We start from the raw sequence: 55,521 nt of genomic DNA, 5'->3' as shown, positions 1-55,521 counted from the left end.
CGCCGAAGACCAGGCGGGTGCCGGCCGGCCGGTCCCAGCCGGGTCCGGTCCACGGCGCGTCGCCGCGCAGCGTGAGGGCGTGCAGGTCGGCGCGCACGACCGCGGAGTGCCCGCCCGTGGGCAGGGTGTCGCAGCGCACCACCAGGTCGTACCCGTCGATCAGCTTCCCGAGCGGGCTGCCTGCGGTCCGTTCCTCCTCCAGGACCCGGGGCGCACCGGCCACCACGCAGACGGAGCGGCCCTCGACGAGACGGCGCAGGGCCGGGGCCCCGATCGGCTCGGTGTCACCGAGCAGCGGGTCGGCCATCCTGTCCCGGTCCAGTAGCCGGCGGTAGGCGGCGTACGATCCGGCGAGCTCCCGGACGGCCGGGTCGGCCATGCCCCGTCCGGCGGTCCGCTGCCGTACGACGTCGGCGAAGCCTGCCCCTGCCTCCGCGGCCGGCGCGTCGCGCAGGGCCCGCAGCCGGTCGGCGTCCTCTCCGTCGGGCAGGAGCCCGACGGCAACGTCCAGGCAGCGGCCCAGGTCCCGAAGGGTCGCGATCCGCCGTGCGATGTCCACTGACGACGACGGTTCCTGCTGCAGCGTCAGGTGACGCTCGTAGGCCTGTACGGCCTCCTCGCTCCGGCCGAGGGCGTCCAGTGCGCGTCCGCGCAGCCGCCATGCCCCCTTGGACCTGTCCCGCATCCCGGTCGCCTCGAGCGCGATACCCAGGGCGAACCGGGCCTGCGCGTCGCCCCCGGCCTCCAGGGCGTGCTGCCCGGTCCGCAGCAGTGCGTCGAGGAGGCCGTCCGCTCCGGGGGAACAGGCCGCGGTGAGCGTGCCGATGGAGGCGACCAGACGGGTCTTCCTGGCATCGCTCATGGGGCCGGACGCCGCGAGAGCCGCGAGGTGGTCGCCGCACAGGCGCAGCACGGCCGGGGCGGCAGGCACCGACTGCCCGGGGCTGCCCGGGGCGGTCCTGGTCCGTACGGCCTTGAGCAGCCCCGTGAAGGTCTGGCCCATGCTCGATTCCGCCGTTCTGTGATCGGTGGCCGGCCGGGGCAGCGCCCGGGGCCGGGTCAGAGTCCGAGGGTGCTGCGCGTGCGCCGTACGGTGCGGCGCAGCCGGACCGCGGCTCCGCGCGGTCCGCCGCCGGGCAGGAGGAGCTTCTGCAGACGGCGGCGCTTGAAGTAGTGCTGGGTGGTGGCGTCCGGCCCGCCGCGGAGCCAGGACTCCGCCTCGGCGCGCAGTGCGGGGTGGAGGCCGGACTGCATGCAGTAGCCGACCGTCCTGACCAGCGGTGCGAGGGTGTCCGGGGCGATGGAGGGCAGCTCCGGGACAGGCGCGCTCCCCTGCTCGTCGAGGTCGGGTACGAGGTGGTCGACGATGGTCAGCGGGATGCGGTTGCTGTTCTCGTACGGGGAGATGCGGTCCAGGACGAGACGGGTGCCCACCCGGGCGACGGGGATGCCGTAGTACGCGGCGGCCGTGAACATCGCGGTGGAGAAGCAGCCGACGACGAGCGTGGGGGCGCACCGTTCGTAGAGCGTCTCGGCGAGCAGCGGGCTGTCCAGCGTGGTCAGGCGCACCCCCGCCGCGGCGGCCGCGTCGTCCAGGGCCCGGGAGTAGCGGGCCGGTGCGGTGGGGTGCGGCTTGAAGAGGATGGAGGTGTGGCCCGCGCGTGCCGCACCGCGCAGCATCCGGATGTGCAGGTCCTCCTCCTCCCCGGGCGTGAGGATGTTCAGGGCGGCGAGGTACTGCCCGAGGAGTACAGCGGTGGGCGCCTCGACCTCGACCGCCTCGAGCCTTCGGTCGCCGTCGGCTGCGCGGGCGATCTCGCCGAGGACCTTGCGGAAGGCGTCGTTCGGTACGAGTTCCGGCTCGACCCCGGCCTCTGCCAGCAGCAGCGGCTTCAGCCCGGGCACCAGGTCCAGGTGGAGCACGCGCTGGATGCGGCAGGCGATCGACACCGGCACCTTGTTGCGGGTGGGGCCGTAGCTCATCAGCCCGTCCGCGTAGACGTGCAGGGCACTCTCGGCGAAGATCGCCGCCAGCGCGCGCGCCGGGTTGACCTGGATCGATTCGACGGCCAGGTCGACAGGGGTCTCGGGCTCGATCCCCCAGGCGAGGCGGAAGGCGCGCTGCCACAGTTCGGTCTCCTCCGAGCGGGGTCCCCAGCCGCTCGGGTGGTGGGGACTGATCGCCTCGTTCCAGTCGACGACGGAGTCGAAGCGGGCCGCGATGTCTCCGTAGCCCCGCATCTCCTCCAGCCGGAGGGCGGTTTCGGGGATCTCCGCGTTGTTGGAGACGAGCAGGATGCGGTGGCTGTCCTGGCCGGGTCCGAACTGGCCGGCGTCCAGGGCCGCCGCGAGCGTGGCCGCCCCGTACAGGGTGGAGACCTGGAAGATCTGGGTGCGTGTGGGCATGGGTCAGGTGGCCTTCTGCTTGTCACGCAGGCGGTTGAGCAGGGTGCTGCGCTTGTTGTCCATCATCGTCAGGGTCTTCTCGAGCACCGGCTGCGGCAGGCGGCGCAGTGCGGCGGCCGACTCGTGGCGCAGCCGCCGGGCGGTGGCCGGGTCGTACACGTCCGCCTTCTCGTTGTGGAACGCGATCATCGCGCAGTACGTGCGGACCGCCTTGGGCAGAAGGAGTTCCGCGTCCCGGTCCTGGCCGATCTCCTCGACCAGCGTGTCGTACGCGGGGAAGAAGTCGAGCTGCCGGGAGTCCTTGATCTGCGTGAGGGACGTGGTGACTCCGCGCCGGTAGAAGATGCCGTACAGGCCCAGGGCCGCGTAGGTGCGGGCATGCAGGTGCAGCCGCCAGATGAACAGCCGGTCCTCGGCGGTGCGCAGTTCGGTGGCGAACCGCAGTGCGCCGTCCTCGAAGAGCCGCCGGTGGTAGATCCCCGCCCATACGAACGGGTAGTCGACCATCGTCTCCCGTCCGGGAGCTGCGATGCCCTCCCGCGGGTCGAGCACGGTGTCGCGGAGCCGGGCGGGCGCGCGGCGCACCACGCGGCTGGTGCCGGTGGACTGCACGTGGTCGGTGCGGACGAAGTCGCAGTCCAGTTCCTGCGCGGCGTGCAGCAGCCGGGCCAGATGGCCGGGCGCGTACCAGTCGTCGCCGTCGAGAAAGGTGACGAAGTCGCCGCGCGCCGCGTCGATGCCGCTGTTGCGGGCTGCCGCGATGCCCACGTTCGTGCCGTGCCGGATGACCTCGGCCTGCGGAAGTCTGTCCGCCCACCGGTCGATGACGGACGGCGTGTCGTCCGTGGAGCAGTCGTCGACCAGCAGGAACTCCACATCCGGGCCCGCGTTGCGGGCCAGGCTGCTCAGCGCCGCGTCGGCGAAGGACGCGACATTGTGGAACGGAACGACGACGGACAGTTTCGGCACGCGGGGACCACCTTCGATCTTGGTCCACACACGCTAAGGAGTCACATGAAGGAGCGGGTGTCCTGCGGCCCGACGAGTGGTGAACTCTGGGCATCTGCACGATGGCCGGGCCCGGGGGCGCCGCGTCCGACGGGGGCGCCCCGCCTCACCGCACCCCGTACCGCGCCTCGATGCCCGCGACGATGATCCACAGGCCGTCCTCGAAGCGCTCGTCGTAGCCGGCGAAGATCTCGGCGCCGGCTGCCGCGGCGAGCGGGAACTGCTCCATCCGCCGGGCCCGTTCGCCGATGTCGAAGCCCTCCCGCCGTTCGTCCGGCATCGGCCGGACGCCCTGCTCCTCGGTGACGAAGCCCATCGTGTACGAGTACGCGGTGATGCCGGCCCGTACCGCCTGCCGCAGCTCGAAGCCCGCGCCGACCATGGTCCGCAGATGGGTTTCGAGCCCTTCGGCATGGTCGGTGCCGGTGAACCTGGCGCCGCTGTATACCTTCGCGCCGTCCCGGTAGCGCAGCAGCGCGGCACGCAGTCCGCTGTTGTACGCGACGAGCTGCCGCTGCCAGGTGTCCGAGGTGGGGCCGGGCAGCTCCTCGTCGAGCATCCGGCGGTACATCACCGTCGCCATCTCGTCGAGCAGTGCCTGTTTGTCCTTGAAGTGCCAGTACAGAGCGGGCGCCTTGACGTCCAACTCCCTGGCGATGGCGCGCAGGGTCAGCCCGTCGAGGCCCACCTCGTTCAGCAGGCGCAACGCCGTGTCGGCGACACGCGCCCTGTCGATCTTCGTCGTACCCACCTTGACAATTTAACAGCGTTAAGCGCAAACTCCGAACCATGGAACTTAACAGCGTTAAGGAAACTGAGGTCCTGATCGTCGGCGCCGGCCCCAGCGGCCTGGCCCTCGCCTGCGACCTGGCACGCAGAGGTGTGCGCACCCTCGTCGCCGAGCGGGCCACCGCGCTCTTCCCGGGCTCACGGGGCAAAGGCATCCAGCCGCGTACGAGGGAGGTGCTCGACGACCTCGGGGTGGGCGACGCGGTGCGTGCGCACGGCGGCGTCGCCCCCGTCGGCATGACCTGGCGCGACGGTGAGCGGCAGGGCCCGTACGACATGTTCCGCCGCGCGGCACCGACGGACGCGGAGCCGTACGGGGAACCATGGCTGATGCCGCAGTGGCGGACCCAGGAGATCCTCCTCGCCCGGCTGCGCGAGCTGGGCGGCGACGTCGCCTTCTCGGCCGCACTGACCGGCCTCGCCCAGGATTCGGACGGGGTCACCGCCGAGCTGTCCACGGGCACGGTGCGCGCGTCCTACCTGGTCGCGGCGGACGGCGGACGCTCCACGGTCCGGCGTGCGCTCGGCATCCCGATGGACGGCGAGAGCGTCGACCCCGCGCCCATGCTGGTCGCCGACGTCCGGATCACGGAAGCGGCCCTCGACCGGCTGAACTGGCACATCTTCATCGGCGAGGCGGGCTACACCACACTGTGCCCGCTGCCCGGCACGGCCGACTTCCAGTTGGTCGCCCAGTTCAAGGACGGTGAGCCCGACACCTCGCCGGAGGCCGTACGTGAGCTCGTCGCCGCCCGCACCCATCTGAACCCGGAGGATGTCACCGAGGTCCTCTGGTGCTCGGACTTCCGGCCGCGCGCCGCACTGGCCGAGCGCTTCCGCGCGGGCCGGGTCTTCCTCGCGGGCGACGCCGCCCATGTCCACTCCCCGGCCGGCGGGCAGGGTCTGAACACCAGCGTCCAGGACGCGTACAACCTCGGCTGGAAGCTCGGCCAGGTCCTGCGGCACGGCGCGCCGCCCGCGCTGCTCGACAGTTACGAGGAGGAGCGGCGCCCCGTGGCCGCCGACATGCTGGGCCTGTCGACCCGGATCCACCGGGGCGAGCAGGAGCGCGGCGCCGCCACCCAGCAGCTGGGCCTCGGCTACCGCGAAGGCCCCCTGTCCCGCGGCCGGGCGGGCCTGCTGGAAGCCGGCGACCGGGCACCGGACGGGCCGGCGGGCGACGGGCAGCGGCTCTTCGACGTCTTCCGGGGGCCGCATTTCACCCTCCTCGCCGTCGGCACCGACGCCGGACCGCCCGCACCCGGAGGCAAGTTGCTGCACAGCCACCGGACGGCGGCATGCGAGGCCTACGGCAAGGGCCTGTTCCTCGTCCGCCCCGACGGCTACATCGGCTGGGCGGGCGACGACACTTCGGGGCTCGCGGAGTATGCCGCGACACTGGGCCTTGACCTCAAGCTTGGTTGAGCTCCTACGTTCGGGGACATGGACTACTCACATGACGACGCAGGACTCGCACGGCAGCCCATCGGCTACTGGAGCTGGGCCGCCCACGAAGCAACCGTGACCCACATCCGCGCCGCCCTCGCCGAGCACGGTCTCACCCAGCCCCCCTGGTGGGTGCTCAACCAGCTCGTCGACGCGGACGACAAGGGCCGTCCCCGAGCCGAGGTGGTCGCGATGCTCCGCGGCTACCTGGCCGTCGGGGACGCGCTGGAGCCCGAGATCGACACCCTCGTCGCACAGGGCCTGGTCACCCAGGACGCCACCACCCGCCTGCGGCTGACCACCGAGGGGCACGCACTGCGCGAGAAGGCCGCCGAACGGGTCGGCCGGGCGAGCGCCGAGATCCACAGCGGCATCCCGGACGAGGAGTTCGTCGCTGCCCTGAAGGTCCTCCAGCGCATGATCCACAACGTGGGCGGCAAGGCCTGGCACCACTGAACGCCCGGAGCGGACGCGGCCCGCTCAGACGCTGCTGAAGGTGAGCTTCGCCGCGAAGCCGAGGAACAGCACACCCGCCGCCGAAGTGGCCCCCGCCGACAGCCGCTTGCGGCGGCGGAACGCGGTGGCCAGGCGGGTGCCGCCGAATATGAGCATCGAGAGGTAAAGGAAGCTGCCGATCTGCAGCAGGGCGCCCAGCAGCAGGAAGGACAGCGCCGGATAGGCGTAGTCCGGATCGACGAACTGCACGAAGAAGGAGATCAGGAACAGGATGGCCTTCGGGTTGAACAGGCTGACCACGAGCGCCCGCCGGTAAGGACGCTCGACGGCCGTCGCGGGCGTCGTGTCCGCCTCCGTCAGCTCCGCAACGCGCTGATGCCGCTCACGCCACATCGACACGGCGGCCCGCAGCATCCCGATGGCCAGCCATGTCAGATACCCCGCACCCGCGTACTTGACCACGGCGAAGAGCAGCGGCGTGGTCTGCAGCAGGGACGCGGCCCCCAGCGCGGAGAGCGTCATCAGAACCGTATCCCCGGTCCACACCCCCGCGGCGGCCACATACCCGGTCCGCACGCCGCGCCGGGCGGCGACGGACAGCACGTACAGCGAGTTCGGCCCCGGCAGCAGAATGATCAGCACCAGGCCGGCGAGATAGGTCGGAAGATCGGTCACACCCAGCATGAACGGAGTCTCGCATGCGGGTACGACACTCCGTTCAGGTGCCCCGGAAACACCGGACCGGCCGCCGGTCGCGTACCGCCGACCGCACGAGGTCGGCGTACACGATGATGTTGTCGGGCCGGTGACCGCCGCGCGGTGAACTCGCCACGAAAGAAGGGTGGCTCTCAGAACGCGTCCGTCGGGACGTACGTCCCCCAGACCTCCCGCAGCGCGTTGCAGACCTCGCCCACCGTCGCCCGCGCCCTCAGCGCGTCCTTCATCGGATAGAGGACGTTGTCCGCACCTCCGGCCGCCTTCTTCAGCTCCGCCAGCGCCGCATTTACGGCCCCCTGGTCGCGTTCGGCGCGGAGTTTCGCCAGCCTGGCCGCCTGCTGGGCCTCGATGGCCGGGTCGACTCGGAGGGGTTCGTACGGTTCCTCCTCATCGAGGCGGAAGCGGTTGACGCCGACGACGACGCGTTCGCCGCTGTCGGTCTCCTGCGCGATCCGGTAGGCACTGCGCTCGATCTCGCTCTTCTGGAAGCCTCGCTCGATGGCGTTGACCGCACCGCCCATGTCCTCGACCTTGAGCATCAGCTCCAGGGCCGCGGCTTCGACGTCGTCGGTCATCTTCTCGACGACGTACGAACCCGCGAAGGGGTCCACCGTCGCCGTCACGTCCGTCTCGTACGCCAGTACCTGCTGGGTGCGCAGGGCCAGGCGGGCCGACTTGTCGGTGGGCAGGGCGATGGCCTCGTCGAAGGAGTTGGTGTGCAGCGACTGCGTGCCGCCGAGTACCGCGCCCAGTCCCTGTACGGCGACCCGGACCAGGTTGACCTCGGGCTGCTGGGCGGTGAGCTGCACGCCCGCGGTCTGGGTGTGGAAGCGGAGCATGAGCGACTTGGGGTCCTCCGCACCGAACTCCTCCCGCATCACCTTCGCCCAGATCCTGCGCGCGGCACGGAACTTGGCCACCTCCTCCAGGATCGTCGTGCGGGCGACGAAGAAGAAGGAGAGCCGCGGGGCGAAGTCGTCCACGTCCATGCCGGCAGCGACGGCGGTACGGACGTACTCGATGCCGTCGGCCAGGGTGAACGCGATCTCCTGCGCGGGCGAGGCGCCCGCCTCGGCCATGTGGTAGCCGGAGATCGAGATGGTGTTCCACTTCGGGATCTCGGCCCGGCAGTACTTGAAGATGTCGGCGATCAACCGCAGCGAGGGCTTCGGCGGGAAGATATAGGTGCCCCGGGCGATGTACTCCTTGAGGACGTCGTTCTGGATGGTGCCGGTCAGCGCTTCCGCCGGGACGCCCTGCTCCTCACCGACCAGTTGGTAGAGCAGCAGCAGGAGCGAGGCGGGTGCGTTGATGGTCATCGAGGTGGAGACCTTGTCCAGCGGGATCCCGCCGAACAGGACGCGCATGTCGTCGATCGAGTCGATCGCCACGCCGACCTTGCCGACCTCACCGGAGGCGATCGGGGCGTCCGAGTCGTGCCCCATCTGGGTGGGCAGGTCGAACGCGACGGACAGGCCCGTCGTGCCGTTGGCGATCAGCTGCTGGTAGCGGGCGTTCGACTCGGTGGCGGTGCCGAAACCGGCGTACTGCCGCATCGTCCACGGCCTGCCGGTGTACATCGTGGGGTAGACACCACGCGTGAAGGGGTACGCACCCGGCTCGCCCAGTTTCTCGGCGGCCTGCCAGCCGTCGAGTGCGTCCGGCCCGTACACCGGCTCGATGGGGAGCCCCGACTCCGACTCACGCGTCATGTCCTGTGCCTCCGCTTCAAGCCACTGTTCGGTAACCGACGTCGCTACGGACGGTATCGGCGAGGGTCCGGACGCCGGGACCTTGCTCACAGCACCGGATCCGGGCCTGGACTCACCATCACCGTCATGAGCAGGATTCGGCAACCGGGCAGGACGGGAATCCGTCTCATGAGATATCCGCACCATGAGATACCGGGAAACAGTGGGCGAACCAGGGGGACGAGGATGAGACACATAGGGACGAACAGTCGTGCAGGCAGAACGCGCACGGCGGCAACGGCATTCGTCGGCGTACTCGCCCTCGCCACGCTGACGGCGGGCTGCCGGGCGGAGACCGTGGGCGCCACGGAACCCACGGCCACGCCGAAGGCCCCCTCGACGGCCGCGAGCCCCACGGACGACGCCAAGCCGAGCAGCCCGGCGACGCCGTCCTCCTCCGGGAAGAAGCCGAGCACGAAGCCCACACCGCAGCCGAAGACCCTGATGTCCGTCGGGGACCGGAGCAAGCGGGTACGGGAGCTCCAGGCCCGGCTGCGCCAGATCGGCCACTTCGACCGCAGCCCCACCGGGTACTACGGCACCGCGACCGTCGCGTCCGTGCAGTCCTTCCAGGGCAAGCGGGGCCTGTCACGTACGGGCAGGACGGACACGGTGACCTGGCAGCGGCTGCTCAGGATGACGCGGAAGCCGACTGCCCAGGAACTGAATCCGCCGACCGACAGGCCGGCGGCCAAGCCCGACGCGCGCTGCATGACGGGCCGGGTCCTGTGCATCAGCAAGAACAGCCGCACCCTGTCGTGGATGATCGACGGCCGGGTCGTCTCGTCGATGGACGTGCGGTTCGGCTCGCAGTACACGCCCACTCGTGAAGGCACGTTCTCGGTGTACTGGAAGTCCCGTCACCACGTGTCGACCCTCTACGACTCGCCCATGCCCTACGCCATGTTCTTCAGTGGGGGGCAGGCGGTGCACTACTCGTCGGACTTCGCGGCCCGCGGCTACAGCGGCGCCTCGCACGGCTGTGTGAACGTGCGGGACGAGGGGAAGATCGCCTCGCTCTTCGCCCAGGTGAGGAACGGCGACAAGGTCGTCATCTATTGGTAACGGCTTCAACCAAAAAGTGGGCGCGGACGGGACCGGGGGAACGTATCCCGCCCGCGCCGGATGCGCCGAGCCGAAGGTACGGGGGGAACCCCGGCTCAATGCGCGGCCGATGACCAGTCGGCTCACTCAGTACTGCGTCCGGGCTTCGAAAAACGTCACACTTGTGGGGCGAGAACCATTCCCGGTCCGCATCCGCGCAGGTCAGCGCGTAGATGAGGCGGCGGCGCCCGTCACGGCGGACTGCGAGTCCGCACCCTCAGGCTCGCCCTCCGCAGGAGGCGTGCGGAAGGAGACCGAGGGGAGCGAGCCTTCGCCGCCCTCTCCCGTGTCCTTGCCGTCGTCGGTCCCGCCCGAACCGTCCCCGGTGCTTGCGCCGCTCCCGCCGTCCTGGTCGAGGAGCCGGTCGCAGAAACGGTCGAGGTTGCGTTCGCCCTTGGCCAGCCGGATGAGCCGACGCTCGCTCGCGTCGCTGAGGGTGCCCTCGCGGTAGTCACGGCAGGCCCGGACGGACCTCTCGTACATCTGACGGGCACTCTCGCCGTCGGAACCGTCGGAGCTGCCCGAGTCGCCGGAGCTGTCGGGCGTCCCCTGGCCGTTCGTACCGCTCTCGGAGCCGTCCTGGTCCGCGCTGCCGTCCCCGTCGCTGTCGTCCCGGTCCGTGCCGCTGCCGGTTCCGCTGCCGTCCCTGTCGGTCTGCCCGTCGCCCCGGTCCGTTCCGGTGTCTGCTCCGCCGGGTGTTCCGGAGGCGTCCGGAGAGGTGGACGGACCGGACGGCAGGGACGAGGGTCCGCCGCCGGGCAGCTCGGCGCCCAGTTCCTCCGGGGAGGCCGCCGCCGATACCGAGGTGGCGGGGACCGGGGAGCTCAGGCCCCCGAACGGCGCCGGAAGCATGCCGGCGCCCGCGGCGACCGCCACCCCGCCGAGTGCGCACCCGGCGAGCGAGACGGCCAGGCCGTAGCGCACGGGGCGGCTCCAGCGCGGGCGCCGGGACGGTGCGGCGCGTGTGGCGCCGATCCGTACGGTGCGCAGGGCGTCCTTCTGCCCCGCGACTCCGGTCCTCACCGCACCGTCCCGCTTCCCGGCCCGGGAGGTCTCGCGGAAGGCGGCCAGCGCGGTTGCCTCGCCGGGCAGCTCGGCGCCGGAGGGGCGGGGGGTACGCGCGGACCGCAGCGCGGCCTCCAGCCGCAGCGCCTCGGCGCGGGCGTGATCGTCGACGGGTTCGACGGATTCGCCGCGGAGCAGAAGCTCCGCCGCGTCCGCGTCAAGCCACTCGTACCGCTCGTCGGCCATCACATGTCCTTCTGCGTCCACGGACGCGAATGCGTCACACCGGCGGGCGCCGCCACACCGTTGCGGGCGGGGCGCTGTGCGGGCACGGCACCGAGGCCGGTACCCGCCACCGGAATCTCACCGTCCGCGCCGCTGTCCGCGCCGACCAGCTCTGCCAGCCGCTTCAGTCCTCGGTGCGCCGCTGTACGTACCGCGCCGGGGCGCTTGCCCAGAGTCTGCGCGGCGCTCTTCGCATCCAGCCCGACCACCACACGGAGCACGACGGCCTCGGCCTGGTCCTGCGGAAGCTGTGCGATGAGCGAGAGAGTACGGCCGGTGCCCAGGGACTCCAGCGCCTCGCCCGCCGTGTCGGATTCGGCTGCCTTGCCGGCCAGCTCGGTCTCGTCGCCGCCGATGGCCGGCCGCCTGCCACGCATCCGGATGTGATCCAGCGACCGGTTGCGCGCGATACGGGCCGCCCAGCCGCGGAACCGGTCTGCATCCCCGCTGAAACGGTCGAGGTCACGCGCTATCTGCAGCCAGGACTCCGACGCCACGTCCTCGGCGTCCGGCTCCCCCACCAACGTGCGTATGTAGCCCAACAGGCGCGGCTGCACAGCGCGGTACACAGTACGGAAGGCGTCCTCGTCCCCGTCCTGTGCCGCGAGCACCGCGGCAGTCAGCTCCGCGTCGTCCCCCAGCACTCCCTCAACCCGCCCTGCTGATCTGAATCGCAGCTGGTCACCACTGCTGCGCCACTCTGCGCGACTCAGCACGCTACGTGGTCGGACGGTGCCACGTCCATGACTTGTACAACCCGCAACTGACTCCTGACACAGTGCGGTGTGACAGAAAACGCACCCACGGCGCTGAGATGAGTACGGGGTCGCACTGCGGCCCCGTGGAAGACGACCGGGGCCTCTCCTGTGGGGGGTGGCGGCCCCGGTCGTCGTCCCCTCCCCCTCATGTCCACAAGGCGCCGCAGAGTCAGGTCCGGCCGCGCGCCCTTCGTGACATCACCGCACGCAGCACCCGCTGTCCCTCGGTCGACAGATCGAGCGCGCGACGCAGGCCCGCTCCGCTGCCCACAGTTCCCGCGGTCTCCGCGAGGGTCTCCAGGATCTCGATCTGGCGGCGGACCTCCCCCGTGACGAGCGGCCCACTTCCCTCCAGGTCGCCGGTGCGGCAGCGGTCCAGCTGCTCGACGCCGCCGGCGGCCGGGAAATCGAACGACCGGTGGATGTCCAGCGCGACGAGCGAGCAGGCGTCGGCCCATGCCCGCAGGGGAACCATGGCGAAGTCGCAGGGCGCGGCCGCGAGCATCGCGCGGACGCGGATCGCGGGGGTGTCCCCGGACCGGGGAGCGCCCCCTGCCCCCGTGGCATCACCGTCCAGCGCAGCACGGACGGCCGCGAGCCGCGTCGCCCATTCCTGGCCGCTCTCACAACTCGCCCAGAGAGAGCGCAGCGGCTCCGGTTCCTCGCCCTCGGCCGGCGGCGGCAGGCAGCGGTCCAGGCAGGCGAGCCCGCCCGCCGCCAGCCCTCGCTCGTCGGCAAGGGCGATCAGCTCCAGCAGGCTCATCGGCGTCTCCCCTCGGTCAGGACACAGCGGGACGCTGTGCTTCCTGTTACCGCGTACTGCGCCAGATGGCTGAAAAGCGTCACTCTCACGACACGAGAGATCACGCTGAGAGTCAGTCAGATGGGTTCCCGATGCCCAAACGGTCCAGAAAAGCGAAGAAAAGCGGCTCGGCGAACGACTCGGGACGCTCGATGCGCAGCAGTTCGAGCAGAGGTCCTTCGAGGACGCCACGGCCGGATTCCGACGCCCACTGAACAGCTCGGGCCGCCGCGTCCTCGGGTGGCAGGAACAGGTCCTCCAACGTGATGCCCTCGGGACCGAGATGCGCGGCCATGGGCGCCCGGCCCAGACAGGCGTACCAGGATCCGCTCTGCGGCGCCGCCGCCTCCACGACGACGCAGGCACTGCCCATGACGAACCCGAAGAGGACGGGCGCCCGTAAGGATTCGGCGAGTGAGGCCATGGAGCCGAGGGCAGGCTCGCTCGGATGGGTCCAGACCTGCCAGCCGTCCGCCCGGTACTCCCGCAGGGTCAGCCGGTCGCCCACGTACCGCAGTGCCGGGTGGCCGGATAACGGCTCACCGCTGCGGCCCACCAAGTAATAACCCCAGAAACCCACGTCGCGCTCCCCCCGCGGTCCGGGGTCCCATTCTTCCCACCCGGCGCGGCGGGGAAGCGCGAAATCGGGTCAACTCAGGACGGGGCAGGACCGGTTGCCGGCTGCTCCGGGAGCGGGTGCAGACCGAGGGCTGCCCGCTCCCCCTGCATCGCGGTCAGCTTGCGTACGAAGAGGATCGCGAGGACCGCGGCGACGATGTCGAGCACGTCGGAGGCAATGACCAGCCCGGTAGCGTCCACGATCTCCTGCGGCAGTTCGGCCTGCTCGTAGCTCCGGGAGGCGTAGCGGCCGAAGACCAGGTCGAGCACCCAGGCCGTCCACCAGAGGTTCAGCGGCGTGTGGGAGACCGTGCGCCAACTGCCGTCGGTGTTGGTTCGGGCGCCGGCCGCCCAGACGCCGCCCGCGACCCGGCGCGGCAGCCAGAAGTTGCCGAACGGGACGAACCAGGCGCCGATCGCCCAGCCGGGCTTCATGGTCTGCTGACTCGCGTCGAACACCTCGGCGTTGAGCCGGACCCGGCGGAACCAGATGATGAAGACGACAGCGGTGGCCAGCAGCGTGAGGAGCTGCAGGCTGTACGCCCGCTGGTTGAGCAGGTCGGCACGGTGCGCCGCGTCGAGCAGGTCGAACTCGGGATCACCGTTGGCGATGTCGGCGAACACGCCCCTGAGGTTCAGCCCGGCCGCCACAGCGCCCGCGTCGGCCACGATGACGGCGACGAGCAGCGCGACGACGGCCTTGGCCAGTCCCCCGGGTGAGCGCAGCCGGTGCAGACCCTCCTGCATCGGGGCCGGAGTTGCGGTCATCAGTCCGTGCGGTGGTGAGGGGTACAGCGCCGCACAGCGGGTGCAGCGACCGTCGGCGGACGCGACCGGTCTCGTACGGCATGTGGTGCACACCATGAAAGGGAACCCCCCAGGATTTCGTCGGAACCGCATGAGCCGCGCGCCCCTCCCCAGGGCGCACGGCTAGCGGAACCTAACCTCCCGCGGCGTTGCTGTCCACGGAGTTGCCGATCAGTTCGGCCCGTCGACCTTGTCCGCCAGCTGCTGGAACTGTGCCCAGGTCAGCGTCGGCTTCCGCGGGTCCCACAGCTTCTGGGAGACCGCGTTGAGCGGCATCCGGATGCCGTCGGCCACCTGTTGCGGGGTCTGCGCGTTCGGCAGGTCGCCCCAGACCGCGAACCGGCCGCCGAGGATCTGCTTCGAGTAGCGCTCGGACACCGGCGTGGTGCCGCGCAGGACGAACGGGGTCCACTGCTCGTAGATCCGCTTGCCCGTGGGGTAGACGAATTCGTTGGGCTGGCCGAGTACGTAATAGAGGTACTCGTCGTTGAGGTTGATCACCTTGCGGCCTTCGGCCAGATACTCCTGGGGCGGCCGGGCGCCGATCTCCTTGCCCGTCCAGTACTCGACCTCGATGCCCTTGTGGGCGGTGACCTTCCCTCCGCTGAAGAAGCCGTCGTTCCACGCCTTGGGCGTCTTCTCCGCCTCGCGGATCACCGCGGCGCGGTCGTTCAGCCAGCCCTCCGCCAGGTCCTGGATGGTGGCCCCTTCGCCGTACTTCTCGCGGGCGGCCGCGGCCAGCTGCGGATAGGAGGCCTGCGGGTTGCTCACCGTGAGCGCCTGGTACTCGTCCGCGCCGACGTGGAACCACGCCCCGGGGAACAGGTCGGTGTACTCGCGCAGCAGGTCGTCGACGATCTCGGCCGACCGGGGCTCGGAGATGTCGATGGCTCCCTGCCGGGCCACACCCTGTGTGTTGCGCAGCTGGAGGTCGGGGTGGGCACCCAGAACCGCGCCCAGGTGTCCCGGGGAGTCGATCTCGCCGACGATCGTGATGTGGAGGCTTTCCGCGAGCGCCACGATCCGGCGGACCTCGTCCTTGGTGAGGTGCTGCTCGGAAACCACCTCCGGATGTGACTCGGACTCGATCCGGAAGGCCTGGTCGTCGGAGAAGTGCAGGCCGAGCTGGTTGAGCTTGATGTCGGCCATCTCGCGCAGCCGTTCCTCGATCCATTCGGCGCTGTAGTGCTTGCGGGCGATGTCGAGGTTGAGCCCGCGCTGCGGGCGGTCCGGAGTGTCGCGCACCATGCCCTCCGGCATGGTCCCGGCGGCGTTCAGCGACTGCTTGAGGGTGCGGGTCCCGTAGAAGACACCCGCCTGGTCGTGGCCGCTGATCGTGACCCGGTCGCCCCCCGTCTTGAGGGTGTACGACTCCGGTGCGCCCTTGGCCCCGAGCGCCAGCTCGACATCGCCGGCGCGGGCCGCGACCTCACCCCGGTAACGGATCTTCAGTTCCTTGGCGAGCAGCTTCGCCTCGTCGGCGAGCTCCTCGCTGCCGTCGGCGACGACGACCGTGCTGTTCTCGGCCGGCTTCCAGCCGGGACCGCGGGCGGCGGTGTGCTCACGCACCGCGGGTACGGTCTCCGGCGCTGTGGAGAGCGGGTAGCTCCGGCTGGGCGAGGGGGAGGCGGATGTGCGGGACGAGGCCTGCGCGCCGCCCTGGTTCCCGTGGTCCGAGTCCTCGGGCCAGACGACGACGGTGAGGGTGACGGCGGCTGCCGCCGTGACGGCGGCTCCGGCCACCAGGGCTCCGCGTGAGGGCGACATTGGTCAGAATCCTCCGGATCTAGGGAGAAACAGATCAAAGATGGGAGATAGTCGGGCATTCTCCTCAGCCATACGTCCATCAGGCGTTCCGAAACTCTCCCGTCCGGGTGAACTTCGCGTCTGCGTCGGGTACCCGTTGCCCTGCCTCGCTAGCGTGGCGGCACATACGTCTCACCCTTCGCTCTCTCCCCCCACGCAACCTCGTAGCTCTCCGGCCCCTCTCCAGGGTCAAAGTCGTCGTTCATCCGAGGAGTCCCGCTGTCCAGGTCCAGCGAGTCCCCCGCCGGCCTGCCGAAACCGCGCCAGCAGGCCGGGCGGACAGCCATACCCGTCCAGAGCCGCAGTACCGCCCCGACCCCGGTGGAGGCATCGGTTCCGGATCCAGTCTCGGCGAGTACGCACGAGAGTGCCCACTCGAGCGGACTCGACCACTTCAACGCATGGCCCCGCGACGTGGCCGAAGCCGCCCTGCTGGAGTGCTGCGGCAGCCGCCGCTGGGCCGCGCGGCTGGCCGCCCACCGGCCCTACCCGGACCTCGGCGCGGTCCTCGCCGCGTCCGACGAGGCGGGCTACGACCTCTCTCCCGCCGACATCGCGGAAGCGCTCGCGGCCGAGAGCGCCCCCTGCCTGCACCATGCCGCACCCCGCTCCGCCCACCTCGCGCTACGGGCTGCGCATGCCGCGTACGAGAGTCGCTTCGGCCATGTGTTCGTGATCTGCCTGGAGGGTCTGCGGCCCTCGCAGCACGTGGACCAGGTGCTGGCCGCGATCCGTACCCGGCTGGCGCACGAACCCGACGAGGAGCGGTGCCTCACGGCGGAGGAGATGCGGCGACTCGCCCGGGGCCGCATCATCGAGCTGGTGACGGACGCAGGCCGGGCACAGAGCCTGTTCTGAAAGGTGGCATATGGCACGCGGTAGCCCGTCCGTGCCTGTTTGATTGCCACTTTGATCACACCAGAGGCCCCGCCGCCATGGAACCGACAAAGCGTCGCTACGATGGCCAGGGCCGGTGGACCGTACCCGGCCGGGTCAGACCGACAGTCAAGCCGGCCGACCCCAATCCCCGCTCCCGGAGGGTTCTTCCGTGCCGGCTGGAACGCTGTACCGCGGCCGGGAAGGCATGTGGTCCTGGGTGGCTCATCGAGTCACCGGTGTCCTCATTTTCTTCTTCCTGTTCGTACACGTCCTGGACACCGCTCTCGTGCGTGTCTCCCCCGAGGCGTACGACGACGTCGTGGCCACATACAAGACACCGCTCGTCGCGCTTCTCGAATACGGCCTGGTGGCCGCGATTCTCTTCCACGCGCTGAACGGTCTTCGTATCGTCGCCGTGGACTTCTGGTCCAAGGGCCCGCGCGTTCAGAAGCAGATGCTCTGGGCCGTCCTGGGTATCTGGGTCGTGCTGATGGTCGGGGCCCTGTACCCCGTCCTCGGTCACGCCGTACGCGAAGTCTTCGGGAGCTGAGGCCAATGTCCACCGAGACCTCTTCCTCCGCGATCGGTGACGTCGAGGCGGTTAGCCTGTACGACGTCGACAACCCCGCTCCGGTGATCGAGCCCCCGCGCAAGCGCACGGGCAAGACCCCCAAGAGCTCGCGCACCAACTTCGAGATGTACGCCTGGCTCTTCATGCGCCTGTCGGGCATCGTGCTGGTCGTTCTCGTCATCGGCCACCTGCTGATCCAGCTGGTGCTGGACGGCGGCGTCTCCAAGATCGGTTTCGCCTTCGTGGCGGGCCGCTGGGCCTCGCCGTTCTGGCAGGTCTGGGACCTGGCGATGCTGTGGCTCGCCATGCTCCACGGCGCCAACGGCCTCCGTACGGTCATCAACGACTACGCCGAACGGGACAACACCCGCTTCTGGCTGAAGATGCTCCTGTACACCGCAACGGTGTTCACCGTCCTGCTGGGCACGCTGGTGATCTTCACCTTCGACCCGAACATCCGCTAGGCGCCGGGACAGAGGGACCAGAGGAAACCATGCAGATCCACAAGTACGACACCGTCATCGTCGGCGCCGGCGGCGCCGGCATGCGCGCGGCCATCGAGTCGACCAAGCGCAGCCGTACCGCCGTGCTGACGAAGCTCTACCCCACCCGCTCCCACACGGGCGCCGCGCAGGGCGGCATGGCCGCCGCGCTCGCCAACGTGGAAGAGGACAACTGGGAGTGGCACACCTTCGACACGATCAAGGGCGGCGACTACCTGGTCGACCAGGACGCCGCCGAGATCCTGGCGAAGGAGGCCATCGACTCCGTTCTCGACCTGGAGAAGATGGGCCTGCCGTTCAACCGCACGCCCGAGGGCAAGATCGACCAGCGCCGCTTCGGCGGTCACAGCCGTAACCACGGCGAGGCCCCGGTCCGCCGGTCCTGTTACGCCTCGGACCGCACCGGCCACATGATCCTCCAGACGCTGTACCAGAACTGCGTCAAGGAGGGCGTGGAGTTCTTCAACGAGTTCTACGTCCTGGACCTCCTGCTCCAGGAGGTCGACGGGGTCAGGAAGTCCGCCGGCGTCGTCGCGTACGAGCTGGCGACCGGCGAGATCCACGTCTTCCAGGCGAAGTCGGTCATCTTCGCCTCCGGCGGCACCGGCAAGTTCTTCAAGGTGACCTCCAACGCCCACACCCTCACCGGTGACGGCCAGGCCGCCGCGTACCGCCGCGGTCTGCCGCTGGAGGACATGGAGTTCTTCCAGTTCCACCCGACGGGCATCTGGCGCATGGGCATCCTGCTGACGGAGGGCGCCCGCGGTGAGGGCGGCATCCTCCGCAACAAGGACGGCGAGCGCTTCATGGAGAAGTACGCGCCCGTCATGAAGGACCTCGCGTCCCGTGACGTCGTGTCCCGCTCCATCTACACGGAGATCCGCGAGGGCCGCGGCTGCGGACCCGAGGGCGACCACGTCTACCTCGACCTCACGCACCTCCCGCCGGAGCAGCTGGACGCCAAGCTCCCGGACATCACCGAGTTCGCGCGTACGTATCTCGGCATCGAGCCCTACACGGACCCGATCCCGATCCAGCCGACCGCGCACTATGCCATGGGCGGCATCCCGACCAACGTCGAGGGCGAGGTGCTCGCCGACAACACGACCGTCGTCCCGGGCCTGTACGCCGCCGGCGAGGTCGCCTGTGTCTCCGTGCACGGCGCCAACCGCCTCGGCACCAACTCGCTGCTCGACATCAACGTCTTCGGACGCCGGTCGGGCATCGCCGCCGCCGAGTACTCCGCGAAGAACGACTACGTCGAGCTTCCCGAGAACCCGGCGCAGCAGGTCGTCGACCAGGTCGAGCGGCTGCGGAACTCGACGGGCACCGAGCGCGTCGCCACGCTCCGCCTGGAGCTGCAGGAGTGCATGGACGCCAACGTGATGGTGTTCCGCACCGAGCAGACGATCAAGACGGCGGTCGACAAGATCGCCGAGCTGCGCAAGCGCTACCTGAACGTGTCCATCCAGGACAAGGGCAAGCGGTTCAACACCGACCTGCTGGAGGCCGTCGAGCTGGGCAACCTGCTCGACCTGGCCGAGGTCATGGCGACCTCCGCGCTGGCCCGCAAGGAGTCCCGCGGCGGTCACTACCGCGAGGACTACCCGAACCGCGACGACGTCAACTTCATGCGCCACACCATGGCGTACCGCGAGGTCACCGCCGACGGCGCCGAGTCCATCCGGCTCGACTACAAGCCCGTCGTCACGACCCGCTACCAGCCGATGGAGCGTAAGTACTGATGGCTACCCCCACCCTGGAGAAGGCCGACAAGGCTCCCGAGCCCGAGGCCGGCTTCGCCGACACCCCGTACATCACGGCCACGTTCCGGATCCGCCGCTTCAACCCCGAGGTCTCCGACGAGGCCCAGTGGCAGGACTTCCAGATCTCGATCGACCCGAAGGAGCGTGTCCTCGACGCCCTTCACAAGATCAAGTGGGAGCTGGACGGCACGCTGACCTTCCGCCGCTCCTGCGCACACGGCATCTGCGGCTCCGACGCGATGCGGATCAACGGCAAGAACAGGCTCGCCTGCAAGACGCTGATCAAGGACATCAACCCGGAGAAGCCGATCACGGTCGAGGCCATAAAGGGCCTCGCGGTCCTCAAGGACCTCGTGGTCGACATGGACCCGTTCTTCCAGGCCTACCGCGATGTCATGCCCTTCCTCATCACCAAGGGGAACGAGCCGACCCGTGAGCGTCTGCAGTCCGCCGAGGACCGCGAGCGCTTCGACGACACCACCAAGTGCATCCTGTGCGCCGCGTGCACGTCCTCGTGCCCGGTGTTCTGGAACGACGGCCAGTACTTCGGCCCGGCGGCCATCGTCAACGCGCACCGCTTCATCTTCGACTCGCGTGACGAGGGCGGCGAGCAGCGTCTGGAGATCCTCAACGACCGTGACGGTGTGTGGCGTTGCCGCACGACGTTCAACTGCACGGACGCCTGCCCGCGTGGCATCGAGGTCACCAAGGCGATCCAGGAAGTGAAGCGCGCGCTGATCACGCGTCGCTTCTGACCCACGGGCCGCTCCGGCTCCGCAGGTTGTCACCGAGAGGCCCCGTTTTCCGCACGGACTGTGCGCGAAGCGGGGCCTCTTGGTGCGTCACAGGAGCGCGGACGGTACGGTCATGCGGAGTCGGTGACCGACTCGCCACTCCCGGCGCAGCACAGCACGGGAGAAGAAAGCTTGATGGAGAACGGGGAACGTTGTGAGCGATCCGAATCCGTACGCGGACGACTCATACAAGTGGGGCCCGCCCCAGCAACCGGGCAACCCGCCCACGATGCCGGACGGACAGGGCTACGGCTACCCGGCGCCGGGTGCCACTCCGGCGTACGGCTATCCGCAGCAGCTGCCCGATTCGGCGGCGCAGCCCGGTCCGGGATACGGCTACCCGGCCCCCGGGCAGCCCACCCAGCCCGGCTTCAACCTGCCGGTGCAGCACGGGATGCAGCCGGGGGGCGGCGGGGTTCCGATGCTGTCGTTCGGTGACATCACCGTCATGAACGACTCGATCGTGACGCCGTCCGGCACGATGCCCCTCAAGGGTGCGGTGTGGACGGCGACCGACATGTCGCGCACGGAGGAGAAGATCCCGACCGTGGCGATCGTGCTGGCGATCATCTTCGCGCTGCTGTGTCTGATCGGTCTGCTCTTCCTTCTGATGAAGGAGAAGAAGACGACCGGCTTCGTCCAGGTCACGGTCACGAGCGGAGGCCGGCACCACTCGACAATGATTCCGGCGACGGGCCCGCAGACCTTCCAGATGGTGATGGCCCAGGTCAACACCGCCCGTTCGATGAGCGCCTGACCCAGGTCGCGGTCACAGGAGGACCCGCTTCCACCACACCGTCACCGTCGCTGCCGTGGAGCGCGTCCGGTTCGAACAGTGCGTGGAGCCGGTCCTGGACGTGGTGGAGTCCACCGGGGTCCGCGAAGGCTGCCGCATGCTGGAGGACGGGCGACCGGTTCCCGGTGTCCGGCGGCTGAAGGGCGGTCACCTGTGTTCGATACGAGGCCCGTTCGCGCGCTGACGGGGCTTTGACGACGCCTCGATCAAGGTGACGGTGGTCGCGGTACGCGAGTGGCTGCGCTCCACCGAGATCGCCCCGGCAACGCATCGAGTCGGCCGGGGCCGCGGGCCCACTGCCCTTGCGGCTGCGCAGCCCCGACGGGCCCGGGGCGCCGGACCATGGGCCTCTCGCCCTGCGCAGGCCCGCCGGAGGCCCCCTGCAGCGGGCCTCCGGCCGCGTGAGGGTCGATCCCGCCGCCCGGTGGGCGGCTGTGGCGGTCCGCCCGGCCTCAGCCCCCGGCAAGCCCGGGTTCCGGTGGTGGCCCGCGGCTGGGGCGCGCACGCCTCTCCGTCGCACCCCGGGCGACCGCCGGGGGCCGTGGCAGGTCGGCGTCACACTGGCCGTGCCCGGACGGTTGTTGCTGCGGCTGGTGGTGGCCGCCTTCGCACGGTTCCTGGGCCAGGTGCCGCTGCGGCGCGCCTTCCGGTCCTCGGTCGACGACGCAGCCGCCGGACGGAACGGGATGCCGGGCGCTGAGCCCCTCCCGGGCCCGGAGGGGCCGCGGGCCGCCATGGTCGGGGCCCTGCGTTCCTGATTCCCCCTCACACGTCCCGCGCTGTCGGGCACCTCGAGCTCCGGCATGCCCGCGGGGCGACACTTGAACATGTTCAAAGACAGGTCTACAGTCACTGTCATCAGCTTTTTTGAACGCGTTCAAGGGAGGGTGGGGCATGGACCTCACTGTGCTCGCGTACGTCATCTACCTACTCATCAGCGTGGCGCTCACCATCTGGGTCGCCCGCACGCTCAGCCGCAACGGCAAGGTCTTCCTCGCCGATGTGCTCCAGGGCAACGAGAAGCTCGCCGACGCCGTGAACCACCTGCTGGTGGTCGGCTTCTACCTCGTCAACCTGGGCTTCGTGACCCTCTACCTGAAGAACGCCGACGGGGTCGCCGATGCCCGCCAGCTGTTCGAGGCACTGTCGGTGAAGGTCGGCGTCGTCCTGCTGGTCCTGGGCGTGATGCACCTCGGCAACGTCTACGTACTGAACAAGATCCGCCGCCGCGGCCTGATGGAGCGGGAGCAGACGCCGCCCGTGCCGCCGCAGGGCTGGGCGGGACCGGGGAGCCAGGGGCCGTGGGCCGCACCCGCCACCGGGAAGTGAGCGGGCCGTGACGCACATCCCGGTCACACAGACCCCGGCCGCGTCCGCACCGGTCACACAGACCCCGGTCACCTCCGCCCCGGTCACCCGGCTTACGGTGCTCTACGACGCCCGCTGCTCGCTCTGCCTCCATCTGCGGCAGTGGCTGCAGAGCCGGCGTCAGCTCGTTCCGCTCGATCTCGTCGCGGCCGGTTCGCAGGAGGCGCGGCGCCGCTTCCCCGGGCTCGACCACGCGGGCACGCTCGACGAGATCACGGTGGTCGGCGACCGGGGACAGATCTACCGCTCCACCTCCGCGTGGATCGTCTGCCTCTGGGCCCTGGCCGAGCACCGGCCGAAGGCCCACTGGCTGGCCACGCCCATGGGCCGGCCGTTCGCCCGTGCGACCGTGCTCGCCGCGGCGAAGTACCGGTCCGTGACGGCACAGCCGTGCGGCGACGGCGACGGGCGCTGCGCTGTGCCGGATGTGGATCCGGTGCCGGTGCCGGATCCGGCGGACGGATCTCCCGGTTAGCCTTGGACCGTGGTGAAGGAAGAGAAGAACGTGGCTGACGCGAACGCAGCGAAGCCGGCCGGAGAGGGCAAGGCCGCCAAGGCGGCCAAGGCCCAGAAGAGTGAGCAGACCCGCACTCTGATTCTCGAGACCGCACTCAGGCTTTTCGAGGAGCGCGGTTACGACAAGACGACGATGCGGGCCATCGCCCAGGAGGCCGGCGTCTCCGTCGGGAACGCCTACTACTACTTCTCCTCCAAGGAACACCTGGTCCAGGGCTTCTACGACCGGATCGCCGCCGAGCACGAGGCGGCGGTCCGGCCGATCCTGGCAGGGGACCCGGATCTCGCCGTACGTATCCGGGGCGTCCTGCTCGGCTGGCTGGACGTGGCGGAGCAGTACCACCGCTTTGCCGCCCAGTTCTTCAAGAACGCCGCCGACCCGGACAGTCCGCTGTCCCCGTTCTCGGAGGAATCCGTCGCCGCACGCGAGGCGGCCATCTCCGTGCACGAGCGGTGTCTGGCCGGGTCCAGCACCAAGCACGACCCGGAACTTGCCGAGCTGCTTCCGCAGTTGATGTGGCTGATGCAGATGGGGCTGGTGCTGTTCTGGGTCTACGACCGGACCGAGGGCACCGAGCGCAGCCGCCGGCTCGTGGAGCGCACCGCGCCGATCGCCGCACGGGCGATCGCGCTCTCCCGCTTCCGGGTGCTGCGACCTCTCGTGCGGCAACTCCATGACGTACTGGTGGAGTTCATGCCGGGCGCGGCGGCGCGCCCGGCCCCGGACGTCAAATCCGGCTGAGTTCCCACAGGCGCCAGATGCCGGTGCCGTCCGAAAGGTACTGGGAACCGGACACGTTCGCCTTGCTGACGACGTAGTCCTTCTTCTGCCACAGCGGGACCAGCGGCACGTCCTCGCCGACGAGCTTCTGCAGCTCCTTGAAGTCGGCAGAGGTACGGCTGCGGTCGCCGAACTGCTGTGTGGCAGTGATCAGCGCGTCCATCCTGGTGCTGACGTAACCGTTGTGGAGGCTGCTGTCGCGGCCGACCAGGGGCTGGCTGAACGTGTCGGGGTCCGGAAAGTCAGGAAGCCAGCCGACGGTGTACGCATCGTACTCACCGGCCGCGTACCCCTTCTGGAACGCCTGCCACTCCACGGCCTTCTCCGTGACCTTGAACAGTCCGTCCATCTCCAGCTGACGGATCAGCTCGGTCGTCTCCTCCTTGTTCGCGTCGTCGTCGCGGTGGGCGAAGGTGATGCGCAGCGGGATCTCGACACCGGCCTCCCCCAACAGCTTCTTCGCCTTCTTCGGATCGGGCTCCGGGTAGGCGTCGAAGAAGGGCGTGCTGTGTCCGATGTAGCCCTGGGGAATCAACGAGTAGAGCGGTTCGACGGTGCTCTTGTAGACGTCGGCGACCAGCGGCCCGCGGTCGATGATCCACGCGATGGCCTGGCGGACCTTCTTGTCGGCGAGCGGCGCGCCGTCGCGGACGTTGAAGACGAGGTTGCGGATCTCGGCGCTGTCGGCCTCGGTGATGCGCTGGTCGGGATCGCCGGGGTTGAGCGCGGCGAGCCTGTCGGCGGGCAGCTGACGGTGCGTGATGTCGATCTCCCCGGCCGCCCAGGCCGCCTGGAGCTCGTCGGAACCCTTGAAGTAGCGGACGTCGACCTGGGCACCGGTCTTCCTCAGCGCACCCTTGTACTTGGGGTTGGGTACCAACTGCGCACGGACACCCGGCTCGTACGACTTCAGGACGTACGGCCCCGAGCCGTCGACCTGGTTGTCGGTACGGAGCTTGTCCTTCGCGTACCGGGTGCGGTCGACGATGGATCCGGCACCCGTGGCGAGCTTCTGCGGGAAGGTCGCGTCCCGAGCCGAGAGGTTGAAGGTGATGGTGCGGCCCTCGGTCACGATCGTGTCGAGGCCGGGGAAGAGCACCGCGGGGCCGACATCCGTCTCGATCTTGAGCATCCGGTCGAAGGAGTACTTGACGTCGGCGGCAGTGATCTTGCGCCCGCTGGAGAACGTCAGGTCGTCCCGCAGCGTGCACTGGTAGGTCTGGAGCTTCAGACCGATGAACTCACAGCTCTCGGCGGCGTCCGGTTCCGGCACGATCGCCCCGGACTTGAAGGTCATCAGGGACTGGTAGAGGTTGCTGTAGATCGCCCAGGAACCGGCGTCGTACGCACCGGCCGGATCGAGGGAGGTGACCTCGTCCGACGTGCCGACCGTGATCGGGGCGTCGCTCACCTCGTGGGAGGGAAGCAGTTGCCAGGCACCGAAGCCTGCGATGACCAGTACCGCGAGAATCGCGAGTATCCGTATACGGATCAACCGCATGTGCCGTGCTCTCCCTCAACAGCCCTGCCACGGCCCATGTGCACAGATGTGCGCACATTGCCGCATGTTCACCGCTACCCAATCACACGATTTTCACATCTGGAAGAGCAAATCATGCACTCACCGCTTCTTGTTCGATATACCCCGAGAAACAGGCTGAAATGGACGCGCGACAGCCTCCCACCAGGCGCTTTCGTTGCTGCGCGTGATGACGGTGTGTGATTTCCGTGTTCGAGCAGGGCAGTTGCTCGGGCGGCGCTCAGGGAGCTGCTCAGGACGTCACTCAGGGAGCTGCTCACGACGGCGCTCAGGGCTCTGCTCAGGACGTCGTTCAGGGCTCTACTCAGGACGTCGTTCAGGCTTGTCGGGAAGCGAGCTCCACCACGGTGATGTCGGAAGGGGCACCGACGCGTACAGGCGGGCCCCAGGCGCCCGCTCCGCGGGAGACGTAGAGCTGGGTGTCGCCGTAGCGTTCCAGCCCGGCAACGGTGGGATTGGCGAGTTCGGCAAGGAAATTGCCGGGCCAGAGCTGACCACCGTGCGTGTGGCCGGAGAGCTGGAGGTCGACGCCGTGCTCGACCGCGTCGTGGATGACGACGGGCTGGTGTGCGAGCAGGACGGCGGCGCGACCGCGGTCGCGGTCACCGAGCGCTGCGACGAAGTCGGGGCCCTGGCCCTCGCTTTCGCCCGCGACGTCGTTGACGCCGGCGAGGTCGAACCCGCCGATCTCGACCCGGGCGTTCTCGAGCGGGTGCAGGCCCAGCTCACGCACGTGGTCGACCCACTCGGCAGCGCCGGAGAAGTACTCGTGGTTGCCGGTGACGAAGTAGCTGCCGTGCCGGGCTTCGAGCCCGGCCAGCGGCTCGGCGGCGCGGCCGAGGTCGGCGACCGATCCGTCGACGAGGTCGCCGACGACGGCGACCAGATCGGGCCGGGTCGCGTTGATCGAGTCGACGATGCGCCGGGTGTGCGCCCGACCCAGGATGGGACCGAGGTGGATGTCGCTGACGACGGCGATCCGGAAGCCGTGAGCGGAGCGTGGCAGCTTGGCGAGGGGCACGGTGATCCGCTTGACCCGGGGGCCGCGCAGGACGCCGTACGTGCCGTATCCGACGGTGCCCAGCCCGGCGAGAGCGGCGGCGCCACCGACGGCCCGTGCGACGAACAGCCGCCGCGAGGGGTCGGCGACGGGCGGGGCGGCGGGCTCGACTTCGGTAAGGGGCTCGACGTCGGTGCGGGGATCGATTTCGGTGCGGGGATCGATTTCCGTACGGGTTGTGGAGGCGGGAGCGGACGCGGCCGGGGCCGCTTCGGCGCTGGAGGCCGTGCCCGGCTCGGTACGCAGCCCCGCATCGGTCCGGAGCTCCATGACCGCGGGCGTGTCGGTCCCTGCGGCCGTTCCCCCCGCAGCCGCACTGTTGGCGGCCCGGCGAGCGAGCACCCGGCGCAGGACAGGACGTACGGCCTCGCCCACCAGCAGAGCCAGCGTCAGGTACAACAGCGCGGCCAGCCACAGATAGCCCGGCCAGGCCAGCACCTGCTGCACCCCGAACGGGACACCTGTACGGCTCGACACCAGGGCGCCGACGCTCAGCATCGGCAGCACGAACACAGCCACCGTGCCGACGCGGCGCGCCACGCTCCCCTTCACCGTCGTGTCACCGACGAACCGGCGCCACACATAACGGTGCACACCGACGAGCAGCGCGAGGACCGCGACAGCCACCCCTACGAAGACCACAACCACTTACGCTCCCCCGCCCACCTGTAAGCCTGCTCCCGCTGCGCCCGGACCTTCACCTTTGCCCGGTTGTCATGTGCGCGCGCGGCGCAAAGCCCTGACACCACGGAACCCGATGACCCCCACGGCCGTCCCCAGAAGAAACGACGTGATGGTGAGCAGCAGATGGACCCAGAAGTACGCAGTCGGGTCACCCGCGTCATCGAACGCCAGTCCGCTGCCGTCCTTCCACAAGTTCTTGGCGAAAGTGATCCAGATGAACCAGCTCCACACCCCGAAGGCGAGCAGGAACCAGGAAACGGGGCGGCTGAGCTTCATGGATTCAGTATCGCCGCCGCCCTTCGGCCCGGTCGCCCGGGGTGGGCTGTCCCGGCGGTATGCACGGCGGGTCAGGCCATCCGGGTCCCCATCCTCATCTTCGCCATGTACGTTTCCGACCGTGCCTGCTCTGAAAAAGACCGTATTGACGGTCCTCTCCGCCGCGTTGCTGTCCGTGTGTGTCGTCAGTCCCGCGGTCGCGGCCGACAAGGACAAGACCGACGACCAACAGCCGAAGCCGACCGGCCCGATGTCGACGGTCGGCGGCAAACAGCTCGGCAGGATCGGCACCCAGGTCAACCTCGGCGCCGGCGCACCGGTCCTGCCCAAGGACCTCACCGCCCGCTCGTGGATCGTCGCGGACGCGGAGAACGGTCAGGTACTCGCAGCCCACAACTCCCATTGGCGACTGCCGCCCGCCTCCACCCTGAAGATGCTCTTCGCCGACACGGTCCTGCCCACGCTGCAGCCGAAGACCATGACGCACATGGTGACGGAGGAGGAGCTCGCGGGTGTCGGTGAGGGCAGCAGCCTGGTGGGCATCAAGGAGGACCACGCCTACACCGTTCACGATCTGTGGCTCGGCGTATTCCTGCGCTCCGGCAACGACGCGGTACACGTGCTCTCCTCGATGTTCGGCGGCGTGCCCGCGACGGTCGCGGCCATGCAGCGCCATGCCGAGGAACTGCAGGCGCTCGACACGACGGTCGTCTCGCCGGACGGCTACGACGCCCCGAACCAGGTCTCCAGCGCGTACGACCTGACGCTGTTCGCCCGCAGCGGGCTCCAGAAGGCCGACTTCCGCGAGTACAGCGCGACGGCGACCGCCGAGTTCCCCGGGGAACAGAAGAAGGGCAAGAAGCGGACGTCCTTCGAGATCCAGAACACCAACCGGCTGATCACCGGTGACATCGGCGTGGACCCGTACAAGGGCATCGCGGGCGTCAAGAACGGCTACACCACACACGCGGGCAACACCTTCACCGGAGTCGCCGAGCGCAACGGCAAGGTGCTGCTCGTCACCGTCATGAACCCGTCGTCCGAGGAGAGCCACGCCGTCTACAAGGAGGCCGCAAGTCTGCTCGACTGGGGCTTCGCGTCGAGCGGCAAGGTGACCCCGGTCGGCGAACTGGTCCCCCCGAAGTCCGCAGCCACCGGGACGGGTAAGGGCGCCGAGCAGGAGGGCGCCGCAAACGCGGGCAAGGCCGGGGCCGGGAAGAAGCAGAAGGCGGCCGCGGCCACCGCTGCCACCGGCACCAGCGGGGTGTGGACCGCGCTGTCGATCGTCGGCGGGCTGCTGGTGGTCCTCGGGGCCGGGGTGTTCCTGGTCAACCGGCGCTGGCCGCTGCCCGACCTGGTGCGTCGCCTTCCCCGTCGCTGACCGTACCGATCGCACTCTCCTTGCTCGGCGTCGCCGTCCAGGCTGCGCAGAACAGCAGCAGCTTCGCAGTGAAGTTGATCCAGAGGAGCAGTGCGACCGGCACGCCGAAGGCGCCGTACATGCTCTTCGATGCGACGCCCTTCATGTAGCTGCCCAGCAGCAGTTTGAGCAGTTCGAAGCCGACCGCGCCGACGAGCCCGGCGACGATCAGCCGACGGCGCGGCGGCTCCACGCCGGGCAGCAGGGTCAGCAGATAGATCAGCAGCAGGAAGTCGGCGAACACCGCCACCGCCAGGGCGGCCACCTGGAGCAGCACGCCGCCCGCGCCACCCTCTGCAATGCCCAGCAGATCGGCCGTCCAGCCGATGGCCGTCGAGCCGACGGCGGAGGCGGCCAGTGTCACGAGCGCCGCGCCGCCGAGGCCGAACAGCAGACCGGCGTCCTTGAGCTTACGGATGACCGGATTGCCATCGTCCGCGTCGTCCTTGCCCCAGACGGCGCGCAGACAGTCCCGCATCGAACCGATCCAGCCGATGCCGGTGAAGAGCAGGAGCGCACCGGCGACGAGCCCGACCGTGCCCGCGTGGGCCACCAGATTGTCGATGCCGAGCTGGTCCGAGATACCCGGCACCTGCTCGGCCACCTTGTCCTGGATCTTGTCCAGCTGTTCGGTGGAGAGCAGCGCGGCACCGATCGCCGCGCCGACCGCGATGAGCGGGAAGAGCGCGAGGAAGCTGAGGAAGGTGATCGCCGCGGCGAGCCTGGCCCAGTGGACCCGTTCCAGCGTCTCGTAGGAGCGCCAGACGTGCGTCTCCATCAGCCGTGCGACGAGCGGCCCGATGACGGGGAGATTTTTCAGCCAGTCCATGACGTACGCGTACCCCCCCGGGCGGAGAAAACCGGCGTCCGGCGCCACCGGGGCCACCAATCACCCATTTCGGTGAGCGATGTAACAAATCCCTCAAATGGGTTTTCTCGGGCGATACGGTCACTCACATGTCTGTCGACACGGTGTCCATGACCGGCTGGGGCCGCACCGCCCCGACGACCGCCCTGCGGTTTCGCCCCCGTACCTACGAAGAGGCCGCAGCCGCCGTGCGCGGCTGCGGGCCCCGCGGTGTCGTCGCCCGCGGGCTGGGCCGCGCCCACGGTGACGCGGCACAGAATGCGGGCGGCTCCGTCGTCGACATGACCGCGTTGGACCGGATCCGTACGTTCGACGCCGTCACCGGCACGGTCGTCTGCGACGCCGGGGTGAGCCTGCACCGGCTGATGACCGTCCTGCTGCCGCTCGGGTGGTTCGTGCCGGTCACCCCCCGGACCCGCTATGTCACCGTCGGCGGGGCGATCGGCGCCGACATCCACGGCAGCAACCACGCGACCGCCGGCTCCTTCGCGCGACATGTGCGCTCACTGGAGCTGCTGACCTCCGACGGCGAGGTACGCACGGTGCTGCCCGGCACCGACCTGTTCGACGCGACCGCGGGTGGCCTGGGCCTGACCGGCGTCATCCTCTCCGCAACGCTCCGGTTCCGCCCCGTCGCGACCTCGCTCATGACGGTCGACACCGAGCGGGCTGCCGATCTGGACGAGGCGCTGGCCCGCCTCGTGCCATCCGGACGCTGCGCGCCGTACGCGACGGCCTGGATCGATCTTCTGGCGCGGGGGAGGTCGACGGGGCGCTCGGTCCTCACTCGGGGGGAGCACGCACCACTCGATGCGCTCCCGGCGCGCGCCCGGCGCACACCGCTGGCGTTCCGCCCGGGACAGCTGTCCGCCGCGCCGCCCGCCCTGGTACCGGAGGGACTGCTCGGCCGGACCTCCGCAGTACTCCTCAACGAGCTCCGCTTCCGCAGCGCACCCGTGTCCCGCACCGGGGAACTGCAGAAGATCTCTGCCTTCTTCCACCCCATGGACGCCCTCCCGCACTGGAACCGCCTCTACGGCCGCAGCGGCTTCGTGCAGTACCAGTTCGCCGTCGGGTACGGCCAGGAGGAGACCCTGCACCGCATCGTCGGGCGGATCTCGTCGCGCCGGTGTCCCGCGTTCCATGCCGTGCTCGGACGGTTCGGCGAAGGCGGTCCGGGCTGGCTGTCGTTCCCCGTACCCGGCTGGACGCTCTCCTTCGGCCTGCCCGCCGGGCTGCCCGGCCTGGCGCGCTTCCTGGACGGCCTCGACGACGAGGTGGCGGCGGCCGGTGGCCGGGTCTGCCTGGCGGAGGACGCACGGCTGCGGCCGGAGACGCTGGCCACGATGTACCCCCGCCTGCCCGAATTCCGCGCTCTGCGGGCGGAGCTGGACCCGCGCGGCGCTTTCCGGTCGGACCTGTCCCGCCGCCTCGCGCTCTGACCGCCCGACCGCTTGCCCCTCTGACCGCCCGACCGCTTGCCCGTCTGCCGCGGACCGGTCCGCCGCTCGCCCCCCGTCGTCCGCTGTGCCGCTCGCCCTGTTCGTCGGCTCAGCCATTCGCTCTGCCGTTCGCTCTGCCGTCCACTCTGCCGTTGCTAGGAGATTTCTCGTGAAGGACGCCTTCGGTGCCCCGCAGTCCCTGCTCGTCCTCGGCGGCACCTCGGAGATCGGCCTGGCCACCGCGCGCCGCCTGATCTCCCTCCGCACCCGCACGGTCACCCTGGCCGGCCGGCCGTCCCCCGCCCTGGAGAGGGCCGCCACCGACCTGCGTGAGCTGGGGGCCGACGTGCGCACCGTCGCCTTCGACGCACTCGACTCCGAGTCGCACGAGGAGGTCCTCGGAAAGCTCTTCGCCGAGGGCGACATCGACACGGTGCTGCTGGCTTTCGGCATTCTCGGCGACCAGGCGCGTGACGAGGAGGAGCCGCTCTCCGCGGTCCGGGTCGCCCAGACCAACTACACGGGGGCGGTTTCCGCCGGTCTGGTGTGCGCCGGCGCACTCCAGGCGCAGGGCCACGGGTCGCTGGTGGTGCTCTCCTCGGTGGCGGGCGAGCGCGCCCGGCGCGCCGACTTCATCTACGGCTCGAGCAAGGCGGGGCTGGACGCCTTCGCGCAGGGGCTCGGGGACGCACTGCACGGGACGGGGGTGCATGTGATGGTCGTACGCCCCGGCTTCGTACGGTCGAAGATGACGGCAGGCCGTCAGGAGGCGCCGCTCGCGACGACGCCGGGCGCGGTCGCCGACGCCATCGTGACGGGCCTGCGGCGGCGCTCGGAGACGGTGTGGGTGCCCGGCGCCCTGCGGGTGGTGATGTCGGCGCTGCGGCACGTTCCGCGCCCGCTGTTCCGGCGGCTGCCGGTCTAGGGACTCGCGTCCGGATCAGGCCGGGCTCGCGAGCCCTGAAGATCCTGGGCACCGGTCCGGCGGAGGACTGCAGCGGACCCGGGACAGCCGGTCCGGCCGTCGGCGGACCGGCACGGTGGGCCCCGGCCGGCTGGTCGGGGCTGCACGGGCCGGCCGTCGCGTCCTGCCTGTCAGGGCTGCAGGGACGGCCGGCACGTCCGGCTTGTCAGGGCTGCAGGGACGGCTGGTCCACGGAGAAGCCGCCCTGGGCCGGCACGGCGGGTGCGCCGCCGCCGGCCCCGAACGGGAACTCGTTGATCTTGCGCCAGACGCTGTCCGCGCCCTGCTCGTACAGGGCGAAGGACCCGCAGGTCCAGGCCGCCTCGTACGAGGACAGCTCCGCGTACGCGCGGTCCATCGCGTCCTCCGCGATGCCGTGCGCCACGGTCACATGCGGGTGGTACGGGAACTGGAGCTCGCGCACCAGCGGCCCCGAGGCTTCCCGGACCCGCTTCTGGAGCCAGGAACAGGCCGAGGCGCCTTCGACGACCTGGACGAAGACGACCGGCGACAGCGGACGGAAGGTCCCCGTTCCGGACAGCCTCATCGGAAAGGGGCGGCCCGCCGTGGCGATCTGGGCGAGGTGCGCCTCGATCGCCGGCAGGTCCGCGGCTTCGGCCTCCGTCGGCGGGAGAAGAGTGACGTGGGTGGGAATGCCGAACGCGGCAGGGTCCCCGAAGCTCGCGCGCCGCTCCTGGAGCAGGTTGCCGTATGGCTCCGGGACCGCGATCGAAACGCCAAGCGTTACGGTCCCCACATCGTTCTCCTCAATCGTCGAAGGTCGGTTTTCGGTCGTGCCGACGCCAGTGTGAACCCTCGGGCCGTGATCTCGCCAGGGTCCTTGGACTCAGTGCTTCGCCGGCAGAAGGCCCATACGGTCGTACGTCTGCGCCAACGTCTCGGCGGCGACGGCCCTGGCCTTCTCCGCGCCCTTGGCCAGGATGGAGTCCAGCGTCTCCGGGTCGTCCAGATATTCCTGGGTGCGGGTCCGGAACGGGGTGACGAACTCCACCATGACCTCCGCGAGGTCCGTCTTCAGCGCGCCGTATCCCTTGCCCTCGAACTTCTTTTCGAGATCCGCGACAGCGGTGCCGGTGAGAGTGGAGTAGATGCTCAGGAGGTTGCTGACGCCGGGCTTCTTCTCCGCGTCGAAGCGGATGACGGTGTCCGTGTCGGTGACCGCGCTCCTGACCTTCTTGGCGGTGACCTTGGGGTCGTCCAGCAGGTTGATCAGGCCCTTCGGCGTGGACGCCGACTTGCTCATCTTGACCGCCGGGTCCTGGAGGTCGAAGATCTTCGCCGTCTCCTTCAGGATGTACGGCGCCGGGATGGTGAACGTCTGCCCGAAGCGGCCGTTGAAGCGCTCGGCGAGGTCACGCGTGAGCTCGATGTGCTGACGCTGGTCCTCACCGACCGGGACCTGATTGGCCTGGTAGAGCAGGATGTCGGCCACCTGGAGCACCGGATAGGTGAAGAGGCCCACGGTCGCCCGGTCGGCGCCCTGCTTGGCGGACTTGTCCTTGAACTGCGTCATGCGGGACGCCTCGCCGAAGCCGGTGAGGCAGTTCATGATCCAGCCGAGCTGGGCGTGTTCGGGAACATGACTCTGGACGAAGAGCGTGCACCGCTCGGGGTCGAGCCCGGCGGCCAGCAGCTGGGCGGCGGCGAGCCGGGTGTTCGCCCGCAGCTCCGCGGGGTCCTGCGGGACGGTGATCGCGTGCAGGTCCACCACCATGTAGAAGGCGTCGTGGGACTCCTGCAGCGCCACCCACTGGCGGACCGCGCCGAGGTAGTTGCCGAGGTGGAACGAGCCTGCGGTGGGCTGGATTCCGGAGAGCACACGGGGTCGGTCAGAGGCCATGAACTCATTGTCTCAGGTGTGGAACCGATCTCCGGCAGCCGGTGTATGAAAGGTGTGAGGACGCGGGAGGGGGCCCTGCAGCCAGGGCCGGAGGGGGGCCGCACCGTCGACGACAGGGCCGGGAGCGGTGTCGTCGGGCGTGCCGGAGGACAGTCCGGTGGACCGACAGGGGACACGGCCGACGGCGAGGCTGCGGTGATCGCTCGTGTGCGCGCCGGTGAGGCGGAGGCATACGCGCAGCTCGTACGCGCCCACACGGGTGTCGCGCTGCGGGCGGCCGTCGCCTTCGGCGCGGGGGCCGACGCGGAGGACGTGGTGCAGTCCGCCTTCTTCAAGGCCTACCAGGCGCTGGGGCGATTCCGGGACGGCGCGTCCTTCCGTCCGTGGCTGCTGCGGATCGTGGTGAATGAGACGAGAAACACAGTCAGGTCGGCGGGGCGCGCACGGGCGGTGGCCGGGCGCGAGGCCAGATATCAGGGCGCCGATCCGTTGATACCCGATTCGGCGGATCCCGCGGTGGCGGCACTGGCGGAGGAGCGGCGGACCCTGCTGTCGGCCGCGCTGGACGAGCTGACCGAGGAGCAGCGGCAGGTGGTGACCTGCCGCTATCTGCTCGAAATGGACGAGGCGGAGACCGCGCAGGCGCTGGGCTGGCCGCGCGGGACGGTGAAGTCCCGTCTCAACCGCGGGCTGAAGAAGCTGGAACAGCGGCTCGGCGGGCAGTTGGGCCCGGGTCCGGGACCCGAAGGAGGTGAGACGGATGGCTGAGAGGGACGATCCGGTGCGCCCGGGGTCGGAGCGCGATGAAGACCGGGCGCGGCTGCGGGCGGAGCTGCGGGCGCTGGGCCACAGCCTGGACGTGCCGGAGACCGACGGCCGCACGATGGCCGAGCGCGTGCTGGCGCAGATCGTCGCCGAAGCGGCCCCCACACCGGTGCGCGAGCCTCCGGGTCCACGCGAGCGGACCGGGGCGTGGGCCCGCAGGCACGCACGGATGCTGACGGCCGTCCTCTCGGGGCTGCTCATCGTGCTGGTGCTCACACCTCCCGTCAGGGCAGCGGTCGTGGAGTGGTTCGACTTCGGCGGGGTGCAGGTGCGGTACGCGCCGTCGGCGGAGCCCCCGGGCCACGCCGGCACATCGCGGGCGCCGGACGTGGGCAGCACCGGAGCGCCGGATGTGTCCGAGACACCACCGGATGGTGTCCCCGACTGCACTGCCTCGGTGCCGATGGCCGAGGCGGCCCGGCGAGCGGGCTTCCGGCCGGTCGTCCCCGGCGAGCTCGGCGCACCGGACGCGGTGGCCGTGACGGGCCTGCCGGAGGGCCGGTGGATGGTCACCCTGTGCTGGCACGAGCGGGGGCGGACCATCCACCTCGACGAGTTCGCATCGGCTCTCGATCCGTACTTCACCAAGCAGGTCCGCATACGGCCGCAGTGGCTGGAACTGGGCACGGGCAAAGGCAGCACCCGGGCGACAGCTCTGTGGTTTGCCCAGCCCCATCTACTGAACTTCGGGATGGTCGGGAAGGACGGCGTCCGATGGGTCCGGTCCGAACGGACTGCGGGACCGACGCTGTTGTGGGTGCGTGGCGGGCAGCTGACGCTGCGGCTGGAAGGCGTGGCCTCGCAGGAGCGGGCGCGCGCCGCCGCCGAGTCCACTCTCTGAACGGACCAACTGGCCGGCCGCCGGACGGAACCCCGGGAGGCCCGGCGGTGTATCAGAGGTGTCCGGTCCGGAGGGTCCGTACCGGCACACAGGCAGGGGGCCGACATGAGGAAGCGACAGGAGTGGGTGCGGGGGTGGGCCCGGCGCCTCGCCGTTCTTGCAACGGTCGTCGGGCTGGGCGTGCTGCTCGCACCGAGCGCGCTGGCGGGCGGGCAGACGAGCGTGCTGGTCACCTCGCCGTCGAGCGGCGAGGCGGCCGCCCTCTATGGATCGGATCCGAGGTTCGGCCGGCTGTCCCAGCTGCTGGGCCCGCCGGACAAGGGTGACCATCTCCAGCCTCCGTCGCTGGACGGCTCCGTGGCGACCCGGCATATCAATGTGACATGGATGGCGCTCGACCTGCAGCCGACCCGGACCGACCGGGTGTTCCCCGGGGCCGACACCGACACCGTCTGGATACACACGGCGGCACAGGTGCCTGCCACCTATCAGGGTCGCTGGCACCGTGCCGCCGAGCCGAAGAAGCTGGTCGCCCTCCTGGACGCCCTCGGCCTGATGGGCAGGACGAGCCCTGAGAAGGGTGGACCCGCGCTGTTTCCACGCCCCTGGGAGAGCGAGAGCGCCGAGGCACCCGCCGCCGCCCGGACCCGGGCGGATGACGCGCCACCGTCGGACCGCGTGCCCTCGCCCGGCCGGACAACTCTCGCAGCCGTGGCAGAGGCTTCGGGGCCCTATGAGCGCCTCGACCACTGGTGGTGGGCGATACCCGGGCTCGCGCTGGGCGCGGTGCTGGTCCTGGCCATGCGTTCGAGGGGAGAGCGACGGGAGCCGGGGCGGCGCCAGGAGCTGCTCGACCGCTGAGCGGCGGGGAAATCGACAGGAAGCGGTGCGCTGGGTTCGGAGGCGCGCCGCACAGCAAAGGTTTCCGTGTCCGGGATCCGACCGACGATACAAAGTGGGCACACCCCGCCCACGCCGCACGACGAACGGAGATCCCGTGTCGACCACGGAAACTGCCATCGCCTCCGCCGAGGCGCACAGCGCGCACAACTACCACCCGTTGCCCGTCGTCGTCGCATCGGCGGACGGTGCCTGGATGACCGATGTCGAGGGCCGCCGCTACCTCGACATGCTCGCCGGTTACTCGGCCCTCAACTTCGGACACGGCAACAGGCGCCTCATCGACGCGGCAAAGGCCCAGCTGGAGCGCGTGACCCTGACCTCGCGCGCCTTCCACCACGACCGGTTCGCCGACTTCTGTACGCAGCTCGCCGAGTTGTGCGGCATGGAGATGGTCCTGCCCATGAACACCGGAGCGGAGGCGGTGGAGACGGCGGTGAAGACCGCGCGCAAGTGGGGGTACCGCGTCAAGGGCGTCCCGGACGGCAGGGCGAAGATCATCGTTGCCGCCGACAACTTCCACGGCAGGACGACCACGATCGTCAGTTTCTCCACGGACCCGGAGGCGCGGGCGGACTTCGGCCCGTACACACCGGGGTTCGAGATCGTGCCGTACGGGGATCTGACCACGCTCCGTGAGGCGATGACGGAGAACACCGTGGCAGTACTGATCGAGCCGATCCAGGGCGAGGCCGGGGTTCTGGTGCCGCCGCCGGGCTATCTGCCCGGGATCCGGGAGCTGACCCGCGAGCGGAATGTGCTGCTCATCGCGGACGAGATCCAGTCGGGGCTCGGCCGCACCGGGAAGACCTTCGCGTGTGAGCACGAGGGGGTGGTTCCCGACATGTATGTGCTGGGCAAGGCGCTGGGCGGTGGTGTCGTGCCGGTGTCGGCCGTGGTCTCCTCGGCCGCGGTGCTCGGCGTCTACCGCCCGGGTGAGCACGGATCGACGTTCGGTGGGAACCCTCTGGCCTGCGCGGTCGCGCTGGAGGTGGTCGCGATGCTGCGCACCGGTGAGTTCCAGCAGAGGGCGGCGGAGCTCGGTGACCACCTCCACCACGAGCTGGGACTGCTGGCCGGAGAGGGTGCGGTGGAGGCCGTCCGGGGCCGCGGTCTGTGGGCCGGGGTCGATATCTCCCCGAGTCTCGGGACGGGCAGGGAGATCTCGGAAAAGCTGATGGATCGCGGTGTGCTGGTAAAGGACACCCATGGGTCGACGATCCGGATCGCGCCTCCCCTGGTGATCAGCAAGGAGGATCTGAACTGGGGCCTGGACCAGCTCCGTGGTGTGCTGAGCGCCTGACCCAGCCGGCCGGAGCCGGGTCCGGGGCCCACTCGCGGACTCTCAGAGGATGACGTGGGGCAGGAAGCGGGCGTATTCGTCCGTGATCAGCCCCGCCGATTCCCTGATGCCGAGCCCGGCCGCCTCGTCTCCGACCACCCAGGCGCCGAGGACCACGCGGTTGCCCGCGAAGTCGGCCAGCGGCGCCAGTTCCTGGTAGCAGCAGGCTTCGTCGCGCAGCACCGGCTCACTGCCCGGCTCGTGGACGGTGACTCCGGCACCCTCCCGGCCGAGCAGGGGCTTGGCGACATAGCCCGCCCCGCCGGGCCCGGCAAGCTCGCGAGGGCCGTCGAGATAGGAAGGCAGCAGATTGGGGTGACCGGGGTACAGCTCCCACAGGACGGCCAGCAGTGCCTTGTTGGAGAGGAGCATCTTCCACGCGGGCTCGATCCAGCAGGTGGTGCCGGTTCCGCCCCCGTTGTCGAGGGTGTCGAGCACATGCGGCCCGAACCGGTCGGTCGCCAGCCACTCCCATGGGTAGAGCTTGAAACAGCTGCGGATGAAGCGGAGCCGCTCGTCCACGAACCGGCCGGTCAGCCGGTCCCAGCCGATCTGCTCGACCGAGAGCGCCTCGGTCTCTATGCCGGCCTGTGCGGCGGTCTCCCGCAGATAAGCGACCGTCATCAGGTCTTCGCCCAGTTCGTCGCCGTCGGAGTGGGCGAAGTACAGCGGTCCGGGCGGCAGCAGCGCGGCCTGCCGCTTCCATGCCTCGACGAGACGCTCGTGAAGGGAGTTCCACTGGTCGGCCCCCGGGAAGCGGTCCTCCATCCAGAACCACTGGGCACTGGCGGCCTCCACCAGCGAGGTCGGGGTATCGGCGTTGTACTCCAGCATCTTCGCCGGACCGGTCCCGTCGTACCGCAGGTCGAACCGGCCGTACAGGGAAGGGAGTTCGGAGCGGCGCCGCCAGGACTCGGCGATCAGTCCCGCCAGCCGGGGGTCGGTGATGCCCAGATCGGCGAAGCGGTCCTGTTCGACGATGTGCCCGGCAGCGGCCAGGCACATCGTGTGCAGCTCCTCCACGACCTCTTCGAGCGCCTCGACCTCGGGCAGCGAGAAGACGTAGAAGGCGCTCTCGTCCCAGTACGGGCGCAGCGATCCGTCCGGGTAGCGGGTCAGGGGGTAGATCAGCCCCTGCTCCTCCACGGTCTCCTGCCAGCCGGGACGCGGTTCGATGGTGCGGCGCTCCATGACGGGCTCAGCCGCCGCCGGACCCGGAGGATCCGAATCCGTCGCGCTCGACCACGGACTTGTTGAAACTGCCTCCGGAGACCTTGTTCCTGGAGCTGCTGCCGCCGTAGTAGTACGAACCGGTGCCGTTGCTGTCGCTGCACTCGTAACTCGGCAGTATTTCCTGGGTCACCGGGTCTACGCACCGACGGTCCGGTTCCGAACTACAGGAGGTGAGCGTTGCCGCGAGCACCCCCATGCCGCCGAGCACCACGGTGCCCGACCTGAGCCTGCGCCTGACCATGTTCTCTTCTCCCCCGTCGTACCCACGAGCCACTGGATTGCAGTCAGATTAGATGCCCGACCGGCTCGGCTGAAATCGGGTGCGCACGCTCCCCCCGTATGTCCGGACATCCGCGCCTACGGCAGCACCCGGCAGAGCGCGTCCAACGAGCCCGCCCAGGCGCTCTCCGGCGGAGATCCGTAGCCGATCACCAGTCCGTCCCGGCCTGCCGCCGCCTCCCGGTGCCGGAATCGCGCCAGCCCCTCGACCGCGAGTCCCTGCCAGGCCGCCGCCTGGACCACCGACCGCTCGGTGCCCTCGGGGAGTTCGAGCACGGCGTGCAGCCCGGCCGCGATGCCGCTCACCCGGATGTCCGGGGCCCGCTCGGCGAGCGCCTCGACGAGCTCGTCGCGGCGGCGCCGGTAGCGCAGCCGCATCGAGCGCACATGACGGTCGTAGGCTCCCGACGCCATGAACTCGGCGAGCGTGAGCTGGTCCAGCGTCCCGGACATCCAGTCGAAGCCCCCCTTCGCCTCGCACACCTCGCCCACGAGGCCTTCCGGCAGAACCATCCAGGCCAGCCGCAGCCCCGGTGCCAGCGACTTGCTGGACGTCCCCATATAGACGACCCGTTCCGGGTCGAGCCCCTGGAGTGCTCCCACCGGCTGGCGGTCGTAGCGGAATTCCCCGTCGTAGTCGTCCTCGAGGATCAGGCCCGACGCGGAGCGCGCCCAGTCGACCGCGGCGGCCCGCCGGTCGGGGTGGAGGGGCGTACCCGTCGGGAACTGGTGCGCGGGGGTCATCAGCACCGCACCCACGCCTCGCATCCCGCCCAGTTCCCCGGTCCTGGCTCCGAGTTCGTCCACGGTCAGACACGCGGTGCGCAGTCCCGCTTCGGACAGGAGGTTCCAGTGGATGTCGAGACCGTACGACTCCACTGCGGCCTCCTTGACGCGCCGCTTCCGCAGCACCTTCCCCATCAGCATCAGCCCGTGAACGAACCCGGAGCAGATCACGATGCGTTCCGGGTCCGCGTCCACACCGCGCGCCCTCGCCAGATACTCCGCCAGCACGGTGCGCAGCTCGATGCGGCCCTGCGCGTCCCCGTACCCGAAGGCCTCGTGGGGAGCGACGGTCAGGGCGCGCCGGGCCGCCTTGAGCCATTCGGGGCGCGGGAACGCCGACAGATCGGGCGATCCGGGCATCAGGTTGTAGGCGGGCCTACGCCGTACCTGCCGGGACCTCGCGCTCCGCGCGGCCGGCCGGCGCGGGGCGGCCCGCTGCGCGACTCTCGTCCCCGAACCCTGCTGAGCGGTGAGCCAGCCCTCGGCAACCAGTTCGGCATAGGCGTCGGCGACGGTGTTGCGGGCGACCCCGAGATCGACGGCGAGCGTACGCGACGAAGGCAGCCGAGTACCGGGGGCCAGCCGCCCCGTGCGGACAGCCTCCCGCAGCGCGTTCATCAGCCCGCTCCGCAGCCCCGCGCCGACCGGTTCGATGTGCAGGTCAGCGCCGAAAGCGGCCCAGGAATCTGTCATGGAAATGGACCATACCGGTGCGCCACCGACGCCGTAGCGTCGACAGCATGACGACGAACGAACACCGCCACGCCCCCGAGCACCCCGCCCGACTGCAGTGGGCCCAGCTCTCCCCCGATGTCTACAAGGCCATGGTCCGGCTGGACGCCGCCTCGCGTAAGGGGCTCGACCCGACGCTGCTCGAGCTGGTGAAGATCCGGGCTTCGCAGCTCAACCGCTGCGCCCTCTGCGTGGACATGCACTCGAAGGACGCGCTCGCTGCCGGCGAGTCCGTCGAGCGGATCATCCAGCTCAGCGCCTGGGAGGAGTCGCAGCACTTCTACACGGAGAAGGAGCTGGCGGCGATCGAGCTGGCGGAGGCCGTGACGGTCCTGACCGACGGGTTCGTACCGGACGAGGTGTACGCGAAAGCCGCCAAGCAATTCGAAGAGGCCGAGCTCAGCCAGCTGATCGCAGCCATCACGGTGATCAACGCCTGGAACCGGTTCGGGGTGGCCACCCGTCAGGTACCCGGCCACTACGCGCCCGGCGACATCAAGCACTGAGATGACGAGCACCAGGGACGAGCCGGCGTCCGTCTTCCGCGCCCTGCACCACGACCGCGCTCCGGGCGATCCTCTGGTCCTCCCCGGTCCGTGGGACGCCGCGAGTGCCCGCGCCTTCGCCGACGCCGGCTTTCCGGCGCTGGCGACACCGAGCGCCGGCGTCGCGGCCTCACTCGGCTACGAGGACGGGCACACGCCCGCCGCCGAGATGTTCGCGGCGGTGGCCCGGATCGTGCGCGCCGTGTCCGTTCCCGTATCGGCGGACATCGAGGCCGGTTACGGCCTGGCCCCGGAGGAACTCGTGGAACGCCTGCTGGAGACCGGTGCGGTCGGCTGCAACCTGGAGGACTCGGCCGACGGGATCCTCCTCGACCCGCAGCGGCATGCTGACCGGCTCGCGGAAGTGCGCTCCGCAGCAGGTGGCCGTCTCTTCGTCAACGCCCGCGTCGATACGTACATCCGGGGTGTGCCGGCCGGTACGGACGTGATCGCCGAGACGATCGCCCGCGCCCGGCTCTACGCGGGCGCCGGTGCGGACTGCGTCTATCCGATCACCGCCCCGGCGGACGACCTTCCCCGTCTGGCCGCCGCCGTCCCGGTCCCGCTCAACGCCAACGGCACACCCGACGGGCCGTCGGGCGCCCGCCGGCTGGGTGAGCTCGGCGCCGCGCGGATCACGTTCGGTCCGCTGCTGCAGCGGCGCGCCGCCGACGCCGTGCGCGACATGGCGGAACGGCTGCGCGGCCACTGAACCCGGACAGCGAAAGGCGCCCCCGGCAGCGTGTGCTGCCGGGGGCGCCTTCTGCGTGCGGATCCGGGTCCGGCCGGGGCCGGAGTCCGGTCAGATCAGGCCGAGCTCGCGGACCGCGTCGCGCTCCTCGGTGAGCTCCTGCACCGAGGCGTCGATGCGCGCACGGGAGAACTCGTTGATGTCCAGGCCCTGGACGATCTCGTACTTTCCGTCCTTCGTGGTGACCGGGAACGAGGAGATGATCCCCGCGGGAACACCGTAGGAGCCGTCGGACGGGATACCCATCGAGGTCCAGTCGCCCTCGGCGGTGCCGTTGACCCAGGTGTGTACGTGGTCGATGGCGGCGTTGGCGGCCGACGCGGCCGAGGACGCGCCACGCGCCTCGATGATCGCGGCGCCACGCTTGGCAACGGTCGGAATGAAGGTGTCGGCCAGCCATGCCTCGTCGTTGACGACCTCGGCGGCGTTCTTGCCGGCGATCTCCGCGTGGAAGATGTCCGGGTACTGGGTCGCCGAGTGGTTGCCCCAGATCGTCAGCCGCTTGATGTCGGAGACGGCGGCACCGGTCTTCGCGGCCAGCTGCGAGATCGCGCGGTTGTGGTCCAGACGGGTCATCGCGGTGAAGCGCTCGGCCGGTACGTCCGGGGCGGCGGCCTGCGCGATGAGCGCGTTGGTGTTGGCCGGGTTGCCGACGACGAGGACCTTGATGTCGTCGGCGGCGTTGTCGTTGATGGCCTTGCCCTGCGGCTTGAAGATCCCGCCGTTGGCGGAGAGCAGGTCGCCGCGCTCCATGCCCTTGGTGCGCGGGCGGGCGCCGACCAGAAGAGCGACGTTCGCGCCGGCGAAGCCGACGTTGACGTCGTCCGTGATCTCGATGTTGCGCAGCAGCGGGAAGGCGCAGTCGTCGAGCTCCATCGCGGTGCCCTCGGCGGCCTTCAGGCCCTGCGGGATCTCGAGGAGTCGCAGGTTGACCGGCACGTCCGGGCCGAGCAGGTGGCCGGAGGCGATGCGGAAGAGCAGCGCGTAGCCGATCTGGCCGGCTGCGCCGGTCACGGTGACATTCACGGGAGTGCGGGTCATGGCGATCTCCGTTAGACAGCTGGCGGTGGGGGTCCCTGCCCCTGGTGCTGGATACCTCTGAATCTTGATGTGAAGAGATATCCAGCGATCAGGCTATCCGACCCCGGTCCCCCCGGCTGCCCACCCCCCTGTGGGACCGCACACAACCGGTCACGTACCGCATTCCACGACGGTCCCGGTCCGCCCTACTGAGGTGTGGTGCAGCCCTCCGTACCGGAGGCGAGAGTCGCGCAGGCCTTCACGTCGGATGCCTTCTTCACCGCGACCATCGGGGTGTACGCATCCGCGTCCGCGTCCACCGTGCCGTCCTGCTCTGCCGCGCCCGCGCTGATCCGTACGGTGTCTCCGGGGGCGGCCTCGGTGATACGGGCCCACGCGGCCGCGCAGGTCTTGCTGTAGCGGACCTCGACGAGGCTGGCGCCCACCGTGGCCCTGGAGACCGTGCTCGCGAACTGGCCTCCGCAGCCCATGGCCTCCGGATCCTGTCCGGTGCACGCTGCGCCGCTGCACTTGACCCCGGCCGGCAGCTCCGGCGCGGTGGTGCTCGGCTCGGCGGACGGGGTCGCGACCGCCCCCCCACCGTCGTCGTCCGCGCCCAGATCGGTGAGCATCACCGCGCCGGCTATCACCAGCAGAGCGCCCACCACACCCACGAGGAACATCGTCAGCTTGCGACGGCTGCCGGGCTGCCCGCCCTGCGCCGCACGCCGGTTCGGCGGCTGCGCCCCCGCGCCGCCGGCGTGGAAGCCGTCCCCGGGGCCGACGCCGCCCGGGGCCGCGGCATCCGGTCCCGCCCCGTGCCGCGGCTGCTGCGGGATCCGCGGCACGGCTCCGCGCTGGACGGGTACGGACGGCGGACGGCCCGCATCGCGCAATTCCTCCCCGGGCCCGGCCGCGGTGGAAACCCCCGCGCCCCCGCCCGCCCGTCCACCGGACCGGCTGCTCCGGCCGCCGTCCGCGGGGGCCGAGGTCGGCCCGAACTCGCCGAGCGCGGCACGCGCCTGCGAGATCCGGATGGCCTCCATCGTCATGTCATGGCGCATCTCGGAGCGGCTCCAGGCACGCTCCGCCAGCTCCCACATGGTCGTCAGATGGTTCTGATTGGTGCCCGTCACCTCGGCGAGCGCAACGATCGCCCCCTTGGGCGCGAGCAGCCTGCCGTTGAGATAACGCTCCCAGGACGTCTTGCTGTAGCCGGTGCGGTCAGCCACCGCGGCAATGCTCAGCCCGCTGCGGTCGACCAGCCTGCGCAACTGGTTGGCGAACTCCCTGACCTGCGGGTCGAGTTCCTCCGGTAGTGCCTTCCAACGAGGCATTACTCCCCCTCATTCAATTCCCCCGAACGTGCCCGACGCGCCCCCACTCCGTGACACCGAGCCCTGACGCCCCCATCCAGAACCGGCGGTCTCCCGCTTCTGAACTACCCAGGAGGATGCACAAAGCCAAGGTGTCAGTTCCTCACAGGGGGGCGCATGGGTGCATTCGGCGTCACCACACGCTCCGTCGTACGCCCGTGGCGTATGCCGGTTCAGTCTGCCATCGTTGCGCAGCGATCACACCGTGGCGGAATGGTCACTTCCGTGCCACAGGCCACCGCCACCCCTTGAACCCGACACCTCATGTCCCTGACGCTGGAGGCAGGACGGGGCAAGATCGCTCAAGTCACCATATTCCGGCGTCTCCTGCTCCGGAACGCCCCGTCCGGTGTCCGTCCCTTCTCGGGGGAGGGGACGGACACCACAGACTTCTAGCGGATGGTGAAGTGGACGACGTCCTCCAGGATGGGAACGTCCAGCCACGGCTTGGGCTGCGCCATCAGGGCCAGCAGGACGATCAGGGTGCCCATCAGGCCGTATGTGACAAGGTCGGTGAACCGGGACCGTACGGCCAGCATGCCGACCGAAGGAACCACCCAGCGCAGCACCGCCCCCGCGAGGAGGGCGACGCCCATCAGCATCGTGCCGATCCTGAAGGCTTCCGCGAAGGGGTCGGCCCCCACGATCAGCAGCCCGACCCCCGCGGTGCAGAGCACGGTGAGCAGCGGCCACTGCCGGGCGGGCGCGGGTGCGTCCCCCGGTGCCGCACGGCCGCCGCCCTCGGGCCGGGCGGTGTCACGGGTCAGCGAGAAGCGCGTCGACGGCGCCCGGGTCGAGCCGCCACCGCCCCCACTGGCCCCCAGCGCCTCGTCGGGCTCACCGGCCGAGGGTGCCTGGTGGGTCCCACCGACCGCGGGTGCTTCATCGGACCCACCGACCGCGGGTGCTTCATCAGACCCATCGGCCGCGGGTGCTTCGTGGGACCCACCGACCGCGGGTGCCTCATCGGCTGCGGGTGCTTCATCAGACCCATCGGCCACGGCCGTCTCGTCCGGACCGTCGGTCACAGCCTTCTCGTCCGCTTCAACAGCCTCGTCGGCGTGCGTACCGTCCGCCGGACTCGTACCAGCACCCATGACGTTCCTTCCGGTCCGGATCAGCCGGCGGAGACGGCAGAGGCATCGGCCGCCGCGCGCTCGGCCGCCTCGACCACGTTGACCAGCAGCTGGGCACGGGTCATCGGGCCGACACCGCCCGGGTTCGGGGCGACCCACGCGGCGACCTCGGCGACACCGGGGTGGACGTCGCCGACAATCTTGCCGTTCTCGTCCCTGCTGACGCCGACGTCGAGCACAGCCGCGCCCGCCTTCACGTCCTCGGGCTTGATGAGGTGCGGCACACCGGCGGCGGCGACGATGATGTCGGCCTGCCTGAGGTGGGCCGAGAGATCACGCGTGCCGGTGTGGCACTGGGTGACGGTCGCGTTCTCGGACTTACGGGTCAGCAGCAGCGGGATCGATCGGCCGATGGTGACACCGCGTCCGACCACCACCACATGGGCTCCGTTGATCTCCACACCGTGCTTGCGGAGCAGGGTGACGACACCCTGCGGGGTGCAGGGCAGCGGGCCGGTCTCGTTCAGTACGAGCTTGCCGAGGCTCATCGGGTGCAGCCCGTCGGCATCCTTCGCCGGGTCCATCAGCTCCAGGACGCGGTTGGTGTCGATGCCCTTGGGAAGGGGAAGCTGCACGATGTAGCCCGTGCATTCGGGGTTGGCGTTGAGCTCCCGTACGACCTCCTCGATCTCCTCCTGGGTGGCGGTGTCGGGGAGTTCGCGCTGGATGGAGCCGATGCCGACTTCTGCGCAGTCACGGTGTTTACCGTTCACGTACCACCGGCTGCCCGGGTCGTCCCCGACGAGCAGGGTTCCCAGGCCGGGGGTGATGCCCTGCGCCTTGAGGGCCGCCACGCGGACGGTCAGATCGGATTTGATCGCAGCTGCGGTGGCCTTGCCATCGAGAATCTGGGCAGTCATGACACCCATCCTCGCGGATGACCCCGCCCGCATACCAATTCTGGGTTGCACCGTGGACACGAGGTTGCACTTGCACAACACATTCGCCTATCGACTGGACAGAAAGCCGATGTCAGGACGACGATGAGGCGCGCAGTACCGCGGGCAGTGTCGGGGGGACCACCGTTTCAGATTGCGCATCGTTCCTCCGCCCGGACCGCGTCGTCCCCGCACTTCTGCAACGGAGGAATCTCGCCATGAGCTTCGGCGACCCCAACAACCCCTACGGCCAGCAGCAGCCCTATGGCCAGCAGCAGGGCGGGCAGCCGGGCTACGGCTACCCCCAGCAGGCCCCGCAGGGTGTTCCCCAGCAGGGTTACGGCTACCCGCAGGCACCGCCGGTCCAGGGCGGCTACGGCTTCCCGGGCGCACCGGTCGAGATGCCGGGCGGCGTGAAGGCAGCCCGCATCATGCTCTACGTCCTCGGCGGTTTCCAGGTGCTCGGCGCGATCTTCATGGTCGTCGGGGGTGCCTGGCTGAGCGACAAGCTGTCGGAGTCCGATGCCTACAGCTCGTCCAGCACCAGCAGCCAGGACGTGGCCAACATGAGCATGGGCGTCTTCGCCGTCCTCGGCATCCTGGTCCTCGGTTTCGCCCTCTGGGCGATCCTGACCGCCGTCAAGTTCTCCTCCGGCGGCAACGGAATCCGTATCTCGGCGATCGTCTACGGCTCGATCGTGACGCTCTTCAGCGTCATCAGCCTGCTGACGACGAACATCTTCGCCCTCATCAGCATCGCGCTGGGCATCATGATCATCGTCTTCTGCGCCAAGCAGGACGGCGCCCAGTGGTTCCAGCGTCCGCGCCACTGACGCACATCGTCGCCCTGCCCACTCCGTACGCGGGGTTCGCACGAAGGCCGTAACACCCGCACACCCGGCGGGTTTACGGCCTTCAGCCGTTTCCGGGCGCCGGCGTGGTCCGCTCCATCACGACGAAGGACCCCGCCCGGTGCTTGAGCCGGTAGCGCGCCTCGGGATGGAGCTGCTGGGCGTACTTCACCGGATCGTCGATCGGCCTCGACCAGCCGAAGTCCAGGTTGATCGCCACGACGTCGGGCGCGGTGCCGGGGGCGCCGCCGACCCAGTAGACCGTGCGGTCACCGGTCAGGTGCGCCATCAGAGTGATGTCCGTCTCCACGCGCGCTCCGGCGGGGATGGCATCCAGAGCCTCTTCGGCCGCCTCCACGCGCGCGTCGGAGCGGTAGAACTCCGGGCGCAGCAGATCACGCAGGGGCAGGTGCTGGGTGAGGGTCACGGCGATCGCCGCGGCGAGGGGCACGACGACGTTCGCGTACGCGAGAAGCCAGGGCCGTTGCGAGGCCCGGCTGCGGCGGATGCCGTCGGCCATGGCCAGGAAGACCACCGGCATGAGGATCGCGCTGTAGTGCCAGACCATGCCCCAGTGGTTGGAGTCCTGGGACAGCAGCCGCCAGCCGAGCGTGGGCAGGACGAGCAGCATCAGGGGCGAGCGCAGCGCCATGAAGGCGGTGATGCCGACGAGGAAGATCAGCATCTCCACCTTGACGGAGGAGTCGAGGACACCGAGGACGGAGTCGAGCAGGGAGACCTCCTGGTCACCGTCCTTGTCGATCTTCTTCCAGTAGTCGTACGTCCCCGCGCTGCTGGCCGCCGGAATGAGGACGAGGACGGTCAGCGCGAACGCGAACACACCGAAGGCCGCCAGCAGCAGACCCTGGAGCCGCCTCCCGTAGAGGGCGAGGAGGGCGCCGACGACCGCGACGGTGATCCCGAGGTCCTCCTTGATCAGGACCAGGGGCACCGACCAGAGAACGGCGGCTGTCCAGCGCTGCAGGAGCAGCGCGCGGCAGACGAGGGCGATCAGCGGGACGGCGAACGCTATTTCGTGGAAGTCGGCCTTCACCGCTTCCTGGAGTCCCCAGGAGAGCCCGTACGCGACGGTGGCGCAGAGACCGGAACGACCGCCCAGGAGCTGCTGGACGGTGCGCCCGACGATGACTGCGGAGGCGGCGAACAGGGCGGACTGGGCGAACAGCAGCGCGAGGGCGGACGGCCAGATCCAGTAGAGCGGGACGAGGAGCGCCACTACGGGGCTGAAGTGGTCGCCGAGTATGAGATAGCCGGGGCCCTTGATGTCGACGACCGGGGCGTTCAGCCCGGCGTACGCGCGCACCTCCTGTTCGAAGATGCCCAGGTCCCACGAGGGCGACTGGAAGTGGCTGTACCGCAGGTACGCGTAAAGGAAGTAGAGGGCGCACAGGAGTGCGGCCACGATCAGATAGGGACGCAGCGGCACGGGGCTCGACGGGCCACCGCCCCGCGCGGGCGCCGGTTCCGGCTGCTCCCGGTCGCCGGACACGTCCGTGTCGCTCTGGTTCAGGTCAAGCACGATGCCCCCGCAACGGAATCCCTCGCTGGTCACTGCCGGCCGTCACGGTCCCGCCCGCTACGGCCCGACAAGGCCATTCATTAGAACAGAGGGCCGACCGATCTCCGTACGCCGGGACACGGCACAGGCCGCACCCGGAGCGGGTGCGGCCTGGGCCGGATCACTGTGGCGTCATCAGTGGAAGAAGTGGCGCGTGCCCGTGAAGTACATGGTCACGCCTGCCTTCTTCGCCGCCTCGATCACCAGTTCGTCGCGGACCGAGCCGCCCGGCTGGGCCACGGCCCTGATCCCGGCAGCGGTCAGGATCTCCAGCCCGTCGGGGAAGGGGAAGAAGGCGTCCGACGCGGCGTACGCGCCCCGCGCCCGCTCCTCGCCCGCCCGCTCGACGGCGAGCTTCGCGGAGTCCACCCGGTTGACCTGGCCCATGCCCACGCCGACCGAGGCGCCGTTCTTGGCCAGCAGGATGGCGTTGGACTTGACCGCACGACAGGCCTTCCACGCGAAGGAGAGCTCCCTGAGCTCGTCCGCGGAAAGGGCCTCGCCGGTCGCGAGGGTCCAGTTGGCCGGGTCGTCGCCGTCGGCCTGGAGCCGGTCGGCGACCTGGAGCAGCGCGCCGCCGTCGATCGGCTTGACCTCGACCGCGGTGGCCGGAGCCCCGGGGCAGCGGAGCACCCGGATGTTCTTCTTGCGGGCGAGGACCTCGACCGCGCCGTCCTCGTACGCCGGGGCGACGATGACCTCGGTGAAGATCTCGGCGACCTGCTCGGCCAGCTCCACGGTCACCGGACGGTTGACGGCGATGACACCGCCGAAGGCCGACAGCGGGTCGCAGGCGTGCGCGTTGCGGTGCGCCTCGGCGACGTCGTCCGCGATCGCGATGCCGCACGGGTTGGCGTGCTTGATGATCGCGACGCACGGCTCGGCGTGGTCGTACGCGGCGCGGCGCGCGGCGTCGGTGTCCGTGTAGTTGTTGTAGGACATCTCCTTGCCGTGCAGCTGCTCCGCCTCGGCAAGGCCACCGTCGCCGGAGGTGTAGAGCGCGGCGGGCTGGTGCGGGTTCTCGCCGTAGCGCAGGACGTTCTTACGCGCGAAGGTCGCACCGGAGAAGTCGGGGAAGCCCGAGTCGTCGGCGGCGGCGTAGCCGTCGGCGAACCAGGAGGCGACGGCCACGTCGTACGCGGCGGTGTGCTGGAAGGCCTCGGCGGCCAGCCGCTTGCGGGCGGTCAGGTCGAAGCCGCCGGCCTTGACCGCGGCCAGGACGTCGGCGTAACGCTCCGGGCTCGTCACGACTGCCACGGACGGGTGGTTCTTGGCGGCGGCGCGGACCATCGAGGGACCGCCGATGTCGATCTGCTCCACGCACTCGTCGTCGGACGCGCCGGAGGCGACGGTCTCCTTGAACGGGTACAGGTTGACGACCACGAGGTCGAACGGCTCCACGCCGAGCTCGGCGAGCTGCTCACGGTGGGCGTCCAGGCGCAGGTCGGCGAGGATGCCGGCGTGCACCCGGGGGTGCAGCGTCTTGACGCGGCCGTCGAGGCATTCGGGGAAGCCGGTGAGCTCCTCGACCTTGGTGACCGGCACCCCGGCTGCAGCGATCTTCCCGGCGGTGGAGCCGGTGGAGACCAGCTCGACACCCGCCTCGTGCAGACCGCGGGCGAGGTCCTCGAGCCCCGTCTTGTCGTAGACACTGACCAGAGCGCGGCGGATGGGCTTATTCACCGACATGACCGAGATGAACCTTTCGTCCCTCAATGCGATAGCCGTCGCGGGCGAGCCGCCCTACGGCCTCGACGAGCAGCTTGCGCTCGACTTCCTTGATGCGTTCATGGAGGGCTGCTTCACCCTCCGGGGTGTCCTCTTCGGTCACCTCGACCACGCCCTGCGCGATGATCGGACCGGTGTCGACGCCGTCGTCGACGAAGTGGACGGTGCACCCGGTGACCTTGACGCCGTACGCGAGCGCGTCGCGCACCCCGTGGGCACCGGGAAAGCTGGGGAGCAGGGCGGGGTGGGTGTTGATGAACCGGCCGCCGAACCCGGCGAGGAAGCCCTTGCCCACGATCTTCATGAATCCCGCGGACACGACGAGGTCCGGGCGGTGCTCCGCCACGGCGTCGGTCAGCGCGGCGTCCCACTCCTCGCGGGTCGCGTACTCGCCGACCTTGCACACGAAGGTGGGGAGCCCGGCACGCTCGGCACGCTCGAGGCCGAGGGTGCCGTAGCGGTCCGCGCCGACCGCGACGACCTGGGCGCCGTAGCCCTCGGGGTCGTCGCCGATCGCGTCGAGCAGGGCTTGGAGGTTCGTGCCCGACCCGGAGACCAGGACAACCAGACGGGCCGGAGCGGCGGAGGGGGGCGGGGAGGCCACAGCAGGGCCCTTTCTCGCGTGGTAAGGCAGGTGCGATGTACGGGAGATGCGTTTGTATGGTCGTACGAAAGAATCTCGCCCCGGGATACGGGGAACTCTACGAACGGTCCGACCGTCAGCAACGATACCGGCACACCCAGCGGCCCCCACGGGACGGGGGCGTGGCCGGGAGGTAGCGTCAGGGGACAGGGAACCGTCCTCAGGGCGGAAATGACGAGATGGGGAAGACGTTCACCACATGCCGGACCGCCTCCGCACCGCCTTTGGCCACCCGCTGCCCGAGCGGACCTTCACGCTGATGCGGGAACGCCAGCCCTCGTCGCCGGACTCCTCGTCCCCGACAGGCTCCTCGTCGGCGCCGGAATCGTCCCCACCTGCAGGCTCCTCCTCCGCGCCGGACTCCTCGTCGACGCCGGACTCCTCCGCGCCCTCCGACGACAATCCGTTCGCCGCCCCGCCCGAGGACCGGCCCGACCAGCCCTGGCAGCCGCGCCACCCGTCCCATGCGCCGGGGAGCAGCGGCAACGGCGGCAACGGCGAAGGCCCGTCCGACGACCGCCCGGTCTGGGGAAGCCAGTGGAGCGACCAGCAGCCGGGCCGGCAGAACGGCGGCTTCGGCAGCCGTCCCGGCGGCACCGGCGGGCAGGGCAGCCAGGGCGGAGGCCCCGAGGGCAGCCCAGGCGGACTGCGCTGGGACCCGACCGACCCGGCGCAGCGCCGCGCCCGTTATGCGGTGCTGGGCGGCATGTGGGCGTTCTTCTTCGCCCTCTTCGACTTCCCCGAGATCGCGCTGCTCCTCGGCGCCCTCGCCGTGTACTGGTCGGTCAGCGCCCTGCGCGCGGGGCCCCGGAAGAACCCGGCACAGAGCGCCACCGGCGCCGCGACCGCCGGCATGGCCCCGGACCGTGCCCCCGCACCCGCCCCGTCCGGTGCCGCTCCCGCGACCCCACCCGCTACAGCCCAGAACAGCAGCAGGCAGCAGACCACGGCTGCCGTCAGCGGCCTGGTGACCGCGCTGCTCGCCCTGCTGATCGTTGCCACGTCGTTCACGGTCCAGCTGGTCTACCGCGACTACTACACCTGCGTGAACGACGCCCTCACCAAGTCCGGCGCCCTGGCCTGCAACGATCTGCTGCCCGAGCCGCTGGAGCCCTTCTTCGGCGTGAAGAAGTAACGCCGGGGGAAGCCCCGCTACGACGCAGCCTCCCGGCCGGGTTCCGGGTGCCCCTGGGCATCCGGAGCCCGGCCTTCCGGCTTGCCGTCGCCTGTCACCGAAGGGGCGAGAGCGTCACCTGTCACCGAAGGAGCGAGAGGGTCACCCGTCACCGAAGGAGCGAGAGGGTCACCTGTCACCCAAGGAGCGAGAGCACCGGGAACAGCGGAGAAGTCCGCCATCAGCCCGCCGGAGCTCTTCCGGAGCGCGGCCCAGCGCGCCTTCCTGGCATCGTCCTCGTGCCACGGGTCGGCGGACAGGAATTCGTACGACTCCGAGCCTGCGGGCCGGGCTGCCTCCACGTCGTCACCGCCGCCCTTCCCCGTCGGCTTCTCGCCCCCTTTCCCGTCGGCCCTCTCCTTGGCCCTCTCCTCCGCACGCTCCACCTGATCCCGCCGCCACCCCCACCGGCGTTCCCGCAGCCGCCAGAACCTGAGCAGCAGCGCCGCCGGTACACCGATCACGGCCGTCCACACCAGTGCGGCCGGCCCCACCAGCCACCACACGGGGCCGAACTCCGCCAGCGCCCCGGTGCCCATCGGCCCGCCCGACGCCGCGGCCAGCACCGCCGCACCCGCTCCGCAGCCAACAGCCCCCAGCCCTGCCGCCAGCGCCGTGCCCTGTGGAGTCCAGGCATCCTCGCGCGCCCCGTCATCGGGAGCCGCCCCCCGCGCAATGAACCGCGCGACCATCAACGCGGCAGCGACGGGCACCACCACCGCCGCCCAGTTCGCGGCCGTCCCGGGCCCCGGGGACGGCACAGCGGCCAGCAGGGGGAAGTCGGGCAGGGCCGGATGCCCGGCGAAGACGAGCGGGGTGACCGTGGACGCCGTACCGAGGGCGAAACCGGGTCCGAGGCCGTATGCGGCACCCCACATCGCCGCATTCGGTACGAGAACCAGCGCCAGCAGCACGATGGCGACCCGGCCCGCCCAGTGGCCGGACAGTGCGAGGTAGGACTCCCGGGCCTCCGCCCCGTGCACCACCAGCGCCACGGCTACCAGCACCGCACCCCCGCCGAGCAGCACCGTCACACCGGCCGCAGCCGACCGGAGGACCGCCTGCGTCCCGGCCCGGAACCGGTCCCTGGCGACAGCCTCCTGCAGCCTCAGCGGCGCCCAGACCATCAGCGCACCCACGGGGCGCCCGCACGCCGCCCAGACCCCGGCCGCAGCCGCACCGGCCACCACCGCGGCGAGCGGGAAGGCGAGCGAGGTCCGCTCAGCAGGAAGCCCGCCGCCCCGCGCGTACGCCGCCGCGGCCAGCGCAACCAGCAGATATCCGGCGGTCACCGCACAGAACGCGCCGAGGGCCGAATGCTTCGCGGCGGAATCCTCCTCCTGCTCCGCGGAATCCCGTCCTGCCCGGTGGGCCAGCCACACCGGCAGCACGACGAGGAGCAGCGGGACGGTCGCCACGGGGGCCGGATTTCCGCTCAGGGTGTCGGCTCTGACGAGCTCGGCCCCGTGCGCGAGGAGCCACAGTCCGGTCGCCACATGGAGGGCCTCACCCGGACCGCTGTCGGGGTAGGGGGAGCTGATCCACAGCACCATGACCAGGACGGCGAGCGAGCCGAGCCCGAGCCCCGCCGCGATCGCCCCGCGCACAAAGGCGAAGGCCAGTGCGGCCGACCTGCTCCGCTCGGCCGGCAACATCGGGCTGCACTCGGTCACTTGGGTCACCCGGTCATGCTCCCAACGACACGCACTTATTCCGTGTAACGGGCGAATAGCCGCTGTGTCGCTCAATATACGTTTATGTACTTTTTCACCCGGTGCAGTGCCGACAGGGGCCGGACATGACGCGGAACACCACCGGTCCGGGCGCCGCCGCCCCGTTGCCCTCCCCCAAGGAGCGCCGACGGCTGCGCGAGGCCAGGGCGCTGAGTGAGGAGCAGGTCGCAGCGGCCGTGGGCGTCACACCGGCCACCGTCCGCGCCTGGGAATCGGGGCGCACCAGCCCACGGGGCCGCAAGCGCACGGCGTATTCCACGCTGATCGGCTCCGCGGACACCCGCACCGGGCCGCGGGATGCGCCGCCCCCCTTCGTCGAAGCCACCGGGAGCACCACGATGTCCCCGACCGAGCCCGGCACCGCAACCGGAGCCGCCGCAGGCACCGAGGCGGCTCCTGCCGCCTCCCCGCCTGCACCCGCCCCTGCACCCGCGGCACATGCCCCGACAGGGGGGCTCACGGCCGAGGAAGCATTCGACGCCCTGTACACACGCGCCGCGGCCGGACTCATCCACCAGGCGTATCTGCTGACAGGGCGCCGGAATCTGTCCCAGGAGGCCGTCGAGCACGCCTTCCAGCTCGCCTGGCAGCGCTGGCCCGAGGTCGCCAGGGACCGCGACCCGGGGGGCTGGGTACGCGCGGCGGCGCACGAGTACGCGATGTCACCCTGGCACCGGCTGCGCCGTGCCCACCGCCACCCCGACGCGCTGCCCGAGGATCCGGGGCGGCGCGCACTGCTCGACGCCCTGCTCGGCATGCCGGCGTCCTACCGGCGCACCGTGCTGCTCTACGACGGTGTGGGCCTGGATCTGCCGGAGACGGCTGCCGAGACCGAAGCGAGCACCCCGGCGGCGGCGAGCCGGCTGCTGAACGCACGGGCCGCCATCGCCGAAAGGCTGCCCGAACTGGCGGATCCCGTGTCGCCCGGCGAGCAGTCCGCGCTGCTCCAGGAACGGCTCAGCGCGCTCGCCCTCACCGAACAGGTACCCGCACCGCCTCCGGCCCGGACCGTCCGCAGGGGCAGCGAGCGCAAGGCCGAACTATGGACCCGGGCGGCGATCTGCTTCGCCGTGCTGCTCATCGGAACGACGGCGTTCACACTGAAAACGGCTCCCACGCAGTACGAGCAGCCGATCGCTCCGGCCGAGCGGGTCGGCGGTGTGCCCCCACGCGGCGGCCCGGAGAAGCTGACCCCGCAGGATCTGCAACTGCAGAAGGCGCTGCGCGGCGAGCTCGCGCACGGCCCGGAACGCCTGGTGCCGCGGATCCCCTGACCGATGCGGCAACGGCTCGGGCCCGCACCCCTCGCAGGAGGGGTGCGC

The 55,521-nt window shown here is 70.2% G+C and carries 55 protein-coding genes (1 of these 55 only partly in view); 26 read left to right on the top strand and 29 right to left on the bottom strand.

Annotation, left to right across the window (positions count from 1 at the left end; translation table 11 throughout):
- The 4 genes from ACFWBQ_RS30510 to ACFWBQ_RS30495 form a co-directional block, all read right to left on the bottom strand.
- Positions 1–1,003, bottom strand: partial view of a hypothetical protein gene (locus ACFWBQ_RS30510; RefSeq protein WP_385503095.1) — the 5' portion only. It extends 302 nt beyond the left edge of the window; only the first 1,003 of its 1,305 coding nucleotides appear in the window; its start codon is at positions 1,001–1,003; its stop codon lies beyond the left edge, outside the window.
- Positions 1,004–1,059: 56 nt separating this feature from the next.
- Complete coding sequence (locus ACFWBQ_RS30505) at positions 1,060–2,406, bottom strand: polysialyltransferase family glycosyltransferase (RefSeq protein WP_385503092.1); 1,347 nt, start codon at positions 2,404–2,406, stop codon at positions 1,060–1,062.
- Positions 2,407–2,409: 3 nt separating this feature from the next.
- A complete protein-coding gene (locus ACFWBQ_RS30500) occupies positions 2,410–3,375 on the bottom strand; it encodes a glycosyltransferase family 2 protein (protein ID WP_385503088.1) in 966 nt (321 codons plus the stop codon).
- A gap of 145 nt (positions 3,376–3,520) precedes the next feature.
- Positions 3,521–4,165, bottom strand: a complete 645-nt coding sequence (locus ACFWBQ_RS30495) for a TetR/AcrR family transcriptional regulator C-terminal domain-containing protein (RefSeq protein ID WP_385503084.1) — start codon at positions 4,163–4,165, stop codon at positions 3,521–3,523.
- A 38-nt stretch (positions 4,166–4,203) separates the two neighbouring features.
- On the opposite strand from ACFWBQ_RS30495, the gene ACFWBQ_RS30490 reads away from it, so the two are divergent.
- On the top strand, positions 4,204–5,628 hold the full coding sequence (locus ACFWBQ_RS30490; protein ID WP_385503078.1) for an FAD-dependent monooxygenase: 1,425 nt from the start codon (positions 4,204–4,206) through the stop codon (positions 5,626–5,628).
- A gap of 18 nt (positions 5,629–5,646) precedes the next feature.
- The gene (locus ACFWBQ_RS30485; RefSeq protein ID WP_385503074.1) at positions 5,647–6,105 is read left to right on the top strand and encodes a MarR family winged helix-turn-helix transcriptional regulator; all 459 of its coding nucleotides are present in this window, start codon (positions 5,647–5,649) and stop codon (positions 6,103–6,105) included.
- A gap of 24 nt (positions 6,106–6,129) precedes the next feature.
- Here ACFWBQ_RS30485 and leuE read toward each other — a convergent pair whose 3' ends face one another.
- Both leuE and ACFWBQ_RS30475 read right to left on the bottom strand, forming a co-directional pair.
- The gene (gene leuE / locus ACFWBQ_RS30480; protein ID WP_385503071.1) at positions 6,130–6,789 is read right to left on the bottom strand and encodes a leucine efflux protein LeuE; all 660 of its coding nucleotides are present in this window, start codon (positions 6,787–6,789) and stop codon (positions 6,130–6,132) included.
- A 164-nt stretch (positions 6,790–6,953) separates the two neighbouring features.
- Entirely contained in the window at positions 6,954–8,534 is a 1,581-nt protein-coding gene (locus ACFWBQ_RS30475) for a methylmalonyl-CoA mutase (protein ID WP_385503068.1), read from the bottom strand.
- A 225-nt stretch (positions 8,535–8,759) separates the two neighbouring features.
- Here ACFWBQ_RS30475 and ACFWBQ_RS30470 point away from each other — a divergent pair, with 225 nt between their 5' ends.
- Positions 8,760–9,638 carry a L,D-transpeptidase family protein gene (locus ACFWBQ_RS30470; protein ID WP_385503066.1) on the top strand — a complete coding sequence of 293 codons (879 nt, stop codon included), beginning with the start codon at positions 8,760–8,762 and terminating at the stop codon, positions 9,636–9,638.
- A 201-nt stretch (positions 9,639–9,839) separates the two neighbouring features.
- On the opposite strand, the gene ACFWBQ_RS30465 is transcribed toward ACFWBQ_RS30470, so the two are convergent.
- From ACFWBQ_RS30465 to ACFWBQ_RS30440, 6 genes are all read right to left on the bottom strand, one after another.
- On the bottom strand, positions 9,840–10,928 hold the full coding sequence (locus tag ACFWBQ_RS30465) for a hypothetical protein (protein ID WP_385503061.1): 1,089 nt from the start codon (positions 10,926–10,928) through the stop codon (positions 9,840–9,842).
- Positions 10,928–11,611, bottom strand: a complete 684-nt coding sequence (locus ACFWBQ_RS30460; RefSeq protein ID WP_385503058.1) for an RNA polymerase sigma factor — start codon at positions 11,609–11,611, stop codon at positions 10,928–10,930. The genes ACFWBQ_RS30465 and ACFWBQ_RS30460 overlap by 1 nt, the downstream gene beginning before the upstream one ends.
- Before the next feature lie 283 nt (positions 11,612–11,894).
- Positions 11,895–12,488, bottom strand: coding sequence for a hypothetical protein (locus ACFWBQ_RS30455; protein WP_385503054.1), 594 nt, complete (start codon positions 12,486–12,488; stop codon positions 11,895–11,897).
- Positions 12,489–12,600: 112 nt separating this feature from the next.
- On the bottom strand, positions 12,601–13,107 hold the full coding sequence (locus ACFWBQ_RS30450) for a hypothetical protein (RefSeq protein WP_385503052.1): 507 nt from the start codon (positions 13,105–13,107) through the stop codon (positions 12,601–12,603).
- Between the two features lie 74 nt (positions 13,108–13,181).
- Positions 13,182–13,913, bottom strand: a complete 732-nt coding sequence (locus ACFWBQ_RS30445) for a DUF4328 domain-containing protein (RefSeq protein WP_385503045.1) — start codon at positions 13,911–13,913, stop codon at positions 13,182–13,184.
- A 210-nt stretch (positions 13,914–14,123) separates the two neighbouring features.
- Complete coding sequence (locus ACFWBQ_RS30440; protein ID WP_385503041.1) at positions 14,124–15,719, bottom strand: glycoside hydrolase family 20 protein; 1,596 nt, start codon at positions 15,717–15,719, stop codon at positions 14,124–14,126.
- Positions 15,720–16,043: 324 nt separating this feature from the next.
- On the opposite strand from ACFWBQ_RS30440, the gene ACFWBQ_RS30435 reads away from it, so the two are divergent.
- The 11 genes from ACFWBQ_RS30435 to ACFWBQ_RS30385 all read left to right on the top strand — a co-directional run bounded on the left by ACFWBQ_RS30435 (position 16,044) and on the right by ACFWBQ_RS30385 (position 23,693).
- Positions 16,044–16,616: a 2-oxo-4-hydroxy-4-carboxy-5-ureidoimidazoline decarboxylase gene (locus ACFWBQ_RS30435; RefSeq protein ID WP_385503389.1), complete on the top strand. Its 573-nt coding sequence runs from the start codon at positions 16,044–16,046 to the stop codon at positions 16,614–16,616.
- Positions 16,617–16,806: 190 nt separating this feature from the next.
- Positions 16,807–17,187: a succinate dehydrogenase, cytochrome b556 subunit gene (sdhC, locus tag ACFWBQ_RS30430; RefSeq protein WP_329208111.1), complete on the top strand. Its 381-nt coding sequence runs from the start codon at positions 16,807–16,809 to the stop codon at positions 17,185–17,187.
- A gap of 5 nt (positions 17,188–17,192) precedes the next feature.
- Positions 17,193–17,672, top strand: coding sequence for a succinate dehydrogenase hydrophobic membrane anchor subunit (locus tag ACFWBQ_RS30425; protein ID WP_385503037.1), 480 nt, complete (start codon positions 17,193–17,195; stop codon positions 17,670–17,672).
- Positions 17,673–17,701: 29 nt separating this feature from the next.
- Positions 17,702–19,456, top strand: coding sequence for a succinate dehydrogenase flavoprotein subunit (sdhA, locus tag ACFWBQ_RS30420; protein WP_385503034.1), 1,755 nt, complete (start codon positions 17,702–17,704; stop codon positions 19,454–19,456).
- Positions 19,456–20,232, top strand: coding sequence for a succinate dehydrogenase iron-sulfur subunit (locus tag ACFWBQ_RS30415; protein WP_385503029.1), 777 nt, complete (start codon positions 19,456–19,458; stop codon positions 20,230–20,232). Before sdhA ends, ACFWBQ_RS30415 begins: the two co-directional genes overlap by 1 nt.
- A gap of 193 nt (positions 20,233–20,425) precedes the next feature.
- Positions 20,426–21,028, top strand: coding sequence for a hypothetical protein (locus tag ACFWBQ_RS30410; protein WP_385503024.1), 603 nt, complete (start codon positions 20,426–20,428; stop codon positions 21,026–21,028).
- 55 nt (positions 21,029–21,083) lie between these two features.
- Positions 21,084–21,251, top strand: coding sequence for a hypothetical protein (locus ACFWBQ_RS30405; RefSeq protein ID WP_385503021.1), 168 nt, complete (start codon positions 21,084–21,086; stop codon positions 21,249–21,251).
- A gap of 382 nt (positions 21,252–21,633) precedes the next feature.
- Positions 21,634–21,825, top strand: a complete 192-nt coding sequence (locus tag ACFWBQ_RS30400; RefSeq protein ID WP_385503015.1) for a hypothetical protein — start codon at positions 21,634–21,636, stop codon at positions 21,823–21,825.
- Positions 21,826–21,961: 136 nt separating this feature from the next.
- Positions 21,962–22,396: a hypothetical protein gene (locus ACFWBQ_RS30395; RefSeq protein WP_385503013.1), complete on the top strand. Its 435-nt coding sequence runs from the start codon at positions 21,962–21,964 to the stop codon at positions 22,394–22,396.
- A 7-nt stretch (positions 22,397–22,403) separates the two neighbouring features.
- Positions 22,404–22,910 (top strand): thiol-disulfide oxidoreductase DCC family protein, encoded by a 507-nt coding sequence (locus tag ACFWBQ_RS30390; RefSeq protein WP_385503010.1) that lies wholly within the window; start codon positions 22,404–22,406, stop codon positions 22,908–22,910.
- 9 nt (positions 22,911–22,919) lie between these two features.
- Entirely contained in the window at positions 22,920–23,693 is a 774-nt protein-coding gene (locus ACFWBQ_RS30385) for a TetR family transcriptional regulator (protein WP_385503007.1), read from the top strand.
- Here ACFWBQ_RS30385 and ACFWBQ_RS30380 read toward each other — a convergent pair.
- The 3 genes from ACFWBQ_RS30380 to ACFWBQ_RS30370 all read right to left on the bottom strand — a co-directional run bounded on the left by ACFWBQ_RS30380 (position 23,680) and on the right by ACFWBQ_RS30370 (position 27,292).
- Positions 23,680–25,233, bottom strand: a complete 1,554-nt coding sequence (locus ACFWBQ_RS30380; RefSeq protein ID WP_385503001.1) for an ABC transporter substrate-binding protein — start codon at positions 25,231–25,233, stop codon at positions 23,680–23,682. The genes ACFWBQ_RS30385 and ACFWBQ_RS30380 overlap by 14 nt on opposite strands.
- Positions 25,234–25,588: 355 nt before the next feature.
- Positions 25,589–26,974 (bottom strand): metallophosphoesterase, encoded by a 1,386-nt coding sequence (locus tag ACFWBQ_RS30375; RefSeq protein WP_385503386.1) that lies wholly within the window; start codon positions 26,972–26,974, stop codon positions 25,589–25,591.
- A gap of 72 nt (positions 26,975–27,046) precedes the next feature.
- Positions 27,047–27,292 (bottom strand): SCO4848 family membrane protein, encoded by a 246-nt coding sequence (locus ACFWBQ_RS30370; protein ID WP_385502996.1) that lies wholly within the window; start codon positions 27,290–27,292, stop codon positions 27,047–27,049.
- Here ACFWBQ_RS30370 and ACFWBQ_RS30365 point away from each other — a divergent pair.
- Entirely contained in the window at positions 27,231–28,673 is a 1,443-nt protein-coding gene (locus ACFWBQ_RS30365) for a D-alanyl-D-alanine carboxypeptidase (protein ID WP_385502991.1), read from the top strand. The two genes, ACFWBQ_RS30370 and ACFWBQ_RS30365, sit on opposite strands and share 62 nt — an antisense overlap.
- Here the strand turns inward: ACFWBQ_RS30365 and ACFWBQ_RS30360 are convergent.
- On the bottom strand, positions 28,621–29,541 hold the full coding sequence (locus ACFWBQ_RS30360) for a YihY/virulence factor BrkB family protein (protein ID WP_385502987.1): 921 nt from the start codon (positions 29,539–29,541) through the stop codon (positions 28,621–28,623). The genes ACFWBQ_RS30365 and ACFWBQ_RS30360 overlap by 53 nt on opposite strands.
- 128 nt (positions 29,542–29,669) lie before the next feature.
- Here ACFWBQ_RS30360 and ACFWBQ_RS30355 point away from each other — a divergent pair, with 128 nt between their 5' ends.
- Both ACFWBQ_RS30355 and ACFWBQ_RS30350 read left to right on the top strand, forming a co-directional pair.
- Complete coding sequence (locus ACFWBQ_RS30355; RefSeq protein ID WP_385502984.1) at positions 29,670–31,022, top strand: FAD-binding oxidoreductase; 1,353 nt, start codon at positions 29,670–29,672, stop codon at positions 31,020–31,022.
- A gap of 169 nt (positions 31,023–31,191) precedes the next feature.
- Positions 31,192–31,947 (top strand): decaprenylphospho-beta-D-erythro-pentofuranosid-2-ulose 2-reductase, encoded by a 756-nt coding sequence (locus ACFWBQ_RS30350; protein ID WP_385502981.1) that lies wholly within the window; start codon positions 31,192–31,194, stop codon positions 31,945–31,947.
- A gap of 205 nt (positions 31,948–32,152) precedes the next feature.
- Here ACFWBQ_RS30350 and ACFWBQ_RS30345 read toward each other — a convergent pair whose 3' ends face one another.
- Together ACFWBQ_RS30345 and trpS are read right to left on the bottom strand one after the other, a co-directional pair.
- Positions 32,153–32,743, bottom strand: a complete 591-nt coding sequence (locus tag ACFWBQ_RS30345; RefSeq protein ID WP_385502975.1) for a 2'-5' RNA ligase family protein — start codon at positions 32,741–32,743, stop codon at positions 32,153–32,155.
- A 90-nt stretch (positions 32,744–32,833) separates the two neighbouring features.
- Positions 32,834–33,847, bottom strand: coding sequence for a tryptophan--tRNA ligase (gene trpS, locus ACFWBQ_RS30340; RefSeq protein WP_385502971.1), 1,014 nt, complete (start codon positions 33,845–33,847; stop codon positions 32,834–32,836).
- A 45-nt stretch (positions 33,848–33,892) separates the two neighbouring features.
- Between trpS and ACFWBQ_RS30335 the strand changes: the two genes are divergently transcribed.
- The 4 genes from ACFWBQ_RS30335 (at position 33,893) to rocD (ending at position 37,716) form a co-directional block, all read left to right on the top strand.
- A complete protein-coding gene (locus ACFWBQ_RS30335; RefSeq protein ID WP_385502966.1) occupies positions 33,893–34,615 on the top strand; it encodes an RNA polymerase sigma factor in 723 nt (240 codons plus the stop codon).
- Positions 34,608–35,513, top strand: coding sequence for a hypothetical protein (locus ACFWBQ_RS30330; protein ID WP_385502955.1), 906 nt, complete (start codon positions 34,608–34,610; stop codon positions 35,511–35,513). Before ACFWBQ_RS30335 ends, ACFWBQ_RS30330 begins: the two co-directional genes overlap by 8 nt.
- 105 nt (positions 35,514–35,618) lie before the next feature.
- A complete protein-coding gene (locus ACFWBQ_RS30325) occupies positions 35,619–36,374 on the top strand; it encodes a hypothetical protein (protein WP_385502950.1) in 756 nt (251 codons plus the stop codon).
- Positions 36,375–36,510: 136 nt separating this feature from the next.
- On the top strand, positions 36,511–37,716 hold the full coding sequence (rocD, locus tag ACFWBQ_RS30320; protein ID WP_385502945.1) for an ornithine--oxo-acid transaminase: 1,206 nt from the start codon (positions 36,511–36,513) through the stop codon (positions 37,714–37,716).
- A 42-nt stretch (positions 37,717–37,758) separates the two neighbouring features.
- Here rocD and ACFWBQ_RS30315 read toward each other — a convergent pair whose 3' ends face one another.
- From ACFWBQ_RS30315 to ACFWBQ_RS30305, 3 genes are all read right to left on the bottom strand, one after another.
- Positions 37,759–38,946 carry a glutathionylspermidine synthase family protein gene (locus ACFWBQ_RS30315; protein ID WP_385502941.1) on the bottom strand — a complete coding sequence of 396 codons (1,188 nt, stop codon included), beginning with the start codon at positions 38,944–38,946 and terminating at the stop codon, positions 37,759–37,761.
- Between the two features lie 7 nt (positions 38,947–38,953).
- Positions 38,954–39,229, bottom strand: coding sequence for a hypothetical protein (locus ACFWBQ_RS30310; RefSeq protein ID WP_385502938.1), 276 nt, complete (start codon positions 39,227–39,229; stop codon positions 38,954–38,956).
- A 116-nt stretch (positions 39,230–39,345) separates the two neighbouring features.
- Positions 39,346–40,746 (bottom strand): PLP-dependent aminotransferase family protein, encoded by a 1,401-nt coding sequence (locus ACFWBQ_RS30305; RefSeq protein WP_385502935.1) that lies wholly within the window; start codon positions 40,744–40,746, stop codon positions 39,346–39,348.
- A gap of 47 nt (positions 40,747–40,793) precedes the next feature.
- On the opposite strand from ACFWBQ_RS30305, the gene ACFWBQ_RS30300 reads away from it, so the two are divergent.
- On the top strand, positions 40,794–41,291 hold the full coding sequence (locus ACFWBQ_RS30300) for a carboxymuconolactone decarboxylase family protein (RefSeq protein ID WP_385502931.1): 498 nt from the start codon (positions 40,794–40,796) through the stop codon (positions 41,289–41,291).
- A gap of 1 nt (position 41,292) precedes the next feature.
- On the top strand, positions 41,293–42,042 hold the full coding sequence (locus ACFWBQ_RS30295; RefSeq protein WP_385502927.1) for an isocitrate lyase/phosphoenolpyruvate mutase family protein: 750 nt from the start codon (positions 41,293–41,295) through the stop codon (positions 42,040–42,042).
- A 90-nt stretch (positions 42,043–42,132) separates the two neighbouring features.
- On the opposite strand, the gene ACFWBQ_RS30290 is transcribed toward ACFWBQ_RS30295, so the two are convergent.
- From ACFWBQ_RS30290 to ACFWBQ_RS30275, 4 genes are all read right to left on the bottom strand, one after another.
- Positions 42,133–43,122, bottom strand: coding sequence for a malate dehydrogenase (locus ACFWBQ_RS30290; RefSeq protein ID WP_385502924.1), 990 nt, complete (start codon positions 43,120–43,122; stop codon positions 42,133–42,135).
- Positions 43,123–43,307: 185 nt separating this feature from the next.
- Entirely contained in the window at positions 43,308–44,438 is a 1,131-nt protein-coding gene (locus ACFWBQ_RS30285) for an XRE family transcriptional regulator (protein ID WP_385502920.1), read from the bottom strand.
- Between the two features lie 431 nt (positions 44,439–44,869).
- A complete protein-coding gene (locus ACFWBQ_RS30280; protein ID WP_385502917.1) occupies positions 44,870–45,574 on the bottom strand; it encodes a DUF3017 domain-containing protein in 705 nt (234 codons plus the stop codon).
- 20 nt (positions 45,575–45,594) lie between these two features.
- Entirely contained in the window at positions 45,595–46,473 is an 879-nt protein-coding gene (locus ACFWBQ_RS30275) for a bifunctional methylenetetrahydrofolate dehydrogenase/methenyltetrahydrofolate cyclohydrolase (protein ID WP_385502914.1), read from the bottom strand.
- Between the two features lie 236 nt (positions 46,474–46,709).
- On the opposite strand from ACFWBQ_RS30275, the gene ACFWBQ_RS30270 reads away from it, so the two are divergent.
- Positions 46,710–47,324 carry a hypothetical protein gene (locus tag ACFWBQ_RS30270; RefSeq protein WP_385502910.1) on the top strand — a complete coding sequence of 205 codons (615 nt, stop codon included), beginning with the start codon at positions 46,710–46,712 and terminating at the stop codon, positions 47,322–47,324.
- Positions 47,325–47,406: 82 nt separating this feature from the next.
- Here the strand turns inward: ACFWBQ_RS30270 and ACFWBQ_RS30265 are convergent, their stop codons facing one another.
- The 3 genes from ACFWBQ_RS30265 to purN form a co-directional block, all read right to left on the bottom strand.
- On the bottom strand, positions 47,407–48,882 hold the full coding sequence (locus tag ACFWBQ_RS30265) for a DUF2079 domain-containing protein (RefSeq protein WP_385502906.1): 1,476 nt from the start codon (positions 48,880–48,882) through the stop codon (positions 47,407–47,409).
- 174 nt (positions 48,883–49,056) lie between these two features.
- Positions 49,057–50,610: a bifunctional phosphoribosylaminoimidazolecarboxamide formyltransferase/IMP cyclohydrolase gene (gene purH, locus ACFWBQ_RS30260; RefSeq protein WP_385502903.1), complete on the bottom strand. Its 1,554-nt coding sequence runs from the start codon at positions 50,608–50,610 to the stop codon at positions 49,057–49,059.
- Positions 50,597–51,253: a phosphoribosylglycinamide formyltransferase gene (gene purN, locus ACFWBQ_RS30255; RefSeq protein ID WP_385502899.1), complete on the bottom strand. Its 657-nt coding sequence runs from the start codon at positions 51,251–51,253 to the stop codon at positions 50,597–50,599. The genes purH and purN overlap by 14 nt, the downstream gene beginning before the upstream one ends.
- A gap of 238 nt (positions 51,254–51,491) precedes the next feature.
- Here purN and ACFWBQ_RS30250 point away from each other — a divergent pair, with 238 nt between their 5' ends.
- Complete coding sequence (locus ACFWBQ_RS30250; protein WP_385502894.1) at positions 51,492–52,427, top strand: hypothetical protein; 936 nt, start codon at positions 51,492–51,494, stop codon at positions 52,425–52,427.
- Between the two features lie 17 nt (positions 52,428–52,444).
- Here the strand turns inward: ACFWBQ_RS30250 and ACFWBQ_RS30245 are convergent, their stop codons facing one another.
- The gene (locus tag ACFWBQ_RS30245; protein ID WP_385503382.1) at positions 52,445–54,139 is read right to left on the bottom strand and encodes a DUF6350 family protein; all 1,695 of its coding nucleotides are present in this window, start codon (positions 54,137–54,139) and stop codon (positions 52,445–52,447) included.
- Positions 54,140–54,264: 125 nt separating this feature from the next.
- On the opposite strand from ACFWBQ_RS30245, the gene ACFWBQ_RS30240 reads away from it, so the two are divergent.
- A complete protein-coding gene (locus ACFWBQ_RS30240; RefSeq protein WP_385502892.1) occupies positions 54,265–55,473 on the top strand; it encodes a helix-turn-helix domain-containing protein in 1,209 nt (402 codons plus the stop codon).
- Positions 55,474–55,521 lie beyond the last annotated feature (48 nt).

Source organism: Streptomyces sp. NPDC060035 (assembly GCF_042736635.1).
Taxonomy (GTDB): Bacteria; Actinomycetota; Actinomycetes; order Streptomycetales; family Streptomycetaceae; genus Streptomyces.
The sequence above is the reverse complement of the archived record's forward strand: the minus strand, read 5'-3'. Positions and strand labels throughout refer to the sequence as shown.

Bases quoted from the DNA above. Each gene is read 5' to 3' on its own strand.
- ACFWBQ_RS30505 (WP_385503092.1), bottom strand. From the start codon at position 2,406: ATGCCCACACGCACCCAGATCTTCCAGGTCTCCACCCTGTACGGGGCG.
- ACFWBQ_RS30490 (WP_385503078.1), top strand. From the start codon at position 4,204: ATGGAACTTAACAGCGTTAAGGAAACTGAGGTCCTGATCGTCGGCGCC.
- ACFWBQ_RS30485 (WP_385503074.1), top strand. From the start codon at position 5,647: ATGGACTACTCACATGACGACGCAGGACTCGCACGGCAGCCCATCGGC.
- leuE (WP_385503071.1), bottom strand. From the start codon at position 6,789: ATGCTGGGTGTGACCGATCTTCCGACCTATCTCGCCGGCCTGGTGCTG.
- ACFWBQ_RS30475 (WP_385503068.1), bottom strand. From the start codon at position 8,534: ATGACGCGTGAGTCGGAGTCGGGGCTCCCCATCGAGCCGGTGTACGGG.
- ACFWBQ_RS30470 (WP_385503066.1), top strand. From the start codon at position 8,760: ATGAGACACATAGGGACGAACAGTCGTGCAGGCAGAACGCGCACGGCG.
- ACFWBQ_RS30465 (WP_385503061.1), bottom strand. From the start codon at position 10,928: ATGGCCGACGAGCGGTACGAGTGGCTTGACGCGGACGCGGCGGAGCTT.
- ACFWBQ_RS30455 (WP_385503054.1), bottom strand. From the start codon at position 12,488: ATGAGCCTGCTGGAGCTGATCGCCCTTGCCGACGAGCGAGGGCTGGCG.
- ACFWBQ_RS30445 (WP_385503045.1), bottom strand. From the start codon at position 13,913: ATGACCGCAACTCCGGCCCCGATGCAGGAGGGTCTGCACCGGCTGCGC.
- ACFWBQ_RS30440 (WP_385503041.1), bottom strand. From the start codon at position 15,719: ATGTCGCCCTCACGCGGAGCCCTGGTGGCCGGAGCCGCCGTCACGGCG.
- ACFWBQ_RS30425 (WP_385503037.1), top strand. From the start codon at position 17,193: ATGTCCACCGAGACCTCTTCCTCCGCGATCGGTGACGTCGAGGCGGTT.
- sdhA (WP_385503034.1), top strand. From the start codon at position 17,702: ATGCAGATCCACAAGTACGACACCGTCATCGTCGGCGCCGGCGGCGCC.
- ACFWBQ_RS30415 (WP_385503029.1), top strand. From the start codon at position 19,456: ATGGCTACCCCCACCCTGGAGAAGGCCGACAAGGCTCCCGAGCCCGAG.
- ACFWBQ_RS30395 (WP_385503013.1), top strand. From the start codon at position 21,962: ATGGACCTCACTGTGCTCGCGTACGTCATCTACCTACTCATCAGCGTG.
- ACFWBQ_RS30380 (WP_385503001.1), bottom strand. From the start codon at position 25,233: ATGCGGTTGATCCGTATACGGATACTCGCGATTCTCGCGGTACTGGTC.
- ACFWBQ_RS30365 (WP_385502991.1), top strand. From the start codon at position 27,231: ATGAACCAGCTCCACACCCCGAAGGCGAGCAGGAACCAGGAAACGGGG.
- ACFWBQ_RS30370 (WP_385502996.1), bottom strand. From the start codon at position 27,292: ATGAAGCTCAGCCGCCCCGTTTCCTGGTTCCTGCTCGCCTTCGGGGTG.
- ACFWBQ_RS30360 (WP_385502987.1), bottom strand. From the start codon at position 29,541: ATGGACTGGCTGAAAAATCTCCCCGTCATCGGGCCGCTCGTCGCACGG.
- ACFWBQ_RS30355 (WP_385502984.1), top strand. From the start codon at position 29,670: ATGTCTGTCGACACGGTGTCCATGACCGGCTGGGGCCGCACCGCCCCG.
- trpS (WP_385502971.1), bottom strand. From the start codon at position 33,847: ATGGCCTCTGACCGACCCCGTGTGCTCTCCGGAATCCAGCCCACCGCA.
- ACFWBQ_RS30335 (WP_385502966.1), top strand. From the start codon at position 33,893: ATGAAAGGTGTGAGGACGCGGGAGGGGGCCCTGCAGCCAGGGCCGGAG.
- ACFWBQ_RS30330 (WP_385502955.1), top strand. From the start codon at position 34,608: ATGGCTGAGAGGGACGATCCGGTGCGCCCGGGGTCGGAGCGCGATGAA.
- ACFWBQ_RS30325 (WP_385502950.1), top strand. From the start codon at position 35,619: ATGAGGAAGCGACAGGAGTGGGTGCGGGGGTGGGCCCGGCGCCTCGCC.
- ACFWBQ_RS30315 (WP_385502941.1), bottom strand. From the start codon at position 38,946: ATGGAGCGCCGCACCATCGAACCGCGTCCCGGCTGGCAGGAGACCGTG.
- ACFWBQ_RS30310 (WP_385502938.1), bottom strand. From the start codon at position 39,229: ATGGTCAGGCGCAGGCTCAGGTCGGGCACCGTGGTGCTCGGCGGCATG.
- ACFWBQ_RS30305 (WP_385502935.1), bottom strand. From the start codon at position 40,746: ATGACAGATTCCTGGGCCGCTTTCGGCGCTGACCTGCACATCGAACCG.
- ACFWBQ_RS30300 (WP_385502931.1), top strand. From the start codon at position 40,794: ATGACGACGAACGAACACCGCCACGCCCCCGAGCACCCCGCCCGACTG.
- ACFWBQ_RS30295 (WP_385502927.1), top strand. From the start codon at position 41,293: ATGACGAGCACCAGGGACGAGCCGGCGTCCGTCTTCCGCGCCCTGCAC.
- ACFWBQ_RS30290 (WP_385502924.1), bottom strand. From the start codon at position 43,122: ATGACCCGCACTCCCGTGAATGTCACCGTGACCGGCGCAGCCGGCCAG.
- ACFWBQ_RS30285 (WP_385502920.1), bottom strand. From the start codon at position 44,438: ATGCCTCGTTGGAAGGCACTACCGGAGGAACTCGACCCGCAGGTCAGG.
- ACFWBQ_RS30280 (WP_385502917.1), bottom strand. From the start codon at position 45,574: ATGGGTGCTGGTACGAGTCCGGCGGACGGTACGCACGCCGACGAGGCT.
- ACFWBQ_RS30275 (WP_385502914.1), bottom strand. From the start codon at position 46,473: ATGACTGCCCAGATTCTCGATGGCAAGGCCACCGCAGCTGCGATCAAA.
- ACFWBQ_RS30270 (WP_385502910.1), top strand. From the start codon at position 46,710: ATGAGCTTCGGCGACCCCAACAACCCCTACGGCCAGCAGCAGCCCTAT.
- purH (WP_385502903.1), bottom strand. From the start codon at position 50,610: ATGTCGGTGAATAAGCCCATCCGCCGCGCTCTGGTCAGTGTCTACGAC.
- ACFWBQ_RS30250 (WP_385502894.1), top strand. From the start codon at position 51,492: ATGCCGGACCGCCTCCGCACCGCCTTTGGCCACCCGCTGCCCGAGCGG.
- ACFWBQ_RS30240 (WP_385502892.1), top strand. From the start codon at position 54,265: ATGACGCGGAACACCACCGGTCCGGGCGCCGCCGCCCCGTTGCCCTCC.